Source organism: Pseudomonas yamanorum (assembly GCF_013386765.1).
Lineage (GTDB): Bacteria > Pseudomonadota > Gammaproteobacteria > Pseudomonadales > Pseudomonadaceae > Aquipseudomonas > Aquipseudomonas yamanorum_A.
On sequence record NZ_JACARE010000013.1, the window covers coordinates 1 to 54,253 of the forward strand.

Genomic DNA, 54,253 nt, shown 5'->3' on the forward strand with positions numbered 1-54,253 from the left:
TCTGCCGTCAACCCTTAATTCAGCTTTTCTATCAATCCATCCCGACAATCCCGAAATTCGACTATATAGAGAAGAATCCCGAACAAATTGAGCAATATATTGCCCATCGCCTAACAGTTAAGCATCATAGTCACTTCTGCTTCTTTAATATGACCTCGGACGAACACCCTCAATGACCACTTCACCCCGTAGCCTGGCCACGACATTGTTTCCGGTCGGCCTGCTACTCATTGCCATGGCCTCCATTCAATCAGGGGCATCGCTAGCCAAAAGCATGTTCCCTATCGTCGGAGCCCAGGGCACAACTACCCTGCGCCTGGTTTTCGCCAGCGTGATCATGCTGCTTCTATTACGCCCGTGGCGCGCCAAGCTGACAGCCAAGTCACTGCAAACCGTCATCGTTTACGGAATGGCGTTGGGCGGAATGAACTTCCTCTTCTATATGTCGCTGCGCACCGTCCCCCTCGGAATCGCAGTAGCCCTCGAATTCACCGGCCCGCTGGCAGTCGCCATCTATGCTTCGCGACGCGCTGTGGACTTTCTCTGGATAGCATTGGCCATCGTTGGCCTCCTGCTGTTGATCCCCACGGGAGAAGCCAGCAGCGGCATCGATCTCACTGGCGCAGCCTATGCACTGGGCGCTGGTGCATGCTGGGCGCTCTACATCCTCTTTGGACAAAAGGCTGGTGCCGACAACGGCGTACAAACTGCTGCCCTTGGCGTAATGATTGCCGCACTGTTTGTTGCACCGATCGGGATCGTCCACGCAGGCGCAGCCTTACTCACCCCCTCGCTGATCCCGATCGCCATTGGAGTCGCGGTTTTATCCACCGCCCTGCCCTACACCCTGGAGATGGTCGCCCTGACTCGCTTGCCTGCCCGCACATTCGGCACCTTGATGAGTATCGAACCCGCGTTCGGCGCCTTGTCAGGCCTGTTTTTCCTTCAAGAACACCTGTCCCTGGCGCAATGGCTGGCCATCACCTGCATCATCCTGGCCTCGGTTGGCGCAACCCTGACCATGCGTAACGAATCGAAGCCACTCGTTCCTGCCGATTGATTCAGGATTTGACGTAGCTCTGGCATTTGCCGCTCAATTAGGCCATGTTTAGGCCGTAACCCAGTGTCACTCATGGAGAATTTCGATAAGGACATCATGAACGCTACACTCGAGAGCGAGCAAAGCCAGCTTCGCGCAGTTAAGCGAGGCGGCTATTAAGGATAGTAATGAAGCGAATTTTGATGCTGTTCATGATTGTGGCAATCGCAGGTTGTGCCGCGACCACCAAGACTGAAGTGAAACGGGGAAAAAAAGGGCTGCATATCAACTGTTCGGGCCTGTCCTCCTCCTGGGATCAGTGCTACGCCAGTGCAGCCAACTCATGTGGCGCCAAAGGCTATAAAGTCATCGCCAAGTCGGGCGACAACGCCGAAGACCCGGGCGACTACCCGTTCGGCCTGAACCCTGCCGGCTACACCAGCCGGAGCATGATTGTCATCTGCAAATAACTGTCGACGCACTTACAGGCTCGACAGTTGCTGGCTGAGCACGTCGTAGTTCGATGACAGGACCTGCGCCTGCACCTGCGGATTGACCATCATCCGCGCCACCACCAGGGCGCCGATGCATTGCGACAGGATCGACCACGCCAGGTCCTCGCTACCCAGCGTTGCAGCCCAGCCCGCCTGTAACCGGCAAATCCAGTCCTGCGCCTGTTGGCGCACCGACACATCCGATCGCGCAATCTCTGCACCCAGGCTCGGCAACGCACAGCCGGCTTCCGACTGCTCCACATGGGCCATGCTCAAGTAAAACTTCAAACAGCGATCCAGCCGCTCCTTACTCTGCACCCCGGTGCCATTCAAGCGTTCGAGGCTATGGCTCAATTCGCGCTCGACAATCGAGCTGAACAACTCGTCCTTGGAAGCGAAGTGGCTGTAAAACGCACCGCCACTCAAGCCAATGGCTTTCATCAAGCCATCCACTCCAACACTGGAAAACCCTTCTTTTTTCGCCAGGGCCGCACTGCTGTCCAGCAGCTTCTCCCTGGTTTCCTGCTTATGGCTGGCTGAATATCGCATCACTTACCCCCGGTTTCGTCAGCTTGACGCCTGCCGAATCGTAGCATAACGTTCGTTTGGCAAACGATCGTTTACTAAAGGATTTCCCATGACGAACAACAAGAAAATCGTATTGGTAGTGGGTGCCGGCGATGCTACGGGTGGCGCCATCGCCAAACGCTTTGCACGCGAAGGTTATGTCGCATGCGTGACCCGGCGCAGCGCCGATAAACTGCAACCCTTGGTGGAAAGCATCCACGCGGCTGGCGGCGAAGCCCATGGCTTTGCCTGCGATGCCCGCAAAGAAGAAGACGTTATCGCGCTGATCGAGCAGATTGAAACCGAGCTGGGCCCCATAGAAGCCTTTGTCTTCAACATCGGCGCGAACGTGCCGTGCAGTATCCTGGAAGAAACCGCCCGCAAGTACTTCAAGATCTGGGAAATGGCCTGCTTCTCAGGCTTCCTAAACGCCCGGGAAGTGGCCAAGCGCATGGTCACCCGCAATCGCGGCACTATTCTGTTTACAGGCGCCACTGCCGGGTTGCGTGGCGCCGCCGGTTTTGCCGCATTCGCAGGCGCCAAACACGGGATCCGTGCACTGGCGCAGAGCATGGCTCGTGAACTAGGTCCGCGGAATATCCACGTCGCCCACGTGGTGGTGGATGGCGCCATCGACACTGACTTCATCCGCGACAACTTCCCGCAAAAGTACGCCCTCAAGGATCAGGACGGTATTCTCAACCCCGAGCACATCGCCGATAACTATTGGTACCTGCACAGCCAGCCTCGGGACGCCTGGACCTTCGAGCTGGACCTGCGCCCGTGGAATGAACCCTGGTAAGCACGCCCCATAACAATAAACAGCGAGTACCCAGCATGAGTAAAACCGTGGAATTTTTCTTCGACCTCGGCAGCCCTGCCACTTATCTGGCCTACACCCAGCTTCCTGGCCTGTGCGCTGCAACCGGCGCCCAGCTGATTTACAAGCCAATGCTGTTGGGCGGCGTGTTCAAGGCCACCGGCAATGCATCGCCGGTCACCATTCCCGCCAAAGGCCGCTACATGCTCCAGGACCTGGCGCGCTACGCCCAGCGCTACAACGTCCCGCTCAAGTTCAACCCGCACTTCCCCATCAATACATTGACGCTGATGCGTGCAGTCACCGGTGTCCAAATGCGCCAACCCGAGCGCTTCCAGGATTTTATCGACTGCCTGTTCCGAGCCCTTTGGATAGAAGGCCTTCACCTGGGTGATCCTGCTGTGGTGGCTGCGGTGCTGGCTGAACACGGCTTTGATCCCGAAGCAGTCCTGGCGTTGACGAATGACGACGCCGTCAAGGCCACCCTCAAGGACAACACCGAGCACGCCATCCAGCGCGGCGTATTCGGGGCGCCTACGATGTTCGTCGGCGACCAGCTGTTCTTCGGCCAGGATCGCCTGGAGTTTGTTCGCGAAGCGTTGGGCTAGATTTCAATCACCAAACGCCCTTGAGCGCCGCCTGCGAGTAACTCATAGGCGGCGTTTGCCGTGTGCAGGTCGAATTGACGCCCGTCGAGAATCGGCTTGAGCTTCCCGGCATCAATCAACCGCGCCGCCTCGGCAAGAATCTGCCCGTGGTGCTCGCGGCCCTTGCCCGTCAGCATCGGCAGCAGGGTAAACACCCCGGAATAGGTCGCCCCGCGAAACGATAACGGCGCCAGGCTATGAGAGCCCCAGCCAAGACAACTCAGCACATGGCCGTGATAAGTCCTGGCCGCCCGGAAGGACGCATCCAGCGTCGGCCCGCCCACCGTGTCATACACAATGTCAAAACCTTCGCCCGCCGTGTGCAAGGCTACATACTCCTCGACGGTCTGCTGTTGATAGTCGATAAACGTAGCGCCCAGCCCTTCGATCAGCGCCCGATGCCTGACGGAACCTGTCGCAAACACCTCTGCGCCAAACGCATTAGCCAGCTGCACCGCAACATGTCCTACACCACCCGCACCACCCTGGATCAGTACTTTATGCCCAGGGCCTACATGCGCACGGTCCACCAGCCCTTCCCATGCGGTGATCAGCACCAGCGGCAATGCCGCGGCTTCGCGCATGCTCAGGGTCACGGGTTTTCTCGCCAGCAGGCGTGCATCCACCACGGCAAACTCCGCCAACGAACCCTGGATGCCCCCCACTCCCGTCGCCAGGGCGTACACCTCATCGCCCGCCTTCCACTCGTTGATATCCGGGCCCACTGTCTCGATGATCCCCGCCAAGTCCAAGCCAATTACAGCTGGCAACGACTGACGGGCATGGGCTGCCTCGCCTGCGCGAATTTTCCCGTCCAACGGGTTGAGGCCACTGGCCTTGATCCTTACCAGCACCTCACCGTCACCCGGAGTCGGCCTGGGAATCATCGCCAGCCGCAACGGCCCGTTCGCCACATCCACCATCAGGGCACGCATTTGAGTTGTATCAGTCATGGTCGCGATCTCGATTCATCAGGAAGTGATCACCATGATGTGGCCGCCCATTCATGCCGATAAGACGCCAAGCCGCTATAGTGACCATGCTCATTTTGCATGAATCGGTAGCCCCATGGATAAGCTCAACGCAATGGCCATTTTCGTCCGGGTAATCGAGCGCGGGAGTTTCTCTGCGGTCGCCCGGGAGTTGCAGACCACTCAGCCCACCATCAGCAAAGTAATGCGGGCGCTGGAGACCGAACTGGGTGGCAAGCTGATTTCCCGCAGTACCCGCAAACTCTCCCTGACCGACGAAGGCCAACGCTATTACAGCCATTGCCGACAAATCCTCGCGGCAGTGGATGCCGCGGAACACAGCTTCCAATCCGGCAAGGAAGCCGTTGCAGGTCCGCTACGTATAGGTTCGTCGGTGAGCTTTGGCCGCCTGCACATTGCCTCGCGCCTGGCGGGATTTCTTGAGCGATATCCACAGGTCCAGGTTGACCTGCAACTCAACGACCAGAACCAGGATCTGGTCAGTGAAGGCCTGGACGTCACCCTGCGCATTGGCGAGTTGCCCGACAGCGGCCTGGTCGCCCGCCAGATCGGCACTACCCACCGAGTCACGCTCGCCAGCCCGGCCTACCTGGCCAAACACCCAGCGCCGCAAACCCCGCAAGCGCTGACCCAGCACAATTGCCTGCTGTTCAACCTGCTCAGCAGCCAGAACCAATGGGTTTACGATAGGGACGGGACGCGGCACAGCGTCAAGATCAAGGGCAACGCCCAGAGCAATAACTCCGAGGCAGTACGCGAGATGGTATTGGCAGGGCTCGGCATTGCGCTGTCGCCCCTATGGCTGTTCTTTGATGACCTGAACGCTGGTCGGGTGGTCGCGTTGCTGCAGGACTACATCCCGCAGTCGCTGCCGATTCATGCCGTTTCGGCGCCGAATCGTCGCCAGTCGGCCCGGGTCAAAGCGTTTATCGACTACATGGCCGATGCCCTGACCCAGGCGCCCGAGCTACAGCCCCTTAGATAGCGGCCGTACGCACCTGCAACCATTCCAGCGCCGCGCCACTGAGCAGCGGGCTCAGGCGCTCACGGACTTGCGCGTGGTAATCGTTGAACCACTGGCGTTCTTCCACCGTCAGCAGCGACGGCTCCAGACAACGGGTGTCGATCGGGCACAGCGTCAGTGTCTCGAACTTGAGGAACTCGCCAAACTCGGTCTTTCCCGCCTCACGGTTCAGCACCAGGTTCTCGATCCGCACACCCCACCGGCCAGGACGGTAAGTGCCTGGCTCGATGGACGTAATCATGCCGGCCTGCATCGCGGTTTGCGGTGCGGCGACGGCTTGATAAGCGATCACCTGCGGGCCTTCATGCACATTGAGGAAATAGCCCACGCCATGACCGGTGCCGTGGCCATAGTCCACGCCTTCGGCCCAGATCGGCGCGCGGGCGATGGAATCCAGCAGCGGCGAAAGAATGCCCTTGGGGAAATGCGCGCGGGACAAGGCAATCACACCTTTGAGCACACGCGTGCAATCGCGTTTCTGCTCCTCGGTTGGCGTACCAATAGGCACCATACGCGTGATATCGGTGGTGCCGCCCAGGTACTGGCCACCGGAGTCGATCAGCAGCAAGCCATCGCCTTCGATCAGCGCGTGTTCTTCTTCAGTTGCGTGGTAGTGCGGCATCGCACCATTGGCATTGAATGCAGCAATGGTGTTGAAGCTCAACGACACATAACCCGGCCGGCGGGTGCGCGCCGCCGTGAGGTGTTCATCAATGGTCAGTTCGGTGATGCGCTCACGACCCAACGCACTGTCGAGCCAGGCGAAGAATTCGCACAAGGCCGCGCCGTCCTGCTCCATGGCCTGACGAATATGCTCGGCGTCTGCCAGGCTTTTGCGCGATTTGGCCAAGGTGGTCGGGTTAAGCCCTTCGATCAGCTTGACGTCACTGCCGAGGTTTTCCAGCAACCCGGCGGTCACCCGCGCCGGATCGACCTGCACACTGGCGCCCGACGGAATGGCCTTCAACGCAGCGGCGACTTCGCTGTAATCACGCAGGGTCACGCCATCCTGCTCCAGCACGGCACGAAGCTCGGCATCGACTTTGCTCAAAGCCACAAACAATGTCGCCTGCTGCTGGCCGATCAAGGCAAACGACACAAACACTGGGTTGAATGAAACATCACCGCCACGCAGGTTAAACAGCCAGGCGATGTCGTCCAGGGTTGCGATGAAATGCCAGTCGGCGCCCTTCTCGCTCAATCTTTCGCGCAGGGCCGCGAGTTTTTCACCGCGGCTGACGGTGGCCTGGGGCGGCAAGTGTTGATAGATCGGCTGGTTCGGCAAGGTGGGACGGTCTTGCCAGACTTCGTTCAACAGGTCGATATCCGTGCGCAAGCGTGCACCCCGTGCCTCCAGCTTGCTGCCCAGGGTACGCGCCGAGGCCACGGCCATGACTGCGCCGTCCACCGCCACCACGCCGCCTTCCGGAGTCTGCTCCGCCAGCCATTCCAGCGGCCCGGGCTGGCCGGGTTGCAGCTTGACCAACTCGATTCCGCTGCCCTTGAGTTCCTTGGTCGCCTGCTCCCAATAGCGGCTGTCTGCCCATACACCGGCGAAATCAGCGGTGACAATCAGAGTGCCCACCGAACCATGAAAACCCGACAACCACTGCCGGCCCTGCCAGTAACCCGGCAGGTATTCGGACAAATGCGGGTCGGCCGACGGCACCAACAGGGCATGAATGCCCTCGCGGCTCATCAGTTCGCGGGTATGCGCCAGGCGCTGGGGAACCGTTCCATGGGTCAAAGGCTGTGTGCTCATCGTGTCTCCTGCTAACCACTAATAATTGTTATGGGGTCAAACGGCCCAGAACGCCGGTGCGCTGGCCAGTGCCGCCTTGATCAGTTGTACCGCCTGATCGATGTCCTGCTCGGTGGTAAACCGCCCGAGGCTCAAGCGAATGGTGCGACCCGCGCTGCGGGCATCGTGGCCCAGCGCCAGAAGCACATGGGATGGGGCATTGCTCGCCGAATTGCAGGCCGACGTGGCCGAGAACGCAATGCCCGCGCTCAAGGCGGCGGAGTTGAACTCGCCCTCGCTGAACGTCAGGCTCAAGGTGTGGGGAATGCGCTGGGTAAGGCTGCCATTGAGGCGCACCCCGGCAATCGTATTCAGTTGTTCCAGCAGGCGCTCGCGCAAGGCAACGATGGTCGCCTTTTCTTCTGCAAACGACGCTGCCGCTAACGCGAACGCTGTGCCCATGCCGGCGATCTGGTGAGTCGCCAGGGTGCCGGAACGCAAGCCGCCTTCATGGCCACCGCCGTGAATCTGCGCCAGCACTTTCTGCTGCGCACGCGGGCCGACGTACAGCGCGCCGATGCCCTTGGGGCCATAGAGTTTATGGGCGGAAAACGACATCAGGTCTACTGGCCATTCGGCCAGGTCAATCGCCACCTTGCCCGCGCCCTGCGCCGCATCCACGTGAAACAACGCTCCATGCTCGCGCACGCGCGCGCCGATCGCCTGGATATCGTTGAGGGTGCCCAACTCGTTGTTCACCAACATCAGCGACACCAGGAAGGTGTCTTCACGCAACGCTTCGCTAACCGCCTCGACGCTGATCAACCCCTCGGCATCCGGCACCAGGTACGTCACGGCAACCCCGGCTTCCTGCAACTGGCGAGCGGTGTCGAGCGTGGCCTTGTGTTCGATCTGGCTGGTGATGATGTGCCCACCGGCCACACCCCGCGCCTGGGCAACGCCCTTGATGGCGAGGTTGTTGGACTCGGTGGCACCGGAGGTCCAGACGATGCTTGCCGGCTCGGCGCCGACCAGTTCCGCCACTTGGCGCCGCGCCTGCTCAACCGTTTGCCGGGCCTGTTGGCCGAACGCATGGGAACTGGACGCAGGGTTACCGAAGTTGGCGTTGAAACCCAGGCACTCGACCATCACCTGGATGACCCGCTCATCCACCGGCGTGGTGGCGGCATAGTCGAAATACAGCGGACGTTTATTCATGACGTTAAAGACTCGCAGAGCATGTTCCCGAGAGCAGCGTCTCAGGGGCAGCGATCAGAAAGGAAGATGGTTTACCTGATCCCGTGCCGTTAAAGAAAGACCACTTTATTTAAAAGTGCGTAGGAACGCTCCTGAAATTCAGCTTAACAGGCTCCGGGAAACGGATGGCAAACAAAAAGCCCGAGGTTCCTGTAGGAAACCTCGGGCTCATCGACCTGGCCACTGACTCAGCTGGGGCGACCGTGCAGCGTTACACCGCGCTCGGCATTCATCTCGCCCTGACGGTCAAAACCAAAGCTTTTCTGTGGCTGGCCGGTCAGTTCGGCTTTCTTCTGTTGGTATTCATCAAACGACAGGCCTCGGCGGCTCAGGGCTTCCAGCGCCAGCTCCTTGCTTTCCTCAGCCGAGTAACCACGCAGTTCAGGCGACGACGGTGTCGCACAACCGGCAAGGACTGAGGTGACAAGCAATACGGAAATGGCGAGAAAACGGTTCATGGCGAAGGTCCTGCGAAACGGGTTGAAGTCAATGAGCACAGGCTACTCCCGCCCCTTCAAGGTGAAAAATCACGCGCCGTGATAGTCGCTATCAACCTTTGCGACGCTGGTGATAGCCGTACCATATATTCCATACAGGTCTATAAATATGGAAATACGTTCATTTACGGAATAAACACAACCCTCTATAAATGGCTTCAACGCTCACGCCACTGTTCGCCTGGCAACTGTTGCCCAGGCAACAGTCATTCAACAAAACACCAGGCAGACAACACCGCCATTTTCCAACACCTGGCCCACAGCCCGCGCCAGTCAAGGGCTACGCAGCTTGGTACAGCTCTTGCTCAAGCCCCGCTACTGCTCTTGCCCTGAGCCACTGTTGAAAAAGGAACTGTTGATGACCCGTCCACTGAATGTCGTTGCCCTCTCCGGCGGAACCTGGCGCCCGTCCCGCACCCTGGTGTTGACCCAGGCGGTGCTGGCCGAACTGGCCAATCAATTGCCGATCCAGACCACCCTGATTGAATTGGGCGACATTGCCCGGCCGCTGGGCGGCGCACTGTCCCGCCAGGAACTGCCCGCCGACGTCGAAGCCCAACTGCAAGCCATCGAACAGGCCGACCTGCTGATCGTCGCCGCCCCGGTGTATCGCGGCTCCTACCCTGGCCTGCTCAAGCACCTGTTCGACCTGGTGGACCTCAACGCCCTGATCAACACCCCGGTGTTGCTGGCGGCCACCGGCGGCAGCGAACGCCATGCGCTGGTACTCGATCACCAGTTGCGCCCGCTGTTCAGTTTCTTCCAGGCCTTGACCTTGCCGATTGGCGTGTACGCCACCGAGGCCGATTTCACCGATTACCAAATAACCAGTGAGCCCTTGAAGGCCCGCATTCGCCTTGCTGCAGAACGCGCCGCGCCGTTGTTTGCCGCGCATCCCACCTCTCTGCTGAAAATCGCTTAAGGATTTGTCATGGATGTTTTCTGGTTTCTGCCTACACACGGTGACGGTCATTACCTGGGCACCACCCAGGGCGCTCGCCCGGTCACCCTCAACTATTTGAAACAAGTCGCCCAAGCCGCAGATAACCTCGGCTACCACGGCGTGCTGATCCCCACCGGCCGCTCCTGCGAAGACTCCTGGGTGATCGCCTCGGCGCTGGTCCCGCTGACCGAACGCCTGCGCTACCTGGTAGCGATTCGCCCGGGGATCATTTCGCCGACCGTCTCGGCCCGCATGGCCGCCACCCTTGACCGCCTGTCCGGTGGCCGCCTGTTGATCAACGTGGTGACCGGCGGCGACCCCGACGAAAACCGCGGCGACGGCAGCTTCCTCGATCACAGCGAACGCTACGAAGTAACTGACGAATTCCTCAAGATCTGGCGCCGCGTGTTGCAGGGCGAATCGGTGGATTTCGAAGGCAAACACCTGCGTGTGCAGAACGCCAAGGCACTTTACCCACCGGTGCAGAAGCCGTATCCACCGCTGTACTTCGGCGGTTCCTCGGACGCTGCCCACGACCTCGCTGCCGAACAGGTAGACGTGTACCTGACCTGGGGCGAACCACCGGCTGCCGTCGCGGAAAAACTCGCCGACGTGCGTGAACGCGCCGCGCGCCATGGCCGCACCGTCAAGTTCGGGATTCGCCTGCATGTGATCGTGCGCGAAACCGAAGAAGACGCCTGGAAAGCCGCCGCCAAACTGATCGAACACATCAGCGACGACACCATCGCCGCCGCGCAAAAATCCTTCTCGCGCTTCGACTCCGAAGGCCAGCGGCGCATGGCCGCCCTGCACGACGGGCGTCGCGACAACCTGGAAATCGCCCCCAACCTGTGGGCCGGCGTTGGCCTGGTGCGAGGCGGCGCGGGCACGGCCCTGGTGGGCAACCCTCAGCAAGTCGCCGAGCGGATCAAGGAATACGCGGACCTGGGCATCGAAAGCTTCATCTTCTCCGGCTACCCGCACCTGGAAGAGGCGTATCGCTTTGCCGAGCTGGTGTTCCCGCTGCTGCCGGAGCCCTACGCGAGCCTGGCCGGGCGCGGCGTCACCAACCTCACCGGACCGTTCGGCGAAATGATTGCCAACGACGTGCTGCCGGCAAAAGCCTGAGCACGCTGAGATCTGCTGTATGTGGGAGCGGGCTTGCTCGCGAAAGCGGTGTGTCAGTCACCGAATTTGTTTCTGGGCCAGCGCATTCGCGAGCAAGCCCGCTCCCACATTTGGGCTTTATTGCCAAACAGACATTGAGGAACACCGCGTGACAGCCAAACCCAACAGCGTCCTGCCCTCACCGTTGCAGACCGCCAAACTGCTGGCCGCCGAATTCGCCCTCACCGCCGTCGAACGCGACGAACGTGGCGGCACCCCCAAGACCGAACGCGACGCCCTGCGCCAGAGCGGCCTGCTGGCGCTGAGCATTCCCACCCAATACGGCGGCCTCGGCGCCCGCTGGAGCGAGACCCTGGAGATCGTGCGCGAATTCGCCAAGGTCGACAGCTCCATCGCCCACGTCTTCGGTTTTCATCACCTGATGCTCGCCACCGTACGGCTGTTCTCCCGCCCGGAGCAATGGCAACCCTGGTACGAACAAACCGCACGCAAAAACTGGTTCTGGGGCAACGCCCTCAACCCGCTGGACACGCGCACGGTGGTCAAGGCCTTCGGCGGCTGGCGGGAATTTTCCGGCAAAAAGAGTTTTTGCTCCGGCGCCAGCGATTCGGAAATGCTGATCGCCTCGGCCGTGGATGAAAGCGCCGGCGGCAAACTGCTGATCGCCGCAATCCCCAGCGGGCGCAGCGGCATCACCTTGCACAACGACTGGAATAACATCGGCCAGCGCCAGACCGACAGCGGCAGCGCCTCCTTCGAACGGGTACGTGTGGAAGAGTCGGAACTGCTCCTGGACCCCGGCCCGCTGAGCACACCCTTCGCCTGCCTGCGCCCGCTGATCGCGCAACTGACCTTCACCCACATGTTCCTCGGCATCGCCGAAGGCGCCTTTGCCGAAGCCCGCCATTACACCCTGACCGAAACCCGGCCGTGGCATAAATCCACGGTGCAGGACATTCGCCAGGACCCTTACGTACTCAACCACTACGGCGAATTCTGGGTCGCGCTGGAAGGCGTGCGCCTGCTGGTGGAGCGTGCCGCCGAACTGCTGGACCAGGCCTGGGCCAAAGGCCCGAGCCTCAGCGAAAGCGAGCGCGGCGAACTGGCCATCGCCATCGCCACGGCCAAGGTTGCTGCCACCCGCAACGGCCTGGAACTGTGCAGCCGCCTGTTCGAAGTCACCGGCGCGCGCTCCACCCACGCCTCCCTGCGCCTGGACCGGCACTGGCGCAACCTGCGCACGCAGACCCTGCACGACCCGGTGGACTACAAACTCCACGAACTGGGGGACTGGGCGTTGAACCAGTCCCTGCCGATTCCCACGTTCTACTCCTAGAAGAGGTGCCCATGCAGCTTTTAACCTTACCGCCCTCGCCCGCTCTTGCGACCTCGATCCGCGCCACGGCCCAGGTCTTCGAAGACCCCAAATCCCAGGCGCTGCTGGCGCACATCCAGCAAGTCGCGCCGAGCGAAGCCAGCGTACTGATCATCGGCGAAACCGGCACCGGTAAAGAGCTGGTGGCGCGCCATATCCACAACCTCAGCGCGCGGCGCAACCGGCCGTTCGTGGCGGTGAACTGCGGCGCGTTTTCCGAATCCCTGGTGGAGGCCGAGCTGTTCGGCCATGAAAAAGGCGCCTTCACCGGCGCCCTCAGCGCCAAGGCTGGCTGGTTCGAAGAGGCGGACGGCGGCACCCTGTTCCTCGATGAAATCGGCGACTTGCCGATGGCGATTCAGGTCAAGCTGCTGCGTGTCCTGCAAGAGCGCGAAGTGGTGCGCCTGGGCTCACGCAAAAGCATTCCCATCGACGTGCGGGTGTTGGCCGCCACCAACGTTCAGTTGGAAAAAGCCATCAACGCCGGGCATTTCCGCGAGGACCTGTACTACCGCCTCGACGTGGTCAGCCTGGAGTTGAGCCCGCTGCGGGACCGCCCCGGTGACATCCTGCCGTTGACCCGGCACTTCATCGAAGCCTACAGCCAGCGCCTGGGTTACGGCCCGATCACCATCAGCCGCGAGGCCGAGCAGAAACTCAAAAGCTACAGCTGGCCGGGCAACATCCGCGAGCTGGAAAACGTGATCCACCACACCCTGCTGATCTGCCGCAACGGCGTGATCGAGCGCGACGACCTGCGCCTGTCGAACATGCGCATCGAGCGTCAGGACGACAACCAGCACGGCATCGACAACAGCGCCGAAGCCTTGCTGGAACGGGCTTTTCAAAAACTCTTCGAAGAGCAGGCCGGCGCCCTGCATGAAAAGGTCGAGGATGCGCTGCTGCGTGCCGCCTACCGCTTCAGCCATTACAACCAGGTGCACACCGCCAACCTGCTGGGCCTGAGCCGCAACGTGACGCGAACCCGTTTGATCAAGATCGGTGAACTGGCGGTAAACAAGCGACGCCCCGGCGAGAACGTACAGGGCGAGCGCATGCTGCACCTGTCAATTTAGGCGGCAGTGCAAGGCGTTGTCATGGCTGCGCTCGATGCTGCGCAGCACCTGGAACGAACCGAAGGTGACTGCCGTGGCCTGGTGGGCGCGGATCAGCGTCCAGAAATCTTCCTCACCGTGCTCAAAACACTTGAAGGCCGCCTCCCCGTCTTCGCGGGAGCGCCATTGCAGGTAGCTGAGCACCCGGCGTCCATCATCGCTGACCTGCACGCTGGCATTGATAAAGCCGCCATGGCCTTGGGCCAGACGCTCGCTTTGGGATGACAGGGCCGCCACCAAAGCCGATTGCTGCTGCGGTTCGATCTGGAACTCGACCATCTGGGTAAAACTCAGACGCTTCTCTGATACCTGCATGAACATTCCCCTCTCACTGTAGGCACAATCTTGCGATTCGATGCCACGCAGGGTAAAACCTCTAGTTAAGTCAAGGTCAAGGGCTTTTTCATGGTCACCAAAGAACTTACCGTCGGCCAACTGGCGGCCCGTAGCGGCGTGGCAGTCACCGCGCTGCACTTCTATGAAACCAAGGGGTTGATCAAGAGCAACCGCAACGCCGGCAATCAACGGCGCTACCCGCGGGACGTGTTGCGCCGGGTGGTGGTGATCAAGATTGCCCAGCGTTTGGGCATTCCCCTGGCGACGATCCATGAGGCGCTGCAAACCCTGCCCGATGGTCGCACGCCTAACGCGGCCGACTGGGAGCGACTGTCTGCGCTATGGCGTGAAGACCTGGACCAGCGCATCGACAAGCTGATGCTGCTGCGGGACAAACTCAGTGGCTGCATTGGCTGCGGATGTTTGTCGCTGCAGGCGTGCCCGCTGCGCAATCACGACGACGTACTCGGTGAGCGCGGGCCCGGGGCACAACTCTTGGAGCCCACCCCTGATCCCTGATGTGTGAACCCACTCAATGTGGGAGCTGGCTTGCCTGCGATGCAAGCACCTCGGTTTTTCTGGCAAACCGCAGTGATGCTATCGCGGGCAAGCCCGGCTCCCACAAAAGCCAGCGCCCACCTTAGATCGGTCTGGGTCTTAGAAACCCGGGGCAATCTGCCCTTTGTAGCGGGTCAGGATGAACTGGCGTACTTCATCGGAATTCAACGCCTTGGCCAGCTTCTGGATGCCCGGGTCGTTGATGTTGTCCGGGCGCGCTACCAGGTACTCGACGTACAGGCTCTTGCCCTTCTCGACGATCAACGCACTGTTGGTATCGATCCCCGCTTCCAGGGCGTAGTTGGCGAACACGAATGCCAGGTCCACCTGGCTCACCGAGCGGGCCAGCAATGCACCTTCCAGTTCACGAATTTTCAGGTGCTTGGGGTTTTCGACGATATCCCGCGGGGTGGCCAGGGTGTTGCTCGGGTCCTTGAGCTTGATCAGGCCGGCTTCATCCAACAGCACCAGCGCGCGTCCGGTGTTGACCGGGTCGTTGGGGATCGACACCGTGGCGCCGTCTTTCAACTCCGAGATATTTTTGATCTTGGTCGAATAAGCGCCGAACGGCTCGATGTGCACGCCCACTACCGGCACCAGATTGGTGTGCCGGGTCTTGTTGTAGTCATCCAGGAACGGCCGGTACTGGTAGTAGTTGGCGTCGATATTCTTCAGCGCCAGTTGTTGGTTGGGCTGGATGAAATCGGTGAAGACCTTGATTTGCAAGTCCACGCCTTCCTTGGCCAGCACCGGTTTGACGAATTCGAGGATCTCCGCATGCGGCACGGGCGTGGCCCCCACCACCAACGTCTCGTTGGCGACGGCATTCAGGGAGAAGACAGCAGCCAAAATGGCCAGGGATTTTTTCATGATTGCTCCGAAAGCAGTGGTTCTAGGAATAGGTTTCAACGGCGGCTGTAACGCGCCACCAGACGGTCGCCGGTCATCTGCAGGGCCTGCACCAGCACCAACAGCAGCAACACGGTGACCACCATCACGTCGGTCTGGAACCGCTGATAGCCGTAGCGGATGGCCAGGTCGCCCAGGCCACCGCCGCCAATCACCCCGGCCATGGCGGTGTAGTCCACCAGCACAATCGCGGTGACGGTGACCGCCGCCAGCAGGCCGCCCCGGGCTTCCGGCAACAGCGTGTGGCGGATCACCTGCCAGGTGCTGGCGCCCATGGATTGGGTGGCTTCCACCACGCCACGGTCGACTTCACGCAAGGCGGTCTCCACCAGCCGCGCGAAGAACGGCGTACAGCCCACCACCAACGGCGGGATCGTGCCGGGCACGCCCAATGAGGTGCCCACCAGCAAGGTGGTCACCGGGATCAGCACAATCAGCAGGATGATGAACGGCAGCGAACGCAGCACGTTCACCACCACCGACAGCGCTCGGTACACCAGCAGGGTTTCGTGCAACTGGCGCTTGCCGGTGAGGAACAACACCACCCCCAGCGGCAACCCCAGCAGCACGGTAAAACCCAGGGCGGCGCTGAGCATGCTCAGGGTTTCCAGGCAGGCCTGGCCGATGTCGGCCCAATAGATGTGTTTAAACAGCTCGGCCATGGTTCAAGACCAGTCGTGACGCGGGGGCTTGGCGCCGTTGAGCAACCAGTTGCCTACCACGTGGTACTTCCAGCGCACCGGGTCATGCAGGGTATGCACCCGGGCATTGCGCCAGTGACGATCGAAGTTGTGCTTCTTCAGGGTTGACCTTGTGCCGCCGAGTTCGAAGAGCTTGTTACTGGCTTCGATGGCGATTTCGGTGGTCAGCACCTTGGCCCGGGCGACAGCCAGGGAAGCGTGGGCGACGTTGTCTTCATCGGGCGCCGGGCGCGCGGCGTCGAGGGCTTTCCCGGCGCGCTCCAGCAAGGCTTCTGCCGCTTCCAGGCGAATATCCAGCGCACCCACCTGGATGATGGTCAGCGGGTCTTCACTGGCTTTTTCCACCCCGGCATCGATCCAAGGGCGGGCGAATTGCTGGACGAACTGCACCGTGTCGCGCAACGCGGCACGGGCGATGCCGGCGTCGATGGCAGCGGTGGTCAGTTGCGCGAAAGGGCCGGCCAGGGTCGGCGAATCGTAGGAACGATGGGTAGGAAACAGGTTGAACGCCGGCACCTTCAGGTCTTCGGCCAACACCGTACCGCTGGACGTGGTGCGCTGGCCCATGCTGTCCCAGTCATCGACCACCACCAGGCCTTCAGTGCCGCGGGGCACAAAGGCCAACTGCGCATTCTGCTGCTCATCCAGCGCCAGCACCGCCAGCCAGTGGGCGTACAGCGAACCGGTGCAATAGCCCTTGCGGCCGTTGATCACATAGCCGTCACCTTGCCGGCGAATGGTCGCCTGAATGTCCTGGACGTTCTTGCCGCCGGTTTCCGACAGCGCGTTGGCAAACCGATGCCCCTCCAGCGCCAGGCCAAAAAAGTACGCCTGCTGCTCGGGCGTGCCTTGCAGGCGGATGTCTTCCAGCAGGCAGTAATGGTTCTGCGGGATTTGCCCCAGCGACGGGTCGGCCGCCGAGATAATCGCAATTACCTGGGCCAGCACCGCGTAGGACACCTGGGCGCCGCCAAACTCGCGGGGCACGCTGATGCCCCACAGGCCGCTGTTGGAATACAAGTCGACCACGTCCGCCGGCACCTGGCGGGTGCGGTCGCGTTCGGCGTCTTGCTCCAGCAATACGGCGGCGACCTGGTGGGCAACGGCCAGGGCCTGGGCCTCGTCACGGATCAGCTCGGCGTGGGGCGTGTGAATCGGGTAATCGGCAGATACAGGCAGTACAGACATACAACGCTCTCGGGCGAATGATTTACCTGAGGCATTGCAGCTTCTGTGCCTGAGGCGCCAGGCTATCAAACACAAGGGTTTGCGCCTGATGTGCGCGCGGCAGACCGCCCACGGCGCAGCAAACTGCCGGTTTGCTGTTGTGTGGGCAACACCTCGGTGCGACTGATACACCGAGTTGCCTGCATCGCAGGCAAGCCAGCTCCTACAGTTGACCTGCATTGCCTGAAAGATCGGGCTTCAACACACTTCATGAACAACCCCTCCACGTTTTCCCCCTTGCCCCAGGCGCCGTGTGATTTCAGGATGCAGGCAATCATCACAAGGAGTCATTCCATGTTCGCCGGATTCCAAAAAGACCAGCGCCACGTCAACGGTGTGGACATCAGCTACCGCAAAGGCGGCGCGGGTCCCGGCCTGCTCCTGCTGCACGGGCACCCGCAGACCCACGTCATCTGGCACAAGGTCGCCGAGCAACTGGCCGAACACTTCACCGTGGTCGCCGCCGACCTGCGCGGTTACGGCGACAGCAGCAAGCCCGCCGCCAGTGACCATCACACCCACTACTCCAAGCGCGAAATGGCCCGCGACGGCGTCGAGTTGATGAAGGCCCTGGGCTTTGATGAGTTCTCGGTGCTGGCCCACGACCGTGGCGCCCGCGTCGCCCATCGCCTGGCCCTGGACCACACCAAGGCCGTGCAGCGCATGGTGCTGCTGGACATCGCCCCGACGCTTGCGATGTATGCCCAGACCGACGAAGCCTTTGCCCGCGCCTACTGGCACTGGTTCTTCCTGATCCGCCCGGCGCCATTGCCCGAGAGCCTGATCGAAGGCAACCCGGAACTGTACCTGCGCAGCGTCATGGGCAGCCGCAGTGCCGGGCTCAAGCCGTTCACCGACGAAGCCTTCGCCGAATACCTGCGCTGCCTGAAACTGCCCGGCACCGCCACCGGCATCTGCGAAGACTACCGCGCCGCCGCCGGCATCGACCTTGAGCACGACCGCGCCGACCTCGACAACGGCAACCACCTCAACCTGCCGCTGCTGGTGATGTGGGGCGCCGAAGGCACCGTCGGGCGCTGCTTCGAACCCCTCAAGGAATGGCAGAAAGTCGCCACCGACGTACGTGGCAAGGCCCTGCCGGCCGGCCACTACATCGCTGAAGAAGCTCCTGAACTGTTGCTGGGCGAAGTCCTGACCTTCCTTCGCTGAGGCTTTAGTAAACCGCTGATCTGATCGATCCCGCCCCGCAGGCTTGAAACAGCCTGCGACGGGATCTGCTTGCCCAAAAAACGTCTCGAGATAATAAAAATGACAATCAGAAAACTGCTGGGAACCCTGTATGTGCAGGTGATCATCGCCATTGTGCTGGGCGTACTGATCGGCAACCACTGGCCCCAGGTGGGCATCGACCTCAAGCCCCTGGGCGACGGGTTTATCAAGCTGATCAAGATGATCATCGGCCCGATCATCTTCTGCACGGTGGTCTCCGGCATCACCAGCATGCACGACGTGAAGCAGGTGGGACGTGTGGGCGGCAAGGCGCTGCTGTATTTCGAGATTGTCTCCAGCATCGCCCTGGTGATCGGCATCCTCGCCGCGCACCTGCTGCACCCGGGCGTGGGGTTCAACATTGATGTGACGACCCTCGACAGCTCGGCCATCGCCGGTTTTGTCGGCCAGGCCGAACATGGTGAAGGCGTCACCGGGTTCCTGATGCACGTGATCCCGACCACCTTCTTCGACGCATTCTCCAAAGGTGAAATCCTGCCGGTGCTGTTTGTGTCGGTACTGTTCGGCCTCGGGCTGGTGATGATCGGCGAGAAGGGCCGGCCGTTGGTGGGTGTGATCAACCAGGCCAGCGAAGTGTTCTTCCGCATCGTCGGGATGATCAGCCGCGTCGCGCCGATTGGTGCTTTCGGGGCGATCGCCTTCACCATCGGCAAATACGGCCTGGGCTCGCTGCTGCCGTTGCTGAAACTGGTGGGCACGTTCTACGTCACCGCGTTTTTCTTCGTGGCCGTGGTGCTGGGCAGCATCGCGCGGTATGTCGGCTTCAGCATCTTCAAGCTGCTGACCTACATCAAGGCCGAGCTGTTGATCGTGCTGGGCACCAGTTCCTCCGAATCTGCCTTGCCGCAACTGATCCAGAAACTCGAAAGCCTCGGCGCCTCCAAAGGCGTGGTGGGGATCGTGGTGCCCACCGGCTATACCTTCAACCTGGACGGCACCAACATCTATATGACGCTGGCGGTGCTGTTCCTGGCCCAGGCGACGAATATCGACCTGACGCTGGAGCAACAACTGACGCTTCTGGCGGTGGCGATGCTCACCTCCAAAGGCGCCGGCGCGGTGGTGGGTGCAGGTTTTGTCGCACTGGCCGCCAGCCTGGCGGTGGTGCCGACGGTGCCGGTGGCGGCGATGGTGCTGATCCTGGGGGTTGACCGTTTCATGGCGGAGTGCCGTTCGCTGACCAACATTATCGGTAATGCCGTGGCCGCCCTGGTGGTGGCTGCCTGGGAGGGTGAACTGGACCGCGAGAAGATGGCGCCCATCGCCCTCAAGCATGGCCGCCATGCGCGGGCTGCTGCGCAGGCGAAGATCGCTGCCGAGTAGACCTTAAGTACCAATCCCCTGTGGTGAGGGAGCTTGCTGTGGTGAGGGGGCTTGCTGTGGCGAGGGAGCTTGCTGTGGCGAGGGAGCTTGCTCCCGCTGGAGTGCGCAGCGCTCCCATCTTTTTTGGGGCCGCTGCGCAGCCCAGCGGGAGCAAGCTCCCTCGCCACAGCAAGCTCCATCCCCACAGTAAGCTCCATCCCCACAGCAAGCTCCCTTCCCATAGCAAGCTCCCTCACCACACCGGTGCTATTCTGGCGGCTCATGCCGCCACGCCTGTTTCTGATGACTAATAAGAAAGATACCGTGCCCCTACCTGAAGACCTGCGGGTATTCCTGACCGTGATCCGCAAGGCCGGCTTTGCTGCGGCTGCCGATGAACTGGGGCTGTCCCCGGCCTACGTCAGCAAGCGTATCCAGATTCTCGAAACCACCCTGGCCACCCGCCTGCTGCACCGCACCAGCCGGCGTATCGCCCTGACCGAAGACGGTGAGCGCGTGCAGCGCTGGGCCGTGCGCATTCTCGAAGACTTCCAGCAACTGTCCGACGAACTCTCCGACGCCCACGACAGCCCTCGCGGCCATCTGCATTTGTGCAGCAGCTTCGGCTTCGGCCGCAACCATGTGGCGCCGGCCCTGTCGCTGCTGGCTGAGCAATACCCGGACCTGGAGATTCGCCTGGACCTGTTCGACCGCGTGGTGGACATCGTCAGCGAAGGTTTCGACCTGGAGATCCGCGTGGGCGACGACATCCCCGGCCAACACATCGGCCGCCGGCTGGTGAGCAACCGCCGGGTGCTATGTGCCGCGCCCGCCTACCTCGAACGCCGTGGCATACCGCAGCACTTGGGCGATCTGGAACAGCACGACTGCCTGGTGCTCAAGGAACGTGACAACGCCTTTGGCATCTGGCACCTGGAGCGCGATGGCGTACAGGACAGCGTGCGCGTGCGCGGGCCGTTGTCGTCCAACAATGGAGAGATTGTCTTGCAATGGGCACTTGATGGGCGTGGGGTGTTGTTGCGGTCGATGTGGGATGTGAAGCCGCTGCTGGAGCAAGGGAAACTGGTGCAGGTGCTGCACGACTATACCCAGAGCGCCAACGTGTGGGCGGTGTATCCGACGCGCTTGGCGTACTCCGGGAAGCTGCGGGCGTGTGTGGAGTTTTTGCAGGAGCACTTCAAAGGGTTGTCGATCTGATACCCCGCTGAGTCCTGAACCCCATCCACAACCCCATGACCACCAGGGCGCTCAATGGCAGCCCGTGGAACAGCACAATCACCTGGGCCGGCGTCCACGTCAGGTAGAACGGCCCGACCACCAGCATGCCCACGCCGAAGCCGGCCATTTGAATCAGGGTCAATAGACTGAACAGCGGCAAGCGCAGGCTATCGGGTTCACTTTGCGCGCGGGAGACCAGGGCCACCTCGGATATACCGTCTCCCAGCCCGGCCCACACTACCAGTACCAACGCCAGCCACAGTTCGGTTTGCTGGAAGGTCAGGATAAAGCCGCTGGACATCAGCGCTACACCGGCCATGAACATCCGTTCCATGCCTTGGGTGCCACGGTTTTTTAGAACCGCACTGGCCAGGCGTGCGCCAATAAACTTGCCGCAAGCCCACACCGCCAGCAGATAGCCCATGACGGTGTTTGCCGTGTCGGGGGAAATGTACTGGGACAGCACCGGCCAGCCGACGTTATGGGCAGCGCTGCCAAGGGTATCGAGCATGCTGATCAGCAACATGGCGGCCAGCACCGGGGCGCCGCGCAAGCCTTTCTTCAGTTCGTGCCATTCCGCCGAGAGGCCGCGATGCACGGCCATGGCGACGGCGTACAGCCCGCGCAGCGGCAGGATCAAGCCGGCGGCCACAATATAAGTGGCGATGTTGACGGCAAACACCGCCTCGAACCCGCCGGTGGCGATCAACAGCCCGGACAGCAAACTGCCGAATACCGCACCAGTGGCAGCCGCTGAAGTGATCCACGCATTGGTGGAAACCCGCTGCTCAAGCGCGACCCAGGTCGGTAACTGACTATTCAGACCGATGGCAAAAAGCGAATTGCACAAGCCGATCCCGAAGGCGATGAAGGGCAGCACACTAAGCTGAAGGTCCGGGATCAACACCAGCAACGGCGTCAGCAACAGCGCCCGGGCCAGGTCCAGCCCCGCCAACGTGCCACGCCCGGCAAAGCGCCGAAAAAACGGGATGCCGAACAGGCTGGCGACAATGCCGCCGGTGACGCGGCATGCCAGGAAGAGGCTGACAAACACCACGCTTTGGCTGAGCCAGTAGACGTAAGTGGACAAGGCCACCATGTTGAGGAACGCGCCGAAATCCGAAACACCCCGGGCGAAGATGATCAGGCGGGCGTTTCGGGTCGAGAGGGCGAACTCGGGATTGCGGTTACACACGCTGAAATTCCTTTTTCCGTGACGGACCAACCTCCATGTCGCGGCCCACTTAAGCCCACGGTGCCCAACGTGTCAACGTAAGGTTCTGAGTCTAATTGGCGAACTGCCCCCCTGTGGGAACGATCGCATTGGAAAACTGCCCCTCCCCTGTAGGAGCTGTCGAGCTTCAGCGAGGCTGCGATGGGATCACCGCGGTACACCTGCAGCACCGCAGCGCCTGCATCGCAGCCTCGCTGAAGCTCGACAGCTCCCACAGGTGATCTTGCTCAGCTAAGCCAGGGATTGGCCGCCAGATGTTCACGTTCAAACGCCTTGATCTGCTCGCTGCGCTGCAACGTAGTACCGATAGCATCCAACCCCAGCAACAACGCAGTCTTGCGCAACGTATCAATCTGGAACGGAATCACCTGCCCATCCGCCAACCGAATCTCCTGGGCCTCAAGGTCCACACTGATCTGCGCCTGCTCAGGCTGGCTCACCGTCTGCCCCAGCCGCTGCAACACCGCCTCCTCCAGCGTGATCAACAGCACCCCATTACGCTGGCAGTTGTCATAAAAAATCCCGGCAAAGCTGCTGCCGATCAGCGCCCGAATGCCCATCTGCTTCAAGCCCCACACCGCATGCTCGCGGCTGGAACCACAACCGAAGTTCGGCCCCACCACCATAAAGCTCGCGCCCTGCCAGGCCGGCTGGTTCAGCACGAATTGCGGGTTAGGCTCGCCCGAAGGCAAGAAGCGCAAATCAAAGAACAACCCGCGATCCAGCCCGTTGCGGTCGATGCCCTTGAGAAACTGCTTGGGCATGATCACATCAGTGTCGATATTGGCCGCCAGCATCGGCGCGGCTTTGCCGGTGATGCGGGTAAAGGGTTGCAGGCTCATGTGCGGTCTCCAAAGTGGCGAATGTCCGTCAGGCGGCCGGTGATGGCGGCGGCGGCGACCATGGCCGGGCTCATCAGGTGGGTGCGGGCTCCCGCGCCCTGGCGGCCTTCGAAGTTGCGGTTGGTGCTGGAGGCACAGCGGTCGCCCGGCTCCAGCACGTCGTCGTTCATGGCCAGGCACATCGAGCAGCCGGACTGGCGCCACTCAAAACCGGCATCGATAAAGATCGCGGCGAGGCCCTCGGCTTCGGCCTGGTCGCGCACTTCAGTGGAGCCCGGCACAATCATCGCCCGCACATGGTCGGCCACGCGCCTGCCGCGCACCACGCTGGCGGCGTCCCGCAGGTCTTCGATGCGGGCGTTGGTGCAAGAGCCGATAAACGCGTGGCTGATGACGATCTCGCTCAAGGGCATGCCGGCTTCCAGGCCCATGTAGTTCAGGGCGCGGCGCATGTCCTGGCGCAGGATCAGGTCGCTGACGTCTTGCGGGTCCGGCACGCGGGCGCCGATGGGCGCGGCCTGGTCGGGGCTGGTGCCCCAGGTGACCATCGGCTCCAGCGCGGTGGCGTCCAGTTGCACTTCGAGGTCGAACACCGCGTCGGCGTCCGAGTGCAGTTGGCGCCAGCCCACCAGGGCGCGTTCCCACAATTCGCCCTTCGGCGCCCGGGGCTTGCCCTTGAGGTAGGCGAAGACTTTTTCATCCGGCGCCATGAAGGCACCGCGTGCGCCCGCTTCCACCGCCATGTTGCAGATGGTCATGCGGGCCTCGACGCTCAGGGCATCGATGGTCGAGCCACGAAACTCGATGGCGTAGCCGGTGGCGCCCGAAGCGCCGATCTTGCCGATCAGCGCCATGATCACGTCCTTGGAGGTCAGGCCGTGGGCCAATGTACCGTCCACGGTCACGCGCATGCTCTTCAGGCGTTTGTAGACCAGGGTTTGCGAGGCCAGCAAATGCTCGATTTCCGAGGTGCCGATGCCAAAGCCGAACGCGCCCAACGCACCGTAAGTGGTGGTGTGGCTGTCGCCGGCGGCGATCACCATGCCCGGCAGGATAAAACCCTGCTCCGGGGCGATCACGTGTTCGATGCCCTGGCGTTTGTCGAGGATGTCCAGCAGTTCAATCCCGAAGTCCCGGCAGTTTTCCGCCAGGTACGACACTTGCCGCGCGCCGCCCGCATCCGGCATGGCCGCGATGCGCTTGGGCGTGGTGGGGTTCACATGGTCGACCACCGCCAGCGCCGTGCCGGGGCGCCACACGCCGCGGCCCGCCTCGCGCAAGCCGTTGAAGGCCTGGGGGCTGGTGTATTCGTTGATCACCTGGCGGTCGATGTACAGCAGCACATGGCCCTGGTCATCCAGGCGGCACACCGTGTGGGAATCGATGTGTTTGTCGTAGAGGGTTCTGGCAGAAGTCATTATGGGGCTCGCTCAACGGTATGACCCCATCATAGGCAGCGCCCCCGCCCCATCAATCCCGCCTTGGTGATGACTCGAAACATGTTTCGTGTTGCATGAATGAGTATCTGAAACATTTACTTTCATATCCGCCTTAGGGTTTTGCGTTTCTCATCCGTCTTAACTTAGATACAGCCGCTCGCGTCAGCAAAAGCTACGGGTGGCGTTTTCCGGGCCTTTACTGCCCCCCTCCGATCAAGACCCTCATTCACATGTCGAAGAAGTCACGCTCAAAACTCTGGTTTCTCGTGCACAGCTGGCTGGCATTGCCCATCTGGTTCTTTGTGCTGATCGTCTGCGTCACCGGCACCCTGGCGGTGGTCAGCCAGGAGATCGTCTGGCTGGCCAACCCGGACATCCGCGCCAGCAAGCCGTCGGACGATGCCGAACCGCTCACCTACGACCAGGTGATCGGCGCCATCAAGCGTGCCGAACCCCAGGTGATCGTCGAATCCCTGAGCCGCCCGGACGAATCGCACTTCGCCCTCAGCGCCGACCTGAGCTACCCCGACGGGCGCTCGTTGGAGGTTTACGTCAACCCGTACACCGGGGTGATCCAGGGCATCAGCCCATCGTTCAACTTCCAGCAATTTACCCGTGCCCTGCATGGCTGGTGGCTGGTGCCGTTCACCAACGGTTACAGCTGGGGCTGGTACCTGGTCTCGCTGCTGGGCTTGCCGCTGTTGGCCTCGCTGGTCACCGGCCTCGTGGTCTACAAGCGCTTCTGGAAAGGTTTTTTCAGGCCAACGCTGCGCATTCGTCACGGTGCGCGGATTTTCTGGGGCGACTTCCACCGGTTGAGCGGCATCTGGTCGATCTGGTTTATCGCGGTGATCTCCATCACCGGCACCTGGTTCCTGATCCAGGCGATCCTGGGCGATAACCAGATCACCATTTCCAGCGAGCCGATCGTCCCGGCGATTGCCCGCGACAAAGTACCGATGTCCGCCCCGGGCGTGCCGGCGCCCATGATTCCACTGGACGAGGCGATCACCATCGCCACCCAGCGGATTCCGGGGCTTGAGGCCAGCTTTGTGAGCCTGCCCAGCAACGCCTACAGCCACCTGCGCATCGGTGGGCGTGGCTGGTACCCGCTGATGTTCCAGACTGCGGAAATCAACCCGTACAACGGCGAAATCGCCGCCTCGCACCTGCTGTCCGACCGATCGGCCCTGGAGTTCGTCACCGAATCCATGCGCCCGCTGCACACCGGGGATTTTGGCGGTATCTGGATCAAGCTGATCTGGGCCTTCTTCGGGCTGGTGTTGAGCATGATGGTCTTGAGCGGCTTGCTGATCTGGACCAAACGCACGGCCCTGGCCACCCTCAATGCCCTGAAACGTGAAGCCAAGGCGTCCCGTCAACCGGCGAAAATCCAGGCCTTGCAGGCTGAAACAACGGAGGCCAATTCATGAACAAGGCCACGACGATTCAACCGCCCTCGCCGCTGCGGGCCTTTTGGCTCAAGTGGCGCTTCCACATCAATATCCTGCTGTTGCTGGTGCCCCTGGGCTTCATGCCCAAGTACTTCGCCGACGCCGCGCTGTTTCGCGGTGACAGCGGCCTGGGTGAACGGGAGATCGGTGACGTACAGGTCGGCCCCTGGAGCCTGAAGCTCGCAGAGCTACGCAACGAGCCGCCGCGCCCCAACCCGGCGGGCCCGATGAAATCCTTCAACGCGGCCCTGTGCGACACCTGCACCGACCAGGTCAAGGCGACCTACCTGCGCATCGGCAAGCCCCGCAGCCTGCGGGCCGCCGGGGTGATTTTCTTCGGCACCCCGTACCGCATGGGCGCCGCGCTGCCGATCCCTGAACGCACGCCGCTGGACGCCGAAGTGTGGATCACCATGGAAGGCTGGGACGGTGCCATGCACCAGGCCTCCATTCCCTTGAGCCAGGCATCGCCGGCCACCATCGACTGGCTGAAAAAACGAGGAGTCAAACCATGACCTTGCAGCAATTGGCCCGCGCCTGTGGCGTGCTGATCCTCGGCGCCGGTTTCAGTACCGTCGCCCTCGCCCACAACCCGATGTGCGAATGCAAGGAAATCGCCGGCGAGCAGATCCAGTGCACCGGCGGTTTCTCCGATGGCAGCGGCGCCCCGGGCGTGACCCTGGACGTGATCGGCTACGACGAAACCATCCTGGTGCCCGGCAAGCTGGGTGAAGACTCGAAGTTGACCTTCAAGAAACCGTCCGCCGAGTTCTACGTGCTGTTTGACGCCGGCCCCGGCCACGTGGTGGAAATCGACCAAGCGGATATCCAGCCCCAATGAGCACGACTCACGTTGTTCGCCCGGCCGGTGCCGGGCACGAAACCCTTTACGTCCTGCTGCTGTGCCTGATCATCCTCGCCGTTGCCGGCACAGTGGTGGCCTTGCGCGGTGAAAGCCAGGAGATCGCTGCGGTACCGAGCCACCAGTTGGACGCCCGCCGCGACCTCAGCGCCGCCGAGCAAGGCATTTACGCCGACCTGCGGGTGACCCTGGACGAAATCCATTTGCTGCAGGAGGAGCACAGCGCCCTGCCGACGCCTGAACAACTGGCCGAAGAAGGCTTTGCGCCCTTCGCCCAGGACGCCAGTTCGGTGAGCCGTGGCGACCACCGCTGGCAGTTGCTGGACACCGCCTACCTGGGCCTGAGCCAGACCCCGGCCCTCAGCGGTTCGCTGCTGATGCGCATCAGTGGAGCCGAGCCAGATATCTGGCTCAACCGCAGCGCCAACCTCACCGCCCCCTCCGACCTCACTGACCAGGCGCTGATCAGCGCGGGTTGGCAGCAAGTGGTCGCGCAGTTCGATGCGGGTGTCACCCGCCAGCATCGTCATTGAATTCACGCTGTAGCCGAGAGAAGACCATGTCTATTTCATCTCCATTTTTACGCCTGGTGCTCGCGGGTTTGTTCACCTTGCTGCTGGCGCCAATGGCCAGCGCCGACCCTGCCAAACGCCTGCGCATCGGCATCACCCTGCATCCTTATTACAGCTATGTGGCCAATATTGTCGGGGACAAGGCCGAAGTCGTCCCGCTGATTCCGGCCGGCTTCAACCCCCACGCCTACGAACCCCGCGCTGAAGACATCAAGCGCATCGGCACCCTCGATGTGATCGTGCTCAATGGCGTGGGCCATGACGATTTCGCCGACCGCATGATCGCCACCAGCGAGCGCCCGGACATTCCGGTGATCGAAGCCAACGCCAACGTGCCGCTGCTGGCCGCCACCGGCAACGCCGCGCGCGGTGCCGGCAAGGTAGTCAACCCGCACACCTTCCTGTCCATCAGCGCCTCGATTGCCCAGGTGAATAACATCGCCCGGGAACTGGGCAAGCTCGACCCGGACAACGCCAAGACCTACACCCAGAACGCCCGCGCCTACGGCAAGCGCCTGCGCCAGATGCGCGCCGACGCCCTGGCCAAACTCACCAGCGCGCCCAACCCGGACCTGCGGGTAGCCACGGTGCACGCGGCTTATGACTACCTGCTGCGGGAGTTCGGCCTGGAAGTTACCGCCGTGGTAGAACCGGCCCACGGTATCGAACCGAGCCCGAGCCAGTTGAAGAAAACCATCGATCAACTGCGGGAACTGGACGTAAAAGTGATCTTCTCGGAGATGGATTTCCCGTCCAGCTACGTCGACACCATCCAGCGTGAGTCGGGCGTGAAGCTGTACCCGCTGTCGCACATTTCCTATGGCGACTACAGCGCTGAAAAGTACGAAGTGGAAATGACCGGCAACCTCAACACCGTGGTACGGGCGATCCAGGAGTCCGGGGCATGACGGCAGCGGAACATTTGAAGGTGGTCAGTGTTGGCCCGACCCTCGACTTCAATAAAGTGGCGCTGAACCTGGGCCGCACGGTGATCCTTGACGCGGTGAGTTTCCAGGTCCAGCCCGGCAGCATCCACGCGCTGGTGGGCCCCAACGGCGGCGGCAAAAGCTCGCTGATCAAAACCCTGCTGGGGCAAACACCGCACCAGGGCCAGTTGAGCCTGCACTGGCCCGATGTGCCGGGCACCATCGGCTACGTGCCCCAGGCGCTGGAGTTCGACCGCGGCTTGCCGATGACCGTCGACGACTTCATGGCTGCCATGTGCCAGCGGCGTCCGGCGTTTCTCGGGTTGTCCAAACATTACGCCGCCGCGATTGGCGAAGCACTCGAACGGGTCGGCATGCAGGACAAACGCAAGCGGCGCATGGGCGCCCTGTCGGGTGGTGAACGCCAGCGGGTGCTGCTGGCCCAGGGCTTGATCCCGGCGCCGCAATTGCTGGTGCTGGACGAACCGATGTCGGCGCTGGACGAAGCCGGCATCCAGGTGTTCGAGCGGCTGCTGAACGACTGGCGCCACGCCGGGATCACCGTGCTGTGGATCGAACACGACCTGGAAGCCGTCGGCCGCCTGGCTGACCGTGTTACCGGCCTGAACCGCCGCGTGCTGTTCGACGCCACGCCCAAGGAGGCGCTGACCCCCGACCGCCTGCTGACTCTGTTCTCCACCCATCCACGGAGCCCGGCCTTATGAGCTACGAAGCCTTTCGCTTGATGGTCCAGGGCTGGGCGTCTTCCGGGTATCTGCCGGAAGCGCTGGCCTATGGATTTGTGGTCAACGCCCTGCTGGCCGGGCTGCTGATCGGCCCGGTACTGGGTGGTTTGGGTACGCTGGTGGTGGTCAAGCGCTTTGCGTTCTTTTCCGAAGCCGTGGGCCATGCCGCACTGACCGGCGTGGCCGTGGGCATTCTGCTGGGGGAGCCCTACACCGGGCCTTACGGCAGCCTGTTCGGCTACTGCCTGCTGTTCGGCATCCTGCTCAACTACCTGCGCAACCGCACGGGCCTGGCGCCGGATACGCTGATCGGCGTATTCCTGTCGGTGTCCCTGGCCTTGGGCGCGAGCCTGCTGCTGATTCTGGCGGGCAAGATCAACGTGCACATCCTCGAAAACGTGTTGTTCGGCTCGGTGCTGACGGTGAACGGCAATGACCTGCTGGTGCTGGCGATTGTCGGCTCGCTGGTGATGGCCCTGGCGTTGCCGCTGTACAACCGCATCATGCTCGCCAGCTTCAACCCGCAACTGGCAGCGGTGCGCGGGGTGGCGGTGAAGACCCTGGACTATCTGTTCGTGATCCTGGTGACGTTGATCACCGTTGCCGCAGTCAAGGTCATCGGCGCGATCCTCGTAGGCGCGTTGCTGGTGATTCCGGCGGCCGCCGCACGCCTGTTGAGCCAGTCGCTCAAGGGCTTCTTCTGGATCTCGGTGGTGATCGCCACCGTCAGCACCCTGTGCGGGATTCTGCTGCCGATCATCTTCGACCTGCCGATTCCATCCGGTGCCGCCATCATCCTGGTCGCCGGTATCGCCTTCGCCCTCGCCGCTATCGCTCGCGGCACGGTCCCCAGCCTGAAAGGGAATCTTGGATAATGCGCACCGTTCTGAATCCACTGGCCCTGGCCATCGCCTGCTTGATCGCGGCTCCGGTGATGGCGGCTGACGCCGTCAAGCCCGCGCCCCAGGGTGTTCACGCGAGCAAGCCGGTGAAGGTCCTCGCCGCGTTGCCGATCACTTATGGCCTGGCACAAGTGCTGCTCAAAGGCACCGACGTGCAGCTTGAACGCGCGGCGCCGGCCAACCTGCCCGGCTCGCGGCAAGTCGCCTATTTCACCGGGCGCGGCGCGCCGGCGCTGAACACACTGGCGCTGGACGCCGATGCGGCCATCGGCCTGCGCTCGTTATGGCCCGACGACCCGCTGTACCCGGTGGCCCGGCGCAGCAATATCCGCATCGTCGAAGTCGACGCCGCTCGCCCGGTGGACGGCGGCTTGCCAGGGATTGCCGTGCAGCCGGGCGCCAGCGACGGCCTGAACAGCCAGCCGTGGCAAGCCAGCAACAACATGGGACGCATGGCCGATGTGATGGCCGCCGACCTGAGCCGCCTGGCACCCGGGGCCAAGCCGCAGATCGAGGCCAACCTGGCCGCGCTCAAGCAACGCCTGCTCAAGCTCACCGCCGACAGCGAGGCACGACTGGCCAAGGCCGACAACCTGACGGTGGTCAGCCTGAGTGATCACTTTGGTTACCTGGTGAGCGGGTTGAACCTGGAACTGGTCAGCACCGATGCGCGGGCAGACACGGACTGGACGCCCGAAGCATTGCAGCAACTGAGTGAAAGCCTGAAGGAGAATGAGGTGGCCGTGGTGCTGCATCACCGCAAGCCAAGCGATGCGGTACAGGCGGCTGTCACGGCGGGTGGGTCGAAGTTGCTGGTGCTGGGCACCGATGGCGCAGACCCGGTGGCGGAGCTGGAAGGCAATGTGGATCAGGTAATCAAGGCGCTGACACCTTAAGGACAAACGCGGTCAGTGTGAGAGCTGGCTTGCCTGCGATAGCGGAGTATCAGTCAACAGAGATGCAAGCTGACTCACCGCTATCGCAGGCAAGCCAGCTCCCACATTCGATCTTCACAACCTTCAAGGTATGGGTCAGCCAGCCAGCGCCTGGCTATCCATCTTCTGGCGCAGGCTCAGCGGGCGCATGTCGGTCCACACCTCTTCGATGTAGGCCAGGCACTCTTTCTTCATCCCGCTTTTGCCCACGGTACGCCAGCCTTCCGGCACAGCCTTGTAGTCGGGCCAGATGGAATATTGCTCTTCATGGTTGACCACTACCTGAAACAGGATGTCTTCGCGGTCGAATACTGAGGTCATTACGGTTCTCCGTCGGTGTAATGTAAGAAGGAACGTGCCAGCCCGCTAAAAAATTAGAGGCTGGCGACGGCTGCTGCCAGGGCGCGACCAAAAATCTCGGCCACGCGGTCGATTTCCACAGCGGTGATCACCAGCGGTGGCAGGAAACGCACGACGCTGCCGTGCCGCCCGCCCAGTTCAAGAATCAGCCCGCGCTTGAGGCATTCACGCTGCACCAGCGGCGCCAGTTGGCGATGCACCGGCGGATGGCCCTGGGTGTCGGGCGCGCCGGCAGGGTCCACCAACTCCACACCCAGCATCAGCCCGCGCCCACGAATGTCCCCCAACTGCGGGAAGTCGCGCTGCAGGATCCGCAGGTGTTCCCCAAGACGCTCGCCCATGGCCGCCGCATGAGCGGGAATGTCGTGGTCCTTGAGATAGCGCATCACCGCCGAGCCGGCAGCCATGGCCATCTGATTGCCCCGGAAGGTCCCGGCATGGGCGCCTGGCAACCAGGTATCGAGCCAGTCGCGATACACCACCACCGCCAGGGGCAGGCTGCCGCCAATGGCCTTGGACAACACCACCACGTCCGGGACGATGCCGGCATGTTCGAAGGCAAACATCTTGCCGGTACGGCCAAAGCCGCTCTGGATTTCGTCGACGATCAACGCCACGCCGGCTTGCTCGGTGATGCGCCGCAGGCCGCGCAGCCAATCGAGATCGGCCGGAATCACGCCGCCCTCGCCTTGCACCACCTCGACGATCACCGCTGCCGGCAGCAATACACCGGCCTCGGGGTCGTTAAGCAGGTTTTCCAGGTAGTGCAGGTTGACCTTCACCCCTTCCGCCCCGCCCAGCCCGAACGGGCAGCGATAGTCGTAAGGGAATGGCAGGAATTGCACGCCATTGCCGAGCAGTGCGCCCAACGGCTTTTTCGGCCCCAGGCTGCCCATCAGGCTCAGGGCGCCCTGGCTCATGCCGTGATAACCGCCCTGGAACGACAGCACCGTGCTGCGCCCGGTGGCGGTACGCACCAGTTTCAGCGCGGCTTCCACCGCGTCGGTGCCGGTGGGGCCGCAGAACTGGATCTTGGCTTCCCGCGCCAGCGCCGGCGGCAGCAGGCCGAACAGGTCCTGCACAAACTGGTCCTTGACCGGCGTGGTCAGGTCCAGGGTGTGCAACGGCAATTCATCACTCAGCACCTGGCGAATCGCTTCGATCACCACCGGGTGGTTGTGCCCCAGCGCCAGGGTGCCGGCGCCCGCCAGGCAATCGATAAAGCTGCGGCCTTCGACGTCCTCGACGTAAATCCCGCGCGCACGCTTGAGGGCCAGGGGAATGCGTCGCGGATAACTGCGGGCATTGGACTCCTGCTGGCGCTGGCGGGCCAGCAGCGGGGTTTCGTCGAACTGATAGAGCGTTTCCGCAGGGACCGCCAGGGTCTCTTGAATACGGCTGGTAGCGACTGACATCTCTCGATCCCTCAATACGCTGATGATGGTGACCAAACTGCCAACCCGTTGGCGTCTGGCCCAAGGGCAGCGCACGGATTTCCTGTTCTGGAAACGCATCAGCGCGGGGAGGATTTACACCTGTGGTCGTTAAAAACCGCTTTAGCGGATTTACCCGACGACCCCGGTGTATTTTTCATTCAACGCATACAGGATGGCGCAGGTCTCCGCGTCCAGCCGCCCACTGTAGTCACAGGGGCGAAAATGCATCTGGAACGCGCGGACACGCTGCTGAAACCCCAGGCGATTTTTCGCCGGGGCGTACCCGTAGCGCTGGAACGCCCGTTCGACTTCAACCTCGGGCGGCAGGCCGATGTCGAACCAGCGTTGATAGGCGATCTTGGCGGTGTCCTCAAACCAGGCGCCTACGCCTGCTTCGAACAGGCAACGCCACGGCAAACGAGGCCCGGGGTCGCTCTTGCGCCAATAGGCAATGTCCGAGTGCCCGAGCATGTCGGTGGGGCCAATCGCCGGGTAGCGTGCCTGGATGTCATGAATCAGGGCAATCAACACGTCGACCTGCTCCTGCCCATACGCTGGAAAGCTGAACACACCGGCCTCATCCCGGGCCTGGTTGACGATTTCGATGCCGATGGAACTGCGGTTGAGGTTATCGCCCCCGGCCCAATGGCTGGCGCCCGCATGCCACGCGCGGTGGGCTTCATCCACCAGGCGGAAGACCCGCAACTCCTGATAACCCGCTGCGCGGTAACTCGGGTCATGGGGATCGGCCAACAGGTAGTGCGAACTGACGCCGCCGCAGGTCAGTGTCTGCAGCGACGAGGCAAAAGGCGCGGCGGTGTAGTGCACAATCACCTGGCGCACGGCTTCGCCGTTACGGCCGTTAAAGTCTGTTGCGGGGTACGTGGAATCGATGACCAACATGGAGGCTGTCCTTTTCAACACAGGCCGAATCATTCAGCCCGTTCAAACACAAAAAAATTACCGCCATCCTGAAGCGTTGCGCTTGAGGATGGCGGTAGCTATGTGTGCCGTGAAAAGAAGGTGTCAGCGACGCAGCGGCATGCCGAGGTCGACCCGCAGGCCATCGGCCTGGCTGTCGAATTTCAGCGAACATGAGCAGCGCTGCACAATCGCCTGCACAATCGCCAACCCCAGGCCGCAACCGGGGCTGTTGCCATTGCGCCAGAAGCGCTGGGTCAGGTGTTGCAAGTCTTCACTGGAAATCGGCGCGCCGTAGTCACGTACCCGGAACACCACGTTATCGCCCGCACTGGACACACTCAGCTCCACCCGGGTATCTGCCGGTGTGTGGCGCAGGGCGTTATCCAGCAGGTTGCGCAAGGCGGCAACGGCCAGGCCCACCGGCATTTCCACCGGCTGGTCAGAGAGGCTGTCTGCCAGCACCAGGTCAATGCGCTGATTGTCGCCACCGTTGGCATCCTGGATCGCCAGTTGAGCGACTTGCTCGGCGCTCGATTGCAGGCCGTCATCAAACGACAGGCTGCCTTCGACCCGCGCCAGCAGCAGGAGCTGCTCAAGGGTGCGGTGCAGGCGGTCGGCGCCTTCCTCGGCGTGGGCCAGGGACTGGTCACGGGCGGCGCCTTCGGTCATGCGCGCCACTTGCAGGTGGGTCTTGATCGCGGTCAGCGGGCTGCGCAGTTCGTGGGCGGCGTCGCCGGTCAGGCGGCGTTCGCGCTCGATGGTCTTGGCGATGCGTTGCAGCAATTGGTTCTGGGTGTCGAGCAGCGGCTTGAGCTCGCTGGGCAGCGGACTGATCTGCAACGGCTCCAGGGAGTCGGCACTGCGGCGCATCAAGGCGTCACGCATGCGGTTGAGCGGCAAGAGGCTTTGGCCGATCCCCAGCCACAGCAGGCACAGGCAGCCCAAGAGTGCCACGCCCACCGGCACCGAAGCCGCCAGCAGGATCGACATATTCAAGGCTTCACGCTCCACCTGCCGGTCGGCGGTGGTGATAAACAAATCGCCACGGGACAGGGTGAAGCTGCGCCAGCCCACGCCATCAATCATCTGGTCGCGAAAGCCGCTCTTGCGCGACTCCAGGCCCTGGTCCGGGGTGGTATGGCTGCGGGCAAGCACCACCCCGCGCAAGGAGCTGACCTGGCACGCCATGCCGCCGGGCACATTCAATTGTTCAGCGCTGAAATGCGCGCCCTCGCCCGTGCTGGACAGGCCCGGCATCTGCTCCATCAGCCCGGCCACCATGCGCGCCGAAGCCACCAGGCGCTGGTCCAGGGAAAACATCATCTGGTTGCGCAGGTCGTTGAGCATCCACGCGGCGGCCAGTGCCCAGATCAGCACGAAGGCCGCGCCGAGCTTGAAGGTCAGCCGCAGGCGCAGGCTCATCACGAAGCGTCCTCTCCACCGTCAGCCGGGCCCAGGCGGTAGCCCAGGCCGCGCACGGTTTCGACGATGCCGTTGCCGAGTTTGCGTCGCAGGTGGTGGATGTGCACGTTGAGGGCGTTGCTTTCCAGCTCGTCGTTCAAGCCGTAGACGCTGTCTTTGAGCTGCTCGCTGGAGAGCACCCGGCCGCGGTTTTGCAACAGGGCCTGCAACAGCGCCTGCTCGCGACGGGACAGGTCCACCGACTCACCACCCAGCAGGGTTTCGCGGCTGCTGGGGTTGTAGGTCAGGCGCCCGTGTTCGATCAGGTTGACGCTGCGCCCGGCGACCCGGCGCAACAGGGTGTGCAGGCGCGCTGCCAGTTCCCGCAGGTCGAAGGGTTTGAGCAGGTAGTCGTCGGCACCGGCTTGCAGGCCATCGACCCGGTTGGTCACCGAGTCACGCGCCGTGAGGATCAGCACCGGAATCTCCAGGCCCTGGCTGCGCAATTGCTGCAACAGCTTCAAGCCGTCTTCATCCGGCAGGCCGAGGTCGAGTACCATCACGTCGAACTCCGCCACCTTGAGCATCGCCCGGGCAGCGGCAGCCGTGCCGACGCGCTCGACGGTCAGCCCCTGGGCGCTGAGCCCGGCAACAATGCCGCTGGCGATCAGCTCGTCGTCTTCACAGACCAGTACGTGCATGGTGAACCCTTTGCAAAATGTGAGGGTGATTTAAAAGGCGGTGGATTAAGCGCGCATTATGCCGCCAACGCGCGTAAACCCGGATAATCCCTTCTTCTCTAGGATAGCCCGGTTAATCATCGGTTAATCAACGCCACACATTGTGTGTCCCACTTGCTTCGAACTAAGGCTTGATCATGCGGCATCTGTTTATCTTCCTGCTGGTAGTGTTTGCTGGATTCGCCCAGGCCGCGCCGGGCAACAATCCTTTCGAGACCAAACCCGATTTTCTCCCCGTGGGCAAAGCCTTCACCTTTACCTCCGAGCGTCTGGCCTCCGGCGAAACCCAGCTGTTCTGGCAGATTGCCGACGGTTATTACCTGTACCAGCAGCGCATGAAGTTCGACGGCCTGGCCGAAAAGCCGACGTTGCCCCAGGGCGAAGCCCATAGCGACGAGTTCTTCGGCGAGCAGCAAGTCTATCGCCAGGGCCTGGAAGTGAAGATTCCTGCCGGCGCCACCGGCCAGGTCAAGGTCGGCTGGCAAGGCTGCGCCGATGCCGGCCTGTGCTACCCGCCGCAATCGATCACCGTGGACCTGGGCGGCAACCCCGCCGTCGCCGCTACCGGCCAGGCCCAGGACCAAAGCCTGGCCAGCGGCCTGCAACAGCGCAGCCTGGGCTGGAGCCTGCTGGTGTTCTTCGGCCTGGGCCTGCTGCTGGCCTTTGCCCCGTGCTCCTTGCCGATGCTGCCGATCCTCGCCGGCCTTGTGGTCGGCAGCGGCGCCAGTCCACGCCGCGGCTTTGCCCTGGCCGCCAGCTACGTGGTGTGCATGGCGCTGGTGTATGCCGCCCTCGGCGTATTGGCCGCACTGCTCGGCGGCAACCTCGCCGCCCTGCTGCAAACCCCGTGGATCCTCGGCAGTTTCGCCGCGTTGTTTGTGATCCTGGCCTTGCCGATGTTCGGCTTCTTTGAACTGCAACTGCCGGCCTTCCTGCGGGACCGCCTGGATAACGTCAGCCGCAACCAAAGCGGCGGCAGCCTGGTAGGTGCCGGCGTGCTCGGCGCCTTGTCCGGCCTGCTCGTAGGCCCGTGCATGACGGCGCCCCTGGCCGGCGCCCTGCTGTATATCGCCCAGAGCGGCAACGCCCTGCATGGCGGCCTGATCCTGTTTGCCATGGGCATCGGCATCGGCGTGCCGCTGTTGCTGCTGGTGACCGTAGGTAACCGCTTCCTGCCCAAGCCCGGTACGTGGATGAATATCCTCAAGGGCATCTTCGGCTTCCTGTTCCTCGCCACCGCCGTGTTGATGATTCGCCCGGTAGTCGGCGAAACCCTGTGGCTTGGCTTGTGGGGTGTGCTGGCGCTGGTCATGGCCTATTGCGGCTGGCGGCTGGCCCGGGATTTCGGGCGCACCGCCATGCTGTTCGGTGCCGGCTCCCTGGTACTGGGCCTTTGGGGCAGCGTATTGGTGATCGGCGCGGCCGGCGGCAGCGACGACCTGTGGCAACCGTTGAAGGTCTACAGCGGCTCGCGGGTGGCCGCAGCCCCCACCGCCCACGAAGCCTTCATGACCATCAACGACCCGGCCGTGCTGCAAAGCCAGCTCGACAGCGCCAAGGCCCAGGGCCAATGGGTGCTGGTGGACTACTACGCCGACTGGTGCGTGTCGTGCAAGATCATGGAAAAACAGGTGTTCGGCAAACCCGAAGTCCTCGACGCCCTCAAGGATGTGCGCCTGCTGCGCCTCGACGTAACCGCCGACAACGCCGCCAGCCGCGAGCTGCTGGGCCGCTACAAGGTCCCCGGCCCGCCGAGCTTCGTCTGGATCGGCCCCGACGGTGAAGAGCGCCGCGCCCAGCGCATCACCGGCGAAGTCGACGCCGCCGCCTTCCTGCAACGCTGGACCCAAGCCCGGGAAGCCCTCTGATGCTGACACTGACTATCGGCACGTTCGCTATCGCCCTGAATCACTTGCTGCTGATCACGGCGTTGATCCTCGCCACCCTGGTGGGCTGGCGCGTGGCCAAGCGTGGCGGCGAGAACCCGGAGTCGGTGCTGTTCACCCTGTTCTTGCTGGGCATGCTCGCCGCCCGCGTCAGCTTTGTGCTGATGTACTGGACGTACTACCAGAATGACCCGCTGCAAATCGTCGACCTGCGCGATGGCGGCTTCCTCGCCTGGCCCGGCGTCATCGCGCTGGTCCTCGGCGCCTTGGTCTACGGCTGGCGCCGCCCGCTGTTGCGCAAGCCACTGAGCGCCGGGGTGATCACCGGCCTGGCGTTCTGGGCCTTGACCAGCCTGTCCCTGACCCTCTACGAAAAAGGCACCCAACTGCCGGACATTGCCCTGCGCAACGCCAATGGCGAAACCGTGCAACTGGCCGACTACAAGGGCGGCCCGCTGGTGATCAACCTCTGGGCCACCTGGTGCCCGCCGTGCCGGCGTGAAATGCCAGTACTGGAAAGCGCCCAGCGCCAGCGCCCGGACGTGACCTTCCTGTTCGTCAACCAGGCCGAAAGCATGCAAAGCGTCGCCACCTACCTGGCGACCCAGGGCCTGAACCTGGACAACGTGCTGTTCGACGCCAGCGGCCGCCTCGGCCAGGCCGTGGGCTCCATGGCCTTGCCCACCACCCTCTTCTATCAACCGGACGGTCGCCTGATCAACAGCCACCTGGGCGAGTTGTCCCAAGCCAGCCTGGCCCGCGCCATGGAGCGCTTCGAACCGATCAACGCCAAGCCGGCCCTGCCGGCCACCACAAGGAATTCGCCATGCTCCGCCTCCGCCACCTGCTGACCCTGTTGCCCCTGACCCTCGCTGCCACTTTGGTCCACGCCGAAGACTGGCCGGCGCCGATCAAGAACATCGAGGCCAAGGGTGCCAAGATCATCGGCAAGTTCGACGCGCCCAGCGGCCTCACCGGCTACGCCGCGCAGTACCAGAACCGTGGCATGGCGCTGTACCTGACCGCAGACGGCAAAAGCGTGATCGCCGGCAACCTGTACGACGCCGCCGGCAATGACCTGAGCACTGCGCCCCTGGAAAAACTGGTGTACGCGCCCATGGCCAAGGAGGTCTGGGCGAAGATGGAACACAGCAACTGGATCCAGGACGGCAACAAGGACGCGCCACGCATTGTTTATCTGTTCAGCGATCCGAACTGCCCGTACTGCAACATGTTCTGGGAACAGGCGCGGCCGTGGGTGAAGGCAGGCAAGGTGCAGTTGCGGCACATCATGGTGGGGATTATTCGTGAGGACAGCCCTGGCAAATCCGCCGCGCTGTTTGCCGCCAAGGATCCGCAGCAGGCCCTGGAAGCCCATGAGTCGGCCGGTAAAGGCAGCAAGTTGCAGGCGCTGGAAAAGATCCCGGCGGATATCCAGGCCAAGCTCGATTCGAACATGAAGCTAATGGATGAGCTGGAATTGTCGGCGACGCCGGCGATTTTCTATCTGGATGACAAGGGCGGTTTGCAGCAACAGCAAGGGGCGCCGTCGCCGGATAAGTTGGTGAAGATTCTGGGGCCGAAATAAGCGGCGACCGGTCTGACGCCATCGCAGGCAAGCCAGCTCCCACATTTTTGAATGTGTTCACAATCCAAAATGTGGGAGCTGGCTTGCCTGCGATGAGGCCGTCACAAACAGCGAAGATTCAGCGCCTTACAACCCCTCCAGCTCCGCCATCAAATCACTCAACCGATCCACCTTCTCCGCGCTGATCTCATTCGCCGCCAGCCCGTCGATATACCCCGCCAACTCCTCCACCGTGCTGCACTCGAACATCGCCCGCAACGGCACATCCCGCTGCAGCGTCTTCTGCACCCGTGAAGCAATCTGCGTGGCCAGCAACGAATGCCCGCCCAGCTCAAAGAAGTTGTCCTGCACCCCGACCCGCTCGACCTTGAGCACTTCGGCCCAAATCCCGGCCAACGTCTGCTCCAGCTCATTACGCGGCGCCAGATAATCCTGGCTGTGCAACTGGCCGATCTCCAGTACCGGCAAGGCCTTGCGGTCCAGCTTGCCGTTGGCGTTCAGCGGCAAACGGTCGAGCCACAACCAATGCAGCGGCACCATGTACTCCGGCAACTCGGCCCGCAGGCGCTGCTTGATGCGATCAAGGCGCTCGCCCGGGTTGAGCTGCGCATCAGTCGCCACCAGATAACCCACCAGATGCTTGCCATTGACGCCCTCCTGCACCCCGACGGCCGCATCGCGAACTTCCGGTTGCTCATGCAGGCGCGCTTCGATTTCGCCCAGTTCGATCCGGTAACCACGAATCTTCACCTGATGGTCGATGCGACCGACATATTCCAACACCCCATCACTGCGACGGCGGGCCAAATCCCCTGTTCGGTACAACCGGTCCGCACCAAATGGATTCGGCACAAACGCTTGCGCCGTGCGCACCGGGTCGCTGACATAACCACGACCCACACCGGTCCCGGCCACGCACAACTCGCCGACGGCGCCTTGAGGCACCAGCTCCAGCGCGCCGTCCAGCAGGTACAACCGGTTGTTGTCGGTCGGCGTACCAATCGGCAGATAGGTGCTACGGGTTGACGCCAGGTCGACGCGGAAGAACGCCACGTCGTCCGAGCATTCCGCCGGGCCATAAGCGTTCACCAGGCCAATCTCCGGATAACGCAGCAACCACTGGTGCGCCAGCTCCGGTGGCATCGCTTCACCGGTCGGCAGCATCCAGCGCAAACCCTCCAGGCTGATGCGATCCTGGGCGAGCATGCCCTGGATCAGCGACGGCACGCTTTCCAGTACGGTGATGCCCTGGGCCTGGACGTGAGCCAGCAAGCCTTGGGGATCATGGGCAAGGGTGTTCGGCACAATGTCCACCCGCGCCCCGAACAGTGGTGCGGCGAGGAATTGCCACACCGAGATATCGAAGCTTTGCGAGGCGGTCTGGGCGATGACATCGTCCTGGCCCAGGTTCAGGTACGGCACCTTGCTCAACTGGTTATTCAGCATGCCGCGCTGTTCCACCATCACGCCCTTGGGCAAGCCGGTGGAACCCGAGGTGTAGATCACGTAGGCCAGGTTATCCGGCGCGCTGTAGATGCCCGGGTTCTGCTCTGACCCCACCAGCTCCTCCCACACCAGCAGCCTCGGTCGCGAGCCACAGGCAAACTCTTCCAGCAACACCTGCGCCTGCTCAAGGCACGCCTCGGTGCACACCAGTAACGGCGTACGGCTGAGGTCGATGATCCGGCTCAGGCGCTGGCCCGGCAGCCCCGGATCCAGCGGCAGGTAACCCGCACCGGCCTTGAAGCTGCCGATGATCATGCCCAGCAAATCCAGATTGCGCTCCGCCAGCAACGCCACCGGTTGATCCAGCCCGACACCGGCGGCAATCAGCGCATGGCCCAGACGGTTACTGTGCCGGTTCAGCTCGGCATAGCTCCATTGCTGATCCAGGCAACTGGCGGCAATCCGTTGTGGATGCCGTGCCACTTGCTCCTCGAACAGCTCGACGTAACTGCGTTCCAGCGGGTATTCATGCTCGCTCTGGTTACAGACCTCCACCAGGAACTCACGCTCCTGTTCGCCAATCAGCGGCAAGTCGGCCATATCGCCGTGGAAGCCCTGCACCAATGCCAGCAGCAGGCGCTTGAATTCGCCGAGCATGCCTTGCACGGTGGTTTCATCGAAATAACGCTGGTCGTAAGACAGGTGCAAGCCCAGGTCATCCCCCGGGTAGCACACGGCGGTCAGGGGGAAGTTGGTGTGGGTGCGCCCGGAATCCGAGGTGGCATTCAGGCTTTGCGCACGGTCCAGCACCGAGACTTCCACCGGGGCGTTTTCGAACACGAACAGGCTGTCGAACAGCGGCTGCCCCTTGGGCAGTTCGCTGTGCTCCTGGATGGTCACCAGCGGCAGGTATTCATACTCACGCAGTTGCATATTGCTGTCGAGCAGGCCGCTCAACCATTGGCGCACGCTGCACTTCTGGTCGTCCTCAGGCAGCTGCACCCGCAACGCGATGCTGTTGATAAACAGCCCGACGGTGCGCTGCATCTCCGGCATTTCCACCGGGCGCCCGGCCACGGTGACGCCGAACAGCACGTCGCGATCACCACTCAGACGCCGCAGCACCAGGGCCCACGCCGCCTGGGCGAAGGTGTTCACCGTCAGTTGATGAGCCTGGGCCAACTCGCGCAATTGCGCACCGTCGCGCACATCCAGGCGGGTGTAGCAGTCCCCCACCACCATGCCGCCGCTGTGGCCGGCGTGTTCCCGCAGGAACGGCCGGTCGCTCGGGATCGGCGTGGTGCGTTCAAAGCCTTTCAGGTTCTGCTGCCACCACTGACGCGCCTCGGCCAGGTTCTGGCGTTGCAGCCAGGCGATGTAGTCGCGGTAACGCGGCGGCGTCGCCAGTTGCGCCTCGCGGCCTTCGCCGAGGGCCATGTAGATGTCGAAGAAATCGTTCATCAGCAGCGAGCGGCACCAGGCATCGATCAGGATGTGGTGGTTGCTCATCATGAACCAGTAGCGCGCCTCGCCCACGCGGATCAGCCGCAGGTGGAACGGCGCCTGGTTGAGCAGATCGAAGCCGGCTTCGCGCTCGCTTTTCAGCAGCGCTTGCAGACGCGGTTCCTGTTCACTTTCAGGGTCGACGCTCCAGTCGAGGTATTCGATCGGCGTGCTGCCTGGCTTGTGGATAACCTGCAGCATGTCTTCACCGACGTTCCAGCAGAACGAGGCACGCAACGCTTCATGCCGAGCGATCACCGCCTGCCAGGCCTGGGCAAAACGCTCCGGGTCCAGGGCGCTGTTGATGCGGTAGCGGTCCTGCATGTAGTAGAGGCCGGTGCCCGGTTCCAGCAGGGTGTGCAGCAGCAAGCCTTCCTGCATCGGGGTCAGCGGGTACACGTCTTCGATGGCAGTGGCCGGCACCGGCAGTGCATCGAGTTGCCCTTGGGTCAGGTGCGCCAGCGGGAAGTCCGACGGCGTGAGGCCGCCGGCGTCTGGCTTGAGGCAATGCTCGATCAGGCTCTGCAATTCTGCCAGGTAAGCGTCCGCCAGTTCAGCGATGGTCTGGCTGTCGTGACGCTCGCGGCTGAAGGTCCAGCGCAGCACCAGTTCACCGCCATACACCTGGCTGTCGACGCTCAGCTCGTTGGGCAGCGGCGCGTCCGGGTCGTGGGCGGTGCCGGCAAACTCCTCCAGCGGGTGGAACAGCGCATCGGCACCAAAGCTCTGGTCGAACTGGCCAAGGTAGTTGAAGGTGATGCTGGCCGTCGGCAACGCGGCCATGGTCTGGCGGCACAGGTCGTCGGCCAGGTAGCGCAGCACGCCATAACCCAGGCCTTTGTGGGGCACGCCGCGCAGTTGCTCCTTGATCGCCTTGATCGAGGCGCCCTGCCCGGCGGCTTCTTCGATGTGCAGCGGGGTCAGGCGCAGCGGGTAGGCACTGGTGAACCAGCCGACGCTGCGGGTCAGGTCGATCTCGTCGAACAGGGTTTCGCGGCCGTGGCCTTCCAGCTGGATCAGGGCCGATTCATGGCCGCTCCAGCGGCACAACACACGGGCCAGTGCGGTCAGCAGCAAGTCGTTGACCTGGGTGCGGTAAGCGCTCGGCGCCTGCTGCAACAGCTGGCGGGTGCGCTCGGCATCCAGGCGCACGCTGACGGTATCGGCGTCGCGATTGCGCAGTGAACCTTGCGGGCGATCCACCGGCAACTCAACGGCAGGGCCGGCCAACTGCTGCTGCCACACGTCCAGTTCTTCACGCAGGGATTCGCTGCCGGCATAGGCCTGCAAGCGTGTCGCCCAGTCGCGCAAGGCGCTGGTCTTGGCCGGCAGGCTGACAGGTTGGCCGTCGCTCAACTGGCGGTACACGGTCTGCAAATCTTCCAGCAACACGCGCCAGGAAACGCCGTCCACCACCAGGTGATGGATCGCGATCAGCAGGCGACGCTGGCCTTGAGGACCGTCTACCAGCAGCGCACGCAACAGCGGGCCATGGGCAAGGTTGAGGCTGCGTTGGGTGTCGGTGAACAGCGCGTGGCACTGCTCCATGTCCGCCACCTGGGCTTGCAACAGCAGGCCGCCTTCCGGCACCGCCAGGTGTTCGGCGTGCCAATGGGCATCGCGCTGGGTGAAGCTCAGGCGCAAGGCGTCGTGGTGCTCCAGCACCGCCAGCAGGGCTTGCTCCAGGCGATGGGGTTCCAGGGGTTGAGCCGGTTCCAGCAGCAGTGCCTGGTTCCAGTGTTGACGCTCGGGAATGTCGGTGTCGAAGAACCAGTGCTGGATCGGGGTCAGCCCGGACGCGCCGGTCAACACGCCTTGTTCGGCGATGACCTGCTCGGTGCGGGTCGCCACGGCGGCCAGGGTCTGCACGGTCTGGTGCTGGAACAGATCACGCGGGCTGAAATGAATCCCCGCCTGACGCGCGCGGCTGACCACCTGGATCGACAGGATCGAGTCACCGCCCAGTTCGAAGAAGTTATCGTCGAGGCCCACCTGTTGCACGTTCAACACCGCACACCAGATCGCCGCCAGGGTTTGCTCCAGCTCGTTGCGCGGGGCCACGTACTGTTGACGGTTCGCCTCGGGGTCCGGCTGCGGCAAGGCGCGGCGGTCGAGTTTGCCGTTGGCGGTCAACGGCATGCTGTCGAGGACGATCAGGTGCGCGGGCACCATGTAGTCCGGCAGCTGCGCCTTCAGATGGGCCTTGAGTGACTCACGCAAGGCGCCGTGTTCTTCGTCGCTGACCAGGTAGGCCACCAACTGTTTGCCACTCGGAGAATCCAGCGCCAGCACCACCGCTTCACGCACCGCTGCGTGTTCCAGCAGGCGGGTTTCAATTTCTCCCAGCTCGATACGGAACCCGCGAATCTTCACCTGATGGTCAATACGACCGAGGTATTCCACCAGGCCATCGGCCCGCTGGCGCACCAGGTCACCGGTGCGATACAGGCGACCGCCATTCGTGGCAAACGGATCAGCCACAAACCGCTCCGCCGTCATGCCCGGGCGCTGGTGGTAACCCTGGGCCAGGCCGGCACCGCCGACATACAACTCGCCGGTGGCGCCTTGCGGTACCAGGGCCAAATCCGCATCCAGAATGTATGCGACACGCGCGCCGATAATGCTGCCGATCGGCACGCTGCCGGCGCCCTCTTCCAGCGTGTCCGGAGCAAGACTGGCCAGCGGCATCACCACCGTTTCAGTCGGACCATAGGCGTTGAAAAACAGCGCTGGCTTGAACGCGGCGCGGATGCGCTGCAAGTGTTCGCCGGTCAAGGCTTCACCGCCGGTGATGCACATGCGCACCGGCAAGGTCTGGTTTTGCGTGGCCAGCCATTGCGCCAACTGACTGCCGTAGCTCGGGGTAAAGCCGAGGATATTGATGCGGTGCTGACGAATCAGCCCGCAGATTTCTTCCGCATCCCATTGGCCCTGGGCCCGCAATACAACCTGCGCGCCACTGAGCAGCGGCACCAGCAGACGCTCGGTGGCGGCATCAAAGTTGATGGAATAGAAGTGCAGCTCGCAGTCATCCGGGCGCATGCCGAAGCGCTCGATCACCGCCTGGCAATGCATGGCGATTTCACCGTGGGACACCACCACGCCCTTGGGCTTGCCGGTGGAGCCGGAGGTGTAGATCAGGTACGCCTGGTGTTGCGGCAGGCTGATGAAAGGCAGCTCGCCGGCCGAATAGCTGGCCAATGTCGGCAGGTCATCTTCCAGGCACCAGCGGCCGACGCTGGCGGGCAACTCGCCCAGCGCGTCGAACATCGCGGCGTCGCTGAGCAGCAGGCCGATGCCGCTGTCTTCGATCATGTAGTGCAGGCGGTCCAGCGGGTATTCCGGGTCCAGCGGCACATAGGCGCCGCCGGCCTTGAGGATCGCCAGCAGGCCGACGACCATCTCCAGCGAACGCGGCAGCGCCAGGCCAACCCGCACCTGCGGGCCTACGCCACGTTCGCGCAGCATCCAGGCCAGGCGATTGGCGCGGCTGTCGAGTTCGCTGTAGCTCAGGGTCTGCCCGGCAAAGGTCAACGCCGGGGCGTCGGGACGGGCCAGGGCCTGCTCGCTGAACAGGTGATGGATGCACTGGTCGAGGCGATGTTCGCCGGCTTCAATGCCGAGGCTGTCTTGCAGCGAACGCTGTTCGGCCGCCTCCAGCAACGGCAACTCGCTCAGGCGCTGGTGCGGATCGGCGAGCAAGGCTTCCAGCAGGTTTTTCCAGTGCGTGGCCATGCGGGCAATACGCGGCTCGTCGAACAGGTCGGTGCTGTAGGTCAGGCAGCAACCCAGGCGATGGTCGAGGTCGGTGACTTCCAGGTTGAGGTCGAACTTGGTGGCGCGGGCATCGTTGGCCAAGTACTCGACAGTCATCCCGGCCAGCGTGCGGCTTTGCTGGAACTCCCAGCGCTGCACGTTGCACATCACCTGGAACAGCGGGTTGTACGCCGCGCTGCGGGGTGGTTGCAGGGCTTCCACCAGGTGGTCGAACGGCAGGTCCTGGTGAGACTGACCTTCGATCACCGTGTGACGCACCTGCTCGAACAATTCCCCGACGCTCATTTGCCCGTTGAGCTGGCAACGCAGCACCTGGGTGTTGAGGAACGCGCCGATCAGCCCTTCGCTTTCCGGGCGAATGCGGTTGGCCACCGGCGCCCCGATACGCAGGTCGGTCTGGCCGCTGTAGCGGTAGAGCAACACGGCCAGTGTGGCGGTCATGGTCATGAACAAGGTCAAACCACGCTCGGCGTTGAAGGCACGCACGCGGGCGGCCAGGTCATCGCTCAAATCGAAACGGTACAGCTCGCCCTGGTGACTTTGCACCGGTGGGCGCGGACGGTCGCCCGGCAGTTCCAGCAGTGGATGCTCGGTGCCCAGTTGCGCGGTCCAGTAATCCAGCTGGCGCTGACGCTCGCCGGATTCCAGCCACTGCCGTTGCCACACGCTGTAGTCCAGGTATTGCACCGGCAGCGGCGCCAGCGGCGATTCGCGGTCGTCGATAAAGGCTTCGTACAGCGCGCTGAGTTCACGGGCAAAGATGTCCATGGCCCAGCCTTCGGTGACGATATGGTGCAGGGTCAGCACCAGGTAATGTTCCTGCTCACCGGCCTTGACCAGGCAGGCACGCAGCAGCGGGCCGGTTTCCAGGTTGAACGGTGTATGAGCCTCATGGTCGGCCAGTTGCTGCACACGCTGTTGGCGCTCGGCTTGATTGAACGCCGAGAAGTCCTGCCAATCCATGCGCACGCCGGTTTGCGCCGCGACCTTTTGCTGCGCCACGCCGTTGATGCTCGGGAAGGTGGTGCGCAGGGTTTCGTGACGCATGATCAAGGCCTGCAACGCCGCCTCGAAACGCCCCACGTCCAGCACCCCGCGCAGCCGCGCCATGCCGCCGACGTTATACGCCGGGCTGTCCGGTTCCATCTGCCAGAGGAACCACATGCGCTGCTGGGAATAGGACAGCGGCACCGGTTGGCTGCGGTCGACCTTGCCGATGGCCAGTTGCTGGTTGCGTTGGCCCGAGGCCTGGATCAGGCGGACCTGCTCGGCGAAAGCCCCCAACTCGCTGGCTTCGAACAGCGTGCGCAACGGCAGCTCGACGTCGCAGGCCTGGCGGGTGCGGGAGATGATTTGCGTGGCCAGCAACGAATGGCCGCCGAGGGCGAAGAAGTCATCCCGCAGGCCGATGCGTGGCAGGGCCAGCACTTCGCGCCAGATCCCGGCGATTTGCTGTTGCAGCGCTGTTTCGGGTTCGACGTGTTCACGCACTTGCCACACCGGTTCCGGCAAGGCACGGCGGTCGAGTTTGCCGCTGGGACTCAGGGGCATTGAGTCCAGGCGCATCAACTGCGCCGGCACCATGTACTCCGGCAGCTCGGCGGCCAGGGCGGTTTTTACGTCCTGTTCATCCAGCGGCTCGTTGGCGGTGTAGTAACCGATCAACTGAGCACCGGCAGCGGTTTCGCGCACCAGCACCACCGCTTGGGCGATGCCGTCGAGGGCCAATAGACGCGCTTCGATTTCTTCCGGTTCGACACGGAAGCCACGCAGTTTGACCTGCTGGTCCAGGCGACCAAGGTATTCCAGCACACCGTCGGCACTCCAGCGCACGCGGTCACCGGTGCGATACAGACGTGCGCCCGCCTCGCCCAACGGGTCGGCGACGAATCGTTCAGCGGTCAGCCCCGCACGCCCAAGGTAACCGCGAGCCAGGCCGATGCCACCAATGCACAACTCACCCGGCACACCTGCGGGCAGCGGATTGAACTGATCATCCAGCACGCGGCAGATCACGTTGCCCAGTGGCCGGCCAATCGGCGAGCGCTCGCCGTCTTGGGCCTGGCAATGCCAGTGCGTCACGTTGATCGCGGTTTCGGTGGGGCCATATCGGTTGTGCAACTGCACCGCCGGCAACTGCGCCAGCACCCGGTTGCGCAACTCGGCAGGCAATGCTTCACCGCCGGAGAACAGGCGTCGCAGGCTGGTGCATTCGGCGGCCAACGGTTCATCGACAAACAGCTGCAACAGCGGCGGCACAAAGTGCAGCGTGGTCACGCCGTGTTCCTGCACCAACTGGGCGATGCGATGCGGGTCGCGGTGCTCACCCGGCCCGGCCAGTACCAGCCGGCAACCGGTGATCAACGGCCAGAAGCATTCCCACACCGACACGTCGAAACTGATGGGTGCCTTTTGCATCAGCACATCGGTTTCATCCAGTGGGTAGGTGGCTTGCATCCACTGCAAACGCTCGGCCAGGGCAGCATGGGTATTGCCCACGCCCTTGGGCTGGCCGGTGGAACCGGAGGTGTAGATCACATAGGCAAGGTTGTCGCCGTTCAGGTGCAGGCCCGGCGCGTGGGTCGGCCAGCTTTCCAGCTTGAGGCTGTCCATGGCGATGACGCACACGCCTTCAGCCGTGGGCAGTTGCTCCAGCAGCGAGGTCTGGGTCAGCAGCAGTTGCACGCCGCTGTCCTTGAGCATGTAGGCCAGGCGTTCGGCCGGGTAATCCGGGTCCAGGGGCACGTAGGCGCCGCCGGCCTTGATGATCGCCAGCAGGCCGATCAGCAGTTGCGGCGAACGCTCGGCGGCGATGGCCACGCACACGTCCGGGCCGACGCCTTTGTCCCGCAGGTAATGGGCCAGGCGGTTGGCCTGGGTGTGCAGTTGGGCGAAGCTCAGGCTCGCGTCCTGCCACACCAGCGCCGTGCGTTCCGAGACCTGTTGGTTGAGTTGTTCCGGCAGCCACTGCTGCGCCGCCGCGCAAGGTGCTGCGCTCCACTGGTGTTGCTGGGAGTGCTCGTCGGCGTGCAGCAGTTTCAAGTCGCCGATGGCCTGCTGCGGTTGCTCGCACGCGGCTTGCAGCAGGTTGATGAAGTGCTCCGCCAGACGCTCGATAGTCGCGGCGTCGAACAGTTCGTCGGCGTAGTCGAAGGACAGGCTCAGGCGCCCGTTACGGTCTTCTTCGCTGTGCAGTTGCAGGTCGAACTTGGCTTCGCGGCTGTGCCACGCCAGCTCGTCGGCCAACAGGCCCGGCAGGCGGCGCAAGGCGCCGAGGTCGCGTTGCTGGTGGTTGAACATCACCTGGAACAGGCCTTGCTCGCGGGCTTGGGGGAAGGCTTCCAGCAGTTGTTCGAAAGGCAAATCCTGATGCGCCTGGGCGCCCAGCGCCGCGGTTCGCGTCGCCGCCAGCAACTCGGCGAAGGGCAGGCGCGCGTCCAGTTCGGCACGCAGCACGAGGGTGTTGATAAAGAACCCGATCAGGCCCTGGGTTTCCTGGCGCGGACGGTTGGCGCTGGGTATGCCGATGCGGATATCGCGCTGGCCGCTGTAGCGATGGAGCAGACTCTGGAACGCCGCGAGCAACAGCATGAACGGAGTGGATTCGTGGGCCTGGGCGGTCTTGCGAATGGCTTCGCCGAGGCTCGCGCTCAAACGCACACTGTGACGTGAAGCACTGCGCACATGTTGAGCCGAACGCGGATGATCGGTGGCCAGGCTCAGGGTCGGGTGTTCGTCGCCCAGTTGTTGTTTCCAGTACGCCAGTTGCCGCTGACCCTCGCCTTCGGCCAGCCATTGGCGCTGCCAACTGCCGTAGTCGGCGTATTGCAGGGCCAGGGCTGGCAGCTCAAGGGTCTGGCCCAGGTAGGCAGCGGCGTACAGGCGGGCAAACTCATCGATCAATACGCTGAGGGACCAACCGTCCGCGATGATGTGGTGCAGCGTCACCAGCAACTGGTGGTCTTCGTCATCCAGGCGTACCAGCGTGACCCACAGCAGCGGGCCTTTCTCCAAATCGAGCTGGGTGCGGCCTTCGTCTTCGCGGATCTGGTTTGCGCGGGTTTCGCGCTCGGCGGCCGGCAGGTCGCTGAGGTCGATAACTTGCAGGTCGAAATCCACCTTGGCATCGACCCGCTGAAAGCCTTGGCCATCGCGCTCAAAGAAGCGCGTACGCAGGGCTTCGTGACGCTGGATCAGTTGCTGGAAGCTTGAGCGCACCGCGTCTTCGTCCAGCTCGCCACGCAAACGCAGGCCGCCGGGAATGGTGTAGGCACTGCTTTGCGGGTCGAGTTGCCAGGTGATCCACAGGCGGTTTTGCGCCAGGGATTGCGGCAGGTCTTCCTGGCGCGACAGGGCCTGGATCGCGCCTTGGGCGACACCGCCGTCCTGTTGCAATTGCGCGACGCCGGCGGCGAAGGCGGCCAGGGTTGGCGCTTCGAACAACAGCCGCAGGTTCAGCTCCAGGCCAAGGGTTTCCCGCAGCCGGGCGACCACCTGGGTGGCGCTGATGGAGTTGCCCCCCAGCAGGAAAAAGTGATCGTCGGCGGCGACTTGCGTCACCTGCAATTGCTCGCACCAGATCGCGGCAATTTGGCTCTGCAACTCGGACTCCAGCGCCGCATCAGCGGCCTGGGCCGGCACGCCGGGGAACTGCGCATAACTGTCGAGACTGCCATCCGCCAGGCGCGTGCGGCAGGCCGAACGCTGCACCTTGCCACTGGAGGTTTTCGGCAAGCCACCGGGATTGAGCAACACCACCACGCTCGGGGCTTCCTGGCAGGCCTCGGCCACCGCTTGGCGAATCGCCTTGATCAGCGCTTCGGGTGGCAGGATTTTCTGCACGCTACGGCTGATTTCCGCGGCGATGCCGATGCCTTCCTGGCCGTTGTCATTCACCGCAAACGCCGCGACCCGGCCCTTGCGCACCACTTCCACTTCGCGTTCGATGGCTTGCTCGATGTCCTGGGGATACAGGTTGTGGCCCCGCACGATCAGCAGGTCTTTGAGGCGGCCGGTGATGAACACTTCACCGTCGCGCATAAAGCCCAGGTCGCCGGTTCGCAACCAGGTGCGTCCTGCGTGCTGGACGAAGGTCTTGGCGGTGGCCTCAGGGTTGCGCCAGTAACCGTGGGCGATGCTCGGGCCGGTGGCCCAGAGTTCACCGACGGCATTGTCGGGGAGCGTCGCCAGGGTGGCGGGGTCGGCAATCAGCACCGCGTGTTCAGGCTGGCTGGTACCGCAACTCATGATCGCCGCGCCCTGCCCCGGCTCGGCGCGATTGGCGGCCAGGGCCTGTTCGTCGAGACGCAGGGCCGGGATACCCTGGCCACGAGTGCCGCCGGCAACGAACAGGGTGGCTTCGGCCAGGCCGTAGGACGCGAAGAAATTGTTCGGGGTAAAACCGCAGGTGGCGAACTTCTCGGCGAAACGCTCGAGGGTGTCGAGGCGGATCGGCTCGGAGCCGGAATACGCCACGCGCCATTTGCTCAAGTCCAGGCGCTCCAGCGCCGAATCACTGACCCGTTCGCTGCACAGCCGATAGGCGAAGTCCGGCCCGCCGCTGATGGTGCCGCCGTATTCGCTGATCGCTTCCAGCCAGCGCAGTGGCCGGCCGAGGAAGTACGCCGGCGACATCAACACGCACGGCACGCCGCTGAAGATTGGCTGCAGCAGGCCGCCGATCAGGCCCATGTCGTGGTACAGCGGCAGCCAGCTGACGATCACGTCGTCGGGGTTCAGGTCGATGCCAAAGCCCCGGCGGATCAGCAATTCGTTGGCCACCAGGTTGCCGTGGGTGACTTGCACGCCCTTGGGCAACGCGGTGGAACCGGAGGTGTATTGCAGGAAGGCGATGTCATCGTCTTGCAAGTTCGGTGCGACCCAATTGCCCGCGATTTCGGGGCTGAGGCTGTCGACGCACAGCAACTGCGGCGCGCCTTCGAGTTGCAGCAGCGCATCACCGAGGCTGGTGGTGGTCAGCAGCACGCTTGGCTCGGCGTCCGCGATGATCGACAGCAGCCGCTCCTGATGATGACGGCGAGTGGACTCCGGCGGGTACGCCGGCACCGCGATCACCCCGGCGTACAGGCAACCAAAAAACGCCGCGACGTAGTCCGGCCCGCTGGGGAACAACAGCACCGCACGGTCACCCAACCCGGCATTGGCCTGCAAAGCGGCGGCGATGGTGCGGGCACGCAGGTCGAGGTCGCGGTAACTGAGGACAGCGCCCTGCTCGGCCGTCTCGGCGAGGAAGCGCAACGCCAGTTGATCCGGGGTTTGCGCGGCGCGGCGTTGAAGGGACTGAACCAGGGTGCGGGGAAGTTCGAAGGCGTCCATCGTGGGGTTCCTGCCTGAAATCGGCTTACTGGGAAATCGGGGAATGTGTGGCCAGGGGGCTTGTTCAGCCGGCTGCCCGGGCCATCTGCCGCGCGGCGTCATTGCGCCAGCGGGCCAGGTGTTCGTCGGCGTAACGCCGCACACAGCGCAGTACAGAACTCTCGTGCTGCACCAGGAAGAAGTGGTGACCGTCGAACATGTCGAGGGAAAAACCGCTGGCGGTGTCTTGCTGCCAGTCCAGCAATTGATCGGCGGTCACTGTGTCTTGCTTGCCGCCGAATACATGGATGGGCAGCCTCAGCGGCTCGCGCTCGCCATACTCGAAACTGCCGCACAGGAGGAAGTCAGCCCGCAGGATCGGCAGCATCAACTGCATCAGCTCGGCGTTAGCCAATACGTCCTCGCCGGTGCCCTTGAGTTCACGCAGGCGGGCGATCAGTTGCTCGTCGTTTTTCTCGATGGCGTATTCGCTGACATCGCGGCAGGCCGGGCCGGCGGTGCCGGACGCGAACAACGCCAGTGGCTGCGGTACACCCCGCTCACGCAGGGCATGGGCCAGTTCGAACGCCAGCAGGCCGCCGAGGCTGTGGCCAAACAAAGCGTAAGGGCCGTCCAGCTCGGCGCTGATCTCATCGGCCAGTTGCCCGGCCAGGGCCTTGATGTCGCGCTGCAGCGGCTCGTCCATGCGCATGCCGCGCCCCGGCAACTCCAGCGGGCGCACCTGCAACCACTCGGGAAGCGCCCGCCGCCAGCGGCTGTAGACCATGGCGCTGGCACCGGAATAAGGCAGGCAAAACAGGCGTAATCGAAGCGGCGTGTTCATTTCAGACCACCCCGACCCACACGATAAAAACCCATTTTGTACTCCTCCAGGCGCTGATCCTTGGCCGGTTTGTTAACTGGCCTTTCACCCATGAGAACGGATGGCACCTGGAAATAATTAGTCAGCGAGACGCGGTTCACACCTCTCGATAAAGCATAAGATTAGTTCGTCTTCTCATTTGACAATCATTATCATTAAGCATAATTTGTTGCCCGATGTGTAGGAGGCCTCAGCAAGGACGCCCTCCCCCAACCTTCTCTTGCAACTAGGTGATTTCCATGACGGAACAAGTATCCACAGGCAGGTGCGACTCACCCCTCCTTCAGGCCTTTGTCGATAACCGGCTGATCCTGGTCAAGATCGCCGCGCGTATTACCGGCTGCCGCTCTCGCGCCGAAGACGTGGTGCAGGACGCCTACTTCCGGTTGCAATCGGCACCGACCATTACGTCCTCGTTCAAGGCGCAGCTCAGTTACCTGTTCCAGATCGTGCGTAACCTGGCCATCGATCACTACCGTAAGCAGGCGCTGGAGTTGAAGTACTCCGGTACTGAAGAGGAAGGTTTGAATGTGGTTATTCACGGGGCTTCACCTGAGACTTCGCACATCAATTTCTCCACCTTGGAAAACATTGCGGATGCATTGACCGAGTTGCCTCAGCGCACGCGGTATGCGTTTGAGATGTACCGGTTGCATGGGGTGCCGCAGAAGGATATTGCCAAGGAGCTTGGGGTTTCGCCGACGTTGGTGAACTTCATGATTCGGGATGCGTTGGTGCATTGCCGGAAGGTTTCCGGGACTCACAGCGACACGTTTGCGCGGCGGGTTTGATTGGCTCTGCTGTTGAGTACATATCCGATATTTGGGTGATGGCTTAGATTGGTTCCGCTCTTACAGCGGGTCACTTTTGAAAGGAGCCCAAAAGTAACCAAAAGGCTCTTGCCCCACCACTCGGTGCCT

44 protein-coding genes are annotated in these 54,253 nt (G+C 62.8%); 25 read left to right on the forward strand and 19 right to left on the reverse strand.

Annotation, left to right across the window (positions count from 1 at the left end):
* Window positions 1-172: 172 nt before the first annotated feature.
* Together rhtA and HX875_RS08125 are read left to right on the forward strand one after the other, a co-directional pair.
* Window positions 173-1,060: a threonine/homoserine exporter RhtA gene (rhtA, locus tag HX875_RS08120; RefSeq protein ID WP_177042782.1), complete on the forward strand. Its 888-nt coding sequence runs from the start codon at window positions 173-175 to the stop codon at window positions 1,058-1,060.
* 167 nt (window positions 1,061-1,227) lie between these two features.
* Entirely contained in the window at window positions 1,228-1,509 is a 282-nt protein-coding gene (locus tag HX875_RS08125) for a hypothetical protein (RefSeq protein WP_003210144.1), read from the forward strand.
* A 12-nt stretch (window positions 1,510-1,521) separates the two neighbouring features.
* On the opposite strand, the gene HX875_RS08130 is transcribed toward HX875_RS08125, so the two are convergent.
* Entirely contained in the window at window positions 1,522-2,082 is a 561-nt protein-coding gene (locus HX875_RS08130; protein WP_177042783.1) for a TetR/AcrR family transcriptional regulator, read from the reverse strand.
* An 88-nt stretch (window positions 2,083-2,170) separates the two neighbouring features.
* Here HX875_RS08130 and HX875_RS08135 point away from each other — a divergent pair, with 88 nt between their 5' ends.
* Together HX875_RS08135 and HX875_RS08140 are read left to right on the forward strand one after the other, a co-directional pair.
* A complete protein-coding gene (locus HX875_RS08135) occupies window positions 2,171-2,902 on the forward strand; it encodes an SDR family oxidoreductase (protein WP_167665787.1) in 732 nt (243 codons plus the stop codon).
* 35 nt (window positions 2,903-2,937) lie between these two features.
* Complete coding sequence (locus HX875_RS08140; protein WP_177042784.1) at window positions 2,938-3,528, forward strand: 2-hydroxychromene-2-carboxylate isomerase; 591 nt, start codon at window positions 2,938-2,940, stop codon at window positions 3,526-3,528.
* Here HX875_RS08140 and HX875_RS08145 read toward each other — a convergent pair.
* Window positions 3,525-4,520: a zinc-dependent alcohol dehydrogenase family protein gene (locus tag HX875_RS08145; RefSeq protein ID WP_177042785.1), complete on the reverse strand. Its 996-nt coding sequence runs from the start codon at window positions 4,518-4,520 to the stop codon at window positions 3,525-3,527. The genes HX875_RS08140 and HX875_RS08145 overlap by 4 nt on opposite strands.
* A 115-nt stretch (window positions 4,521-4,635) precedes the next feature.
* On the opposite strand from HX875_RS08145, the gene HX875_RS08150 reads away from it, so the two are divergent.
* The gene (locus HX875_RS08150; RefSeq protein ID WP_177042786.1) at window positions 4,636-5,544 is read left to right on the forward strand and encodes a LysR family transcriptional regulator; all 909 of its coding nucleotides are present in this window, start codon (window positions 4,636-4,638) and stop codon (window positions 5,542-5,544) included.
* On the opposite strand, the gene HX875_RS08155 is transcribed toward HX875_RS08150, so the two are convergent.
* The 3 genes from HX875_RS08155 to HX875_RS08165 form a co-directional block, all read right to left on the reverse strand.
* Entirely contained in the window at window positions 5,537-7,345 is a 1,809-nt protein-coding gene (locus HX875_RS08155; protein ID WP_177042787.1) for an aminopeptidase P family protein, read from the reverse strand. The genes HX875_RS08150 and HX875_RS08155 overlap by 8 nt on opposite strands.
* A 36-nt stretch (window positions 7,346-7,381) precedes the next feature.
* The gene (locus tag HX875_RS08160) at window positions 7,382-8,542 is read right to left on the reverse strand and encodes a cysteine desulfurase family protein (protein ID WP_177042788.1); all 1,161 of its coding nucleotides are present in this window, start codon (window positions 8,540-8,542) and stop codon (window positions 7,382-7,384) included.
* 227 nt (window positions 8,543-8,769) lie between these two features.
* Window positions 8,770-9,039 (reverse strand): hypothetical protein, encoded by a 270-nt coding sequence (locus tag HX875_RS08165; protein ID WP_177042789.1) that lies wholly within the window; start codon window positions 9,037-9,039, stop codon window positions 8,770-8,772.
* A 397-nt stretch (window positions 9,040-9,436) separates the two neighbouring features.
* On the opposite strand from HX875_RS08165, the gene msuE reads away from it, so the two are divergent.
* The 4 genes from msuE to HX875_RS08185 all read left to right on the forward strand — a co-directional run bounded on the left by msuE (window position 9,437) and on the right by HX875_RS08185 (window position 13,600).
* Window positions 9,437-10,000, forward strand: a complete 564-nt coding sequence (msuE, locus tag HX875_RS08170) for an FMN reductase (protein WP_088425167.1) — start codon at window positions 9,437-9,439, stop codon at window positions 9,998-10,000.
* Between the two features lie 9 nt (window positions 10,001-10,009).
* Window positions 10,010-11,149, forward strand: coding sequence for an FMNH2-dependent alkanesulfonate monooxygenase (gene ssuD / locus HX875_RS08175; RefSeq protein WP_177042790.1), 1,140 nt, complete (start codon window positions 10,010-10,012; stop codon window positions 11,147-11,149).
* 148 nt (window positions 11,150-11,297) lie between these two features.
* A complete protein-coding gene (locus HX875_RS08180; RefSeq protein WP_177042791.1) occupies window positions 11,298-12,485 on the forward strand; it encodes an acyl-CoA dehydrogenase family protein in 1,188 nt (395 codons plus the stop codon).
* An 11-nt stretch (window positions 12,486-12,496) separates the two neighbouring features.
* Window positions 12,497-13,600: a sigma-54 interaction domain-containing protein gene (locus tag HX875_RS08185; protein ID WP_169385844.1), complete on the forward strand. Its 1,104-nt coding sequence runs from the start codon at window positions 12,497-12,499 to the stop codon at window positions 13,598-13,600.
* Here HX875_RS08185 and HX875_RS08190 read toward each other — a convergent pair.
* Window positions 13,592-13,954 (reverse strand): antibiotic biosynthesis monooxygenase, encoded by a 363-nt coding sequence (locus HX875_RS08190; RefSeq protein WP_177042792.1) that lies wholly within the window; start codon window positions 13,952-13,954, stop codon window positions 13,592-13,594. The genes HX875_RS08185 and HX875_RS08190 overlap by 9 nt on opposite strands.
* Window positions 13,955-14,044: 90 nt before the next feature.
* Here HX875_RS08190 and soxR point away from each other — a divergent pair, with 90 nt between their 5' ends.
* On the forward strand, window positions 14,045-14,494 hold the full coding sequence (soxR, locus tag HX875_RS08195) for a redox-sensitive transcriptional activator SoxR (protein WP_177042793.1): 450 nt from the start codon (window positions 14,045-14,047) through the stop codon (window positions 14,492-14,494).
* Between the two features lie 138 nt (window positions 14,495-14,632).
* On the opposite strand, the gene HX875_RS08200 is transcribed toward soxR, so the two are convergent.
* From HX875_RS08200 to HX875_RS08210, 3 genes are read right to left on the reverse strand one after another with little or no spacing between them, the layout of a single operon-like run.
* The gene (locus HX875_RS08200; protein ID WP_177042794.1) at window positions 14,633-15,403 is read right to left on the reverse strand and encodes a MetQ/NlpA family ABC transporter substrate-binding protein; all 771 of its coding nucleotides are present in this window, start codon (window positions 15,401-15,403) and stop codon (window positions 14,633-14,635) included.
* A 35-nt stretch (window positions 15,404-15,438) separates the two neighbouring features.
* Entirely contained in the window at window positions 15,439-16,104 is a 666-nt protein-coding gene (locus HX875_RS08205) for a methionine ABC transporter permease (RefSeq protein WP_177042795.1), read from the reverse strand.
* A gap of 3 nt (window positions 16,105-16,107) precedes the next feature.
* Window positions 16,108-17,331 (reverse strand): SfnB family sulfur acquisition oxidoreductase, encoded by a 1,224-nt coding sequence (locus HX875_RS08210; RefSeq protein ID WP_177042796.1) that lies wholly within the window; start codon window positions 17,329-17,331, stop codon window positions 16,108-16,110.
* Between the two features lie 333 nt (window positions 17,332-17,664).
* Here HX875_RS08210 and HX875_RS08215 point away from each other — a divergent pair, with 333 nt between their 5' ends.
* From HX875_RS08215 to HX875_RS08225, 3 genes are all read left to right on the forward strand, one after another.
* The gene (locus HX875_RS08215) at window positions 17,665-18,540 is read left to right on the forward strand and encodes an alpha/beta fold hydrolase (RefSeq protein ID WP_177042797.1); all 876 of its coding nucleotides are present in this window, start codon (window positions 17,665-17,667) and stop codon (window positions 18,538-18,540) included.
* Window positions 18,541-18,639: 99 nt separating this feature from the next.
* Complete coding sequence (dctA, locus tag HX875_RS08220) at window positions 18,640-19,944, forward strand: C4-dicarboxylate transporter DctA (protein WP_177042798.1); 1,305 nt, start codon at window positions 18,640-18,642, stop codon at window positions 19,942-19,944.
* Window positions 19,945-20,226: 282 nt separating this feature from the next.
* Entirely contained in the window at window positions 20,227-21,141 is a 915-nt protein-coding gene (locus HX875_RS08225) for a LysR substrate-binding domain-containing protein (RefSeq protein WP_218171896.1), read from the forward strand.
* Here the strand turns inward: HX875_RS08225 and HX875_RS08230 are convergent.
* The 3 genes from HX875_RS08230 to leuC form a co-directional block, all read right to left on the reverse strand.
* On the reverse strand, window positions 21,122-22,357 hold the full coding sequence (locus HX875_RS08230; RefSeq protein ID WP_177042800.1) for an MFS transporter: 1,236 nt from the start codon (window positions 22,355-22,357) through the stop codon (window positions 21,122-21,124). The two genes, HX875_RS08225 and HX875_RS08230, sit on opposite strands and share 20 nt — an antisense overlap.
* A gap of 266 nt (window positions 22,358-22,623) precedes the next feature.
* The gene (gene leuD / locus HX875_RS08235; RefSeq protein WP_177042801.1) at window positions 22,624-23,238 is read right to left on the reverse strand and encodes a 3-isopropylmalate dehydratase small subunit; all 615 of its coding nucleotides are present in this window, start codon (window positions 23,236-23,238) and stop codon (window positions 22,624-22,626) included.
* Entirely contained in the window at window positions 23,235-24,656 is a 1,422-nt protein-coding gene (gene leuC / locus HX875_RS08240; protein ID WP_177042802.1) for a 3-isopropylmalate dehydratase large subunit, read from the reverse strand. Before leuC ends, leuD begins: the two co-directional genes overlap by 4 nt.
* Window positions 24,657-24,907: 251 nt before the next feature.
* Between leuC and HX875_RS08245 the strand changes: the two genes are divergently transcribed.
* Genes HX875_RS08245 through HX875_RS08280 form a run of 8 tightly spaced genes read left to right on the forward strand, consistent with a single transcriptional unit; the run spans window position 24,908 to window position 31,035 of the window.
* Window positions 24,908-26,110 carry a PepSY-associated TM helix domain-containing protein gene (locus HX875_RS08245; protein WP_177042803.1) on the forward strand — a complete coding sequence of 401 codons (1,203 nt, stop codon included), beginning with the start codon at window positions 24,908-24,910 and terminating at the stop codon, window positions 26,108-26,110.
* Window positions 26,107-26,646 (forward strand): thiamine pyrophosphate-binding protein, encoded by a 540-nt coding sequence (locus HX875_RS08250; protein WP_177042804.1) that lies wholly within the window; start codon window positions 26,107-26,109, stop codon window positions 26,644-26,646. The genes HX875_RS08245 and HX875_RS08250 overlap by 4 nt, the downstream gene beginning before the upstream one ends.
* A complete protein-coding gene (locus HX875_RS08255; RefSeq protein ID WP_177042805.1) occupies window positions 26,643-26,972 on the forward strand; it encodes a hypothetical protein in 330 nt (109 codons plus the stop codon). Before HX875_RS08250 ends, HX875_RS08255 begins: the two co-directional genes overlap by 4 nt.
* Window positions 26,969-27,526 carry a DUF6162 family protein gene (locus tag HX875_RS08260; RefSeq protein WP_177042806.1) on the forward strand — a complete coding sequence of 186 codons (558 nt, stop codon included), beginning with the start codon at window positions 26,969-26,971 and terminating at the stop codon, window positions 27,524-27,526. The genes HX875_RS08255 and HX875_RS08260 overlap by 4 nt, the downstream gene beginning before the upstream one ends.
* A 26-nt stretch (window positions 27,527-27,552) precedes the next feature.
* Entirely contained in the window at window positions 27,553-28,473 is a 921-nt protein-coding gene (locus tag HX875_RS08265; RefSeq protein WP_177042807.1) for a metal ABC transporter substrate-binding protein, read from the forward strand.
* Window positions 28,470-29,216: a metal ABC transporter ATP-binding protein gene (locus tag HX875_RS08270; protein WP_177042808.1), complete on the forward strand. Its 747-nt coding sequence runs from the start codon at window positions 28,470-28,472 to the stop codon at window positions 29,214-29,216. Before HX875_RS08265 ends, HX875_RS08270 begins: the two co-directional genes overlap by 4 nt.
* On the forward strand, window positions 29,213-30,112 hold the full coding sequence (locus HX875_RS08275) for a metal ABC transporter permease (protein WP_029300631.1): 900 nt from the start codon (window positions 29,213-29,215) through the stop codon (window positions 30,110-30,112). Before HX875_RS08270 ends, HX875_RS08275 begins: the two co-directional genes overlap by 4 nt.
* Entirely contained in the window at window positions 30,112-31,035 is a 924-nt protein-coding gene (locus HX875_RS08280) for a metal ABC transporter solute-binding protein, Zn/Mn family (RefSeq protein ID WP_177042809.1), read from the forward strand. The genes HX875_RS08275 and HX875_RS08280 overlap by 1 nt, the downstream gene beginning before the upstream one ends.
* A gap of 135 nt (window positions 31,036-31,170) precedes the next feature.
* Here HX875_RS08280 and HX875_RS08285 read toward each other — a convergent pair whose 3' ends face one another.
* From HX875_RS08285 to HX875_RS08305, 5 genes are all read right to left on the reverse strand, one after another.
* Entirely contained in the window at window positions 31,171-31,395 is a 225-nt protein-coding gene (locus tag HX875_RS08285; RefSeq protein ID WP_003209001.1) for an MbtH family protein, read from the reverse strand.
* A 53-nt stretch (window positions 31,396-31,448) separates the two neighbouring features.
* Window positions 31,449-32,849: an aspartate aminotransferase family protein gene (locus HX875_RS08290; RefSeq protein WP_177042810.1), complete on the reverse strand. Its 1,401-nt coding sequence runs from the start codon at window positions 32,847-32,849 to the stop codon at window positions 31,449-31,451.
* A gap of 150 nt (window positions 32,850-32,999) precedes the next feature.
* A complete protein-coding gene (locus HX875_RS08295) occupies window positions 33,000-33,773 on the reverse strand; it encodes an N-acetylmuramoyl-L-alanine amidase (RefSeq protein ID WP_177042811.1) in 774 nt (257 codons plus the stop codon).
* A gap of 123 nt (window positions 33,774-33,896) precedes the next feature.
* Window positions 33,897-35,216 (reverse strand): ATP-binding protein, encoded by a 1,320-nt coding sequence (locus HX875_RS08300; RefSeq protein WP_177042812.1) that lies wholly within the window; start codon window positions 35,214-35,216, stop codon window positions 33,897-33,899.
* The gene (locus HX875_RS08305) at window positions 35,216-35,896 is read right to left on the reverse strand and encodes a response regulator (RefSeq protein ID WP_003209011.1); all 681 of its coding nucleotides are present in this window, start codon (window positions 35,894-35,896) and stop codon (window positions 35,216-35,218) included. Before HX875_RS08305 ends, HX875_RS08300 begins: the two co-directional genes overlap by 1 nt.
* Before the next feature lie 176 nt (window positions 35,897-36,072).
* Between HX875_RS08305 and dsbD the strand changes: the two genes are divergently transcribed.
* The 3 genes from dsbD to dsbG are packed head-to-tail and all read left to right on the forward strand — an operon-like array spanning window position 36,073 to window position 39,409.
* Complete coding sequence (gene dsbD / locus HX875_RS08310; protein WP_177042813.1) at window positions 36,073-37,803, forward strand: protein-disulfide reductase DsbD; 1,731 nt, start codon at window positions 36,073-36,075, stop codon at window positions 37,801-37,803.
* Window positions 37,803-38,672 (forward strand): TlpA disulfide reductase family protein, encoded by an 870-nt coding sequence (locus HX875_RS08315; RefSeq protein ID WP_177042814.1) that lies wholly within the window; start codon window positions 37,803-37,805, stop codon window positions 38,670-38,672. Before dsbD ends, HX875_RS08315 begins: the two co-directional genes overlap by 1 nt.
* Window positions 38,648-39,409, forward strand: a complete 762-nt coding sequence (dsbG, locus tag HX875_RS08320; RefSeq protein WP_177042815.1) for a thiol:disulfide interchange protein DsbG — start codon at window positions 38,648-38,650, stop codon at window positions 39,407-39,409. The genes HX875_RS08315 and dsbG overlap by 25 nt, the downstream gene beginning before the upstream one ends.
* Window positions 39,410-39,535: 126 nt before the next feature.
* Here dsbG and HX875_RS08325 read toward each other — a convergent pair whose 3' ends face one another.
* The gene (locus HX875_RS08325; RefSeq protein ID WP_177042816.1) at window positions 39,536-52,471 is read right to left on the reverse strand and encodes a non-ribosomal peptide synthetase; all 12,936 of its coding nucleotides are present in this window, start codon (window positions 52,469-52,471) and stop codon (window positions 39,536-39,538) included.
* A gap of 64 nt (window positions 52,472-52,535) precedes the next feature.
* Window positions 52,536-53,294: a thioesterase II family protein gene (locus HX875_RS08330; RefSeq protein WP_177042817.1), complete on the reverse strand. Its 759-nt coding sequence runs from the start codon at window positions 53,292-53,294 to the stop codon at window positions 52,536-52,538.
* A gap of 278 nt (window positions 53,295-53,572) precedes the next feature.
* On the opposite strand from HX875_RS08330, the gene HX875_RS08335 reads away from it, so the two are divergent.
* A complete protein-coding gene (locus tag HX875_RS08335) occupies window positions 53,573-54,124 on the forward strand; it encodes an RNA polymerase factor sigma-70 (RefSeq protein ID WP_076953019.1) in 552 nt (183 codons plus the stop codon).
* Window positions 54,125-54,253: the final 129 nt, after the last annotated feature.

Bases quoted from the DNA above. Each gene is read 5' to 3' on its own strand.
- HX875_RS08140 (WP_177042784.1), top strand. From the start codon at position 2,938: ATGAGTAAAACCGTGGAATTTTTCTTCGACCTCGGCAGCCCTGCCACT.
- HX875_RS08275 (WP_029300631.1), top strand. From the start codon at position 29,213: ATGAGCTACGAAGCCTTTCGCTTGATGGTCCAGGGCTGGGCGTCTTCC.
- HX875_RS08190 (WP_177042792.1), bottom strand. From the start codon at position 13,954: ATGCAGGTATCAGAGAAGCGTCTGAGTTTTACCCAGATGGTCGAGTTC.
- HX875_RS08205 (WP_177042795.1), bottom strand. From the start codon at position 16,104: ATGGCCGAGCTGTTTAAACACATCTATTGGGCCGACATCGGCCAGGCC.
- leuC (WP_177042802.1), bottom strand. From the start codon at position 24,656: ATGACTTCTGCCAGAACCCTCTACGACAAACACATCGATTCCCACACG.
- HX875_RS08315 (WP_177042814.1), top strand. From the start codon at position 37,803: ATGCTGACACTGACTATCGGCACGTTCGCTATCGCCCTGAATCACTTG.
- HX875_RS08210 (WP_177042796.1), bottom strand. From the start codon at position 17,331: ATGTCTGTACTGCCTGTATCTGCCGATTACCCGATTCACACGCCCCAC.
- HX875_RS08150 (WP_177042786.1), top strand. From the start codon at position 4,636: ATGGATAAGCTCAACGCAATGGCCATTTTCGTCCGGGTAATCGAGCGC.
- HX875_RS08160 (WP_177042788.1), bottom strand. From the start codon at position 8,542: ATGAATAAACGTCCGCTGTATTTCGACTATGCCGCCACCACGCCGGTG.
- HX875_RS08185 (WP_169385844.1), top strand. From the start codon at position 12,497: ATGCAGCTTTTAACCTTACCGCCCTCGCCCGCTCTTGCGACCTCGATC.
- HX875_RS08265 (WP_177042807.1), top strand. From the start codon at position 27,553: ATGTCTATTTCATCTCCATTTTTACGCCTGGTGCTCGCGGGTTTGTTC.
- rhtA (WP_177042782.1), top strand. From the start codon at position 173: ATGACCACTTCACCCCGTAGCCTGGCCACGACATTGTTTCCGGTCGGC.
- dsbD (WP_177042813.1), top strand. From the start codon at position 36,073: ATGCGGCATCTGTTTATCTTCCTGCTGGTAGTGTTTGCTGGATTCGCC.
- HX875_RS08165 (WP_177042789.1), bottom strand. From the start codon at position 9,039: ATGAACCGTTTTCTCGCCATTTCCGTATTGCTTGTCACCTCAGTCCTT.
- HX875_RS08250 (WP_177042804.1), top strand. From the start codon at position 26,107: ATGAACAAGGCCACGACGATTCAACCGCCCTCGCCGCTGCGGGCCTTT.
- HX875_RS08325 (WP_177042816.1), bottom strand. From the start codon at position 52,471: ATGGACGCCTTCGAACTTCCCCGCACCCTGGTTCAGTCCCTTCAACGC.
- HX875_RS08155 (WP_177042787.1), bottom strand. From the start codon at position 7,345: ATGAGCACACAGCCTTTGACCCATGGAACGGTTCCCCAGCGCCTGGCG.
- HX875_RS08145 (WP_177042785.1), bottom strand. From the start codon at position 4,520: ATGACTGATACAACTCAAATGCGTGCCCTGATGGTGGATGTGGCGAAC.
- HX875_RS08335 (WP_076953019.1), top strand. From the start codon at position 53,573: ATGACGGAACAAGTATCCACAGGCAGGTGCGACTCACCCCTCCTTCAG.
- HX875_RS08245 (WP_177042803.1), top strand. From the start codon at position 24,908: ATGTCGAAGAAGTCACGCTCAAAACTCTGGTTTCTCGTGCACAGCTGG.
- HX875_RS08270 (WP_177042808.1), top strand. From the start codon at position 28,470: ATGACGGCAGCGGAACATTTGAAGGTGGTCAGTGTTGGCCCGACCCTC.
- leuD (WP_177042801.1), bottom strand. From the start codon at position 23,238: ATGAGCCTGCAACCCTTTACCCGCATCACCGGCAAAGCCGCGCCGATG.
- dctA (WP_177042798.1), top strand. From the start codon at position 18,640: ATGACAATCAGAAAACTGCTGGGAACCCTGTATGTGCAGGTGATCATC.
- HX875_RS08135 (WP_167665787.1), top strand. From the start codon at position 2,171: ATGACGAACAACAAGAAAATCGTATTGGTAGTGGGTGCCGGCGATGCT.
- HX875_RS08130 (WP_177042783.1), bottom strand. From the start codon at position 2,082: ATGCGATATTCAGCCAGCCATAAGCAGGAAACCAGGGAGAAGCTGCTG.
- HX875_RS08305 (WP_003209011.1), bottom strand. From the start codon at position 35,896: ATGCACGTACTGGTCTGTGAAGACGACGAGCTGATCGCCAGCGGCATT.
- HX875_RS08330 (WP_177042817.1), bottom strand. From the start codon at position 53,294: ATGAACACGCCGCTTCGATTACGCCTGTTTTGCCTGCCTTATTCCGGT.
- HX875_RS08290 (WP_177042810.1), bottom strand. From the start codon at position 32,849: ATGTCAGTCGCTACCAGCCGTATTCAAGAGACCCTGGCGGTCCCTGCG.
- HX875_RS08255 (WP_177042805.1), top strand. From the start codon at position 26,643: ATGACCTTGCAGCAATTGGCCCGCGCCTGTGGCGTGCTGATCCTCGGC.
- HX875_RS08200 (WP_177042794.1), bottom strand. From the start codon at position 15,403: ATGAAAAAATCCCTGGCCATTTTGGCTGCTGTCTTCTCCCTGAATGCC.
- ssuD (WP_177042790.1), top strand. From the start codon at position 10,010: ATGGATGTTTTCTGGTTTCTGCCTACACACGGTGACGGTCATTACCTG.
- HX875_RS08285 (WP_003209001.1), bottom strand. From the start codon at position 31,395: ATGACCTCAGTATTCGACCGCGAAGACATCCTGTTTCAGGTAGTGGTC.
- soxR (WP_177042793.1), top strand. From the start codon at position 14,045: ATGGTCACCAAAGAACTTACCGTCGGCCAACTGGCGGCCCGTAGCGGC.
- HX875_RS08225 (WP_218171896.1), top strand. From the start codon at position 20,227: ATGACTAATAAGAAAGATACCGTGCCCCTACCTGAAGACCTGCGGGTA.
- HX875_RS08125 (WP_003210144.1), top strand. From the start codon at position 1,228: ATGAAGCGAATTTTGATGCTGTTCATGATTGTGGCAATCGCAGGTTGT.
- HX875_RS08280 (WP_177042809.1), top strand. From the start codon at position 30,112: ATGCGCACCGTTCTGAATCCACTGGCCCTGGCCATCGCCTGCTTGATC.
- msuE (WP_088425167.1), top strand. From the start codon at position 9,437: ATGACCCGTCCACTGAATGTCGTTGCCCTCTCCGGCGGAACCTGGCGC.
- HX875_RS08215 (WP_177042797.1), top strand. From the start codon at position 17,665: ATGTTCGCCGGATTCCAAAAAGACCAGCGCCACGTCAACGGTGTGGAC.
- HX875_RS08260 (WP_177042806.1), top strand. From the start codon at position 26,969: ATGAGCACGACTCACGTTGTTCGCCCGGCCGGTGCCGGGCACGAAACC.
- HX875_RS08295 (WP_177042811.1), bottom strand. From the start codon at position 33,773: ATGTTGGTCATCGATTCCACGTACCCCGCAACAGACTTTAACGGCCGT.
- HX875_RS08300 (WP_177042812.1), bottom strand. From the start codon at position 35,216: ATGAGCCTGCGCCTGCGGCTGACCTTCAAGCTCGGCGCGGCCTTCGTG.
- dsbG (WP_177042815.1), top strand. From the start codon at position 38,648: ATGCTCCGCCTCCGCCACCTGCTGACCCTGTTGCCCCTGACCCTCGCT.